General features: G+C 54.4%; 55 protein-coding genes (1 of these 55 cut by a window edge). 21 read left to right on the forward strand and 34 right to left on the reverse strand.

Annotated elements, in window-relative coordinates; genetic code table 11:
* Nucleotides 1-56: 56 nt before the first annotated feature.
* Nucleotides 57-1289 carry an imidazolonepropionase gene (hutI, locus tag TMES_RS01600; protein WP_143589504.1) on the forward strand — a complete coding sequence of 411 codons (1233 nt, stop codon included), beginning with the start codon at nucleotides 57-59 and terminating at the stop codon, nucleotides 1287-1289.
* A gap of 36 nt (nucleotides 1290-1325) precedes the next feature.
* Here the strand turns inward: hutI and TMES_RS01605 are convergent, their stop codons facing one another.
* From TMES_RS01605 to TMES_RS01630, 7 genes are all read right to left on the reverse strand, one after another.
* Nucleotides 1326-1628 carry a helix-turn-helix domain-containing protein gene (locus tag TMES_RS01605; RefSeq protein WP_085578789.1) on the reverse strand — a complete coding sequence of 101 codons (303 nt, stop codon included), beginning with the start codon at nucleotides 1626-1628 and terminating at the stop codon, nucleotides 1326-1328.
* A gap of 5 nt (nucleotides 1629-1633) precedes the next feature.
* Entirely contained in the window at nucleotides 1634-1822 is a 189-nt protein-coding gene (locus TMES_RS23440; RefSeq protein WP_342746298.1) for a type II toxin-antitoxin system RelE/ParE family toxin, read from the reverse strand.
* Nucleotides 1823-1855: 33 nt separating this feature from the next.
* On the reverse strand, nucleotides 1856-1984 hold the full coding sequence (locus TMES_RS23445) for a hypothetical protein (RefSeq protein ID WP_342746299.1): 129 nt from the start codon (nucleotides 1982-1984) through the stop codon (nucleotides 1856-1858).
* A 157-nt stretch (nucleotides 1985-2141) separates the two neighbouring features.
* Nucleotides 2142-3236, reverse strand: a complete 1095-nt coding sequence (locus TMES_RS01615; RefSeq protein ID WP_085578791.1) for an AbrB family transcriptional regulator — start codon at nucleotides 3234-3236, stop codon at nucleotides 2142-2144.
* A gap of 147 nt (nucleotides 3237-3383) precedes the next feature.
* A complete protein-coding gene (locus TMES_RS01620) occupies nucleotides 3384-4901 on the reverse strand; it encodes a tripartite tricarboxylate transporter permease (RefSeq protein ID WP_085578793.1) in 1518 nt (505 codons plus the stop codon).
* Between the two features lies 1 nt (nucleotide 4902).
* A complete protein-coding gene (locus TMES_RS01625) occupies nucleotides 4903-5334 on the reverse strand; it encodes a tripartite tricarboxylate transporter TctB family protein (protein ID WP_085578795.1) in 432 nt (143 codons plus the stop codon).
* 66 nt (nucleotides 5335-5400) lie between these two features.
* Nucleotides 5401-6387 carry a Bug family tripartite tricarboxylate transporter substrate binding protein gene (locus tag TMES_RS01630; RefSeq protein WP_085578797.1) on the reverse strand — a complete coding sequence of 329 codons (987 nt, stop codon included), beginning with the start codon at nucleotides 6385-6387 and terminating at the stop codon, nucleotides 5401-5403.
* 110 nt (nucleotides 6388-6497) lie between these two features.
* Between TMES_RS01630 and TMES_RS01635 the strand changes: the two genes are divergently transcribed.
* The 3 genes from TMES_RS01635 (at nucleotide 6498) to TMES_RS01645 (ending at nucleotide 9723) form a co-directional block, all read left to right on the forward strand.
* Nucleotides 6498-7181, forward strand: a complete 684-nt coding sequence (locus tag TMES_RS01635) for a response regulator (RefSeq protein ID WP_085578799.1) — start codon at nucleotides 6498-6500, stop codon at nucleotides 7179-7181.
* A complete protein-coding gene (locus TMES_RS01640) occupies nucleotides 7181-8566 on the forward strand; it encodes a sensor histidine kinase (protein WP_085578801.1) in 1386 nt (461 codons plus the stop codon). The genes TMES_RS01635 and TMES_RS01640 overlap by 1 nt, the downstream gene beginning before the upstream one ends.
* Nucleotides 8567-8637: 71 nt before the next feature.
* A complete protein-coding gene (locus TMES_RS01645) occupies nucleotides 8638-9723 on the forward strand; it encodes an ABC transporter substrate-binding protein (protein ID WP_158091168.1) in 1086 nt (361 codons plus the stop codon).
* 38 nt (nucleotides 9724-9761) lie between these two features.
* On the opposite strand, the gene TMES_RS01650 is transcribed toward TMES_RS01645, so the two are convergent.
* Nucleotides 9762-10733: a DNA-binding response regulator gene (locus TMES_RS01650; protein ID WP_245835162.1), complete on the reverse strand. Its 972-nt coding sequence runs from the start codon at nucleotides 10731-10733 to the stop codon at nucleotides 9762-9764.
* A gap of 159 nt (nucleotides 10734-10892) precedes the next feature.
* Here TMES_RS01650 and TMES_RS01655 point away from each other — a divergent pair, with 159 nt between their 5' ends.
* The 3 genes from TMES_RS01655 (at nucleotide 10893) to TMES_RS01665 (ending at nucleotide 14094) form a co-directional block, all read left to right on the forward strand.
* Nucleotides 10893-12059 (forward strand): EAL domain-containing response regulator, encoded by a 1167-nt coding sequence (locus TMES_RS01655; RefSeq protein WP_158091169.1) that lies wholly within the window; start codon nucleotides 10893-10895, stop codon nucleotides 12057-12059.
* A gap of 75 nt (nucleotides 12060-12134) precedes the next feature.
* On the forward strand, nucleotides 12135-12635 hold the full coding sequence (locus TMES_RS01660; RefSeq protein WP_085578807.1) for a putative pterin-binding protein: 501 nt from the start codon (nucleotides 12135-12137) through the stop codon (nucleotides 12633-12635).
* The gene (locus TMES_RS01665; protein WP_085578809.1) at nucleotides 12622-14094 is read left to right on the forward strand and encodes a sensor histidine kinase; all 1473 of its coding nucleotides are present in this window, start codon (nucleotides 12622-12624) and stop codon (nucleotides 14092-14094) included. Before TMES_RS01660 ends, TMES_RS01665 begins: the two co-directional genes overlap by 14 nt.
* 238 nt (nucleotides 14095-14332) lie before the next feature.
* On the opposite strand, the gene TMES_RS01670 is transcribed toward TMES_RS01665, so the two are convergent.
* The 7 genes from TMES_RS01670 to TMES_RS01700 form a co-directional block, all read right to left on the reverse strand.
* Complete coding sequence (locus tag TMES_RS01670; protein WP_158091170.1) at nucleotides 14333-15553, reverse strand: response regulator; 1221 nt, start codon at nucleotides 15551-15553, stop codon at nucleotides 14333-14335.
* A 120-nt stretch (nucleotides 15554-15673) separates the two neighbouring features.
* Nucleotides 15674-15931, reverse strand: coding sequence for a hypothetical protein (locus TMES_RS01675; protein ID WP_085578813.1), 258 nt, complete (start codon nucleotides 15929-15931; stop codon nucleotides 15674-15676).
* A 181-nt stretch (nucleotides 15932-16112) separates the two neighbouring features.
* Complete coding sequence (locus tag TMES_RS01680; protein ID WP_085578815.1) at nucleotides 16113-16586, reverse strand: DoxX family protein; 474 nt, start codon at nucleotides 16584-16586, stop codon at nucleotides 16113-16115.
* A 63-nt stretch (nucleotides 16587-16649) separates the two neighbouring features.
* The gene (locus tag TMES_RS01685; protein ID WP_085578817.1) at nucleotides 16650-17345 is read right to left on the reverse strand and encodes a pirin family protein; all 696 of its coding nucleotides are present in this window, start codon (nucleotides 17343-17345) and stop codon (nucleotides 16650-16652) included.
* 106 nt (nucleotides 17346-17451) lie between these two features.
* On the reverse strand, nucleotides 17452-18462 hold the full coding sequence (locus TMES_RS01690) for an anti-sigma factor family protein (protein ID WP_085578819.1): 1011 nt from the start codon (nucleotides 18460-18462) through the stop codon (nucleotides 17452-17454).
* Nucleotides 18459-18995, reverse strand: a complete 537-nt coding sequence (locus TMES_RS01695) for an RNA polymerase sigma factor (protein ID WP_085578821.1) — start codon at nucleotides 18993-18995, stop codon at nucleotides 18459-18461. The genes TMES_RS01690 and TMES_RS01695 overlap by 4 nt, the downstream gene beginning before the upstream one ends.
* A 66-nt stretch (nucleotides 18996-19061) precedes the next feature.
* Complete coding sequence (locus TMES_RS01700; protein ID WP_085578823.1) at nucleotides 19062-19436, reverse strand: COG4315 family predicted lipoprotein; 375 nt, start codon at nucleotides 19434-19436, stop codon at nucleotides 19062-19064.
* Nucleotides 19437-19729: 293 nt separating this feature from the next.
* Here TMES_RS01700 and TMES_RS01705 point away from each other — a divergent pair, with 293 nt between their 5' ends.
* Nucleotides 19730-20524 carry a sirohydrochlorin chelatase gene (locus TMES_RS01705; protein WP_143589505.1) on the forward strand — a complete coding sequence of 265 codons (795 nt, stop codon included), beginning with the start codon at nucleotides 19730-19732 and terminating at the stop codon, nucleotides 20522-20524.
* Between the two features lie 60 nt (nucleotides 20525-20584).
* Here TMES_RS01705 and TMES_RS01710 read toward each other — a convergent pair whose 3' ends face one another.
* Complete coding sequence (locus tag TMES_RS01710) at nucleotides 20585-21508, reverse strand: LysR family transcriptional regulator (protein ID WP_085578827.1); 924 nt, start codon at nucleotides 21506-21508, stop codon at nucleotides 20585-20587.
* Nucleotides 21509-21586: 78 nt separating this feature from the next.
* Nucleotides 21587-21778 carry a hypothetical protein gene (locus TMES_RS01715; protein WP_085578828.1) on the reverse strand — a complete coding sequence of 64 codons (192 nt, stop codon included), beginning with the start codon at nucleotides 21776-21778 and terminating at the stop codon, nucleotides 21587-21589.
* Nucleotides 21779-22066: 288 nt separating this feature from the next.
* Between TMES_RS01715 and TMES_RS01720 the strand changes: the two genes are divergently transcribed.
* Nucleotides 22067-22522, forward strand: a complete 456-nt coding sequence (locus TMES_RS01720) for a PaaI family thioesterase (RefSeq protein ID WP_085578830.1) — start codon at nucleotides 22067-22069, stop codon at nucleotides 22520-22522.
* A 71-nt stretch (nucleotides 22523-22593) separates the two neighbouring features.
* Here TMES_RS01720 and TMES_RS01725 read toward each other — a convergent pair whose 3' ends face one another.
* From TMES_RS01725 to TMES_RS01745, 4 genes are all read right to left on the reverse strand, one after another.
* Nucleotides 22594-23298: an ion transporter gene (locus TMES_RS01725; protein ID WP_085578832.1), complete on the reverse strand. Its 705-nt coding sequence runs from the start codon at nucleotides 23296-23298 to the stop codon at nucleotides 22594-22596.
* A 172-nt stretch (nucleotides 23299-23470) separates the two neighbouring features.
* Complete coding sequence (locus TMES_RS01730) at nucleotides 23471-25048, reverse strand: aldehyde dehydrogenase (NADP(+)) (RefSeq protein ID WP_085578834.1); 1578 nt, start codon at nucleotides 25046-25048, stop codon at nucleotides 23471-23473.
* Nucleotides 25049-25929: 881 nt separating this feature from the next.
* On the reverse strand, nucleotides 25930-26601 hold the full coding sequence (locus tag TMES_RS01740; protein WP_085578838.1) for a FadR/GntR family transcriptional regulator: 672 nt from the start codon (nucleotides 26599-26601) through the stop codon (nucleotides 25930-25932).
* Between the two features lie 58 nt (nucleotides 26602-26659).
* The gene (locus TMES_RS01745; RefSeq protein WP_085578840.1) at nucleotides 26660-27493 is read right to left on the reverse strand and encodes a sulfite exporter TauE/SafE family protein; all 834 of its coding nucleotides are present in this window, start codon (nucleotides 27491-27493) and stop codon (nucleotides 26660-26662) included.
* A gap of 236 nt (nucleotides 27494-27729) precedes the next feature.
* On the opposite strand from TMES_RS01745, the gene TMES_RS01750 reads away from it, so the two are divergent.
* From TMES_RS01750 to TMES_RS01765, 4 genes are read left to right on the forward strand one after another with little or no spacing between them, the layout of a single operon-like run.
* Nucleotides 27730-28677, forward strand: a complete 948-nt coding sequence (locus TMES_RS01750) for a Bug family tripartite tricarboxylate transporter substrate binding protein (protein ID WP_085578842.1) — start codon at nucleotides 27730-27732, stop codon at nucleotides 28675-28677.
* Nucleotides 28674-29225 carry a tripartite tricarboxylate transporter TctB family protein gene (locus TMES_RS01755; protein WP_085578844.1) on the forward strand — a complete coding sequence of 184 codons (552 nt, stop codon included), beginning with the start codon at nucleotides 28674-28676 and terminating at the stop codon, nucleotides 29223-29225. The genes TMES_RS01750 and TMES_RS01755 overlap by 4 nt, the downstream gene beginning before the upstream one ends.
* A 43-nt stretch (nucleotides 29226-29268) precedes the next feature.
* The gene (locus tag TMES_RS01760) at nucleotides 29269-30783 is read left to right on the forward strand and encodes a tripartite tricarboxylate transporter permease (RefSeq protein ID WP_085578846.1); all 1515 of its coding nucleotides are present in this window, start codon (nucleotides 29269-29271) and stop codon (nucleotides 30781-30783) included.
* A 24-nt stretch (nucleotides 30784-30807) separates the two neighbouring features.
* The gene (locus TMES_RS01765) at nucleotides 30808-32406 is read left to right on the forward strand and encodes a gamma-glutamyltransferase family protein (protein ID WP_085578848.1); all 1599 of its coding nucleotides are present in this window, start codon (nucleotides 30808-30810) and stop codon (nucleotides 32404-32406) included.
* A gap of 273 nt (nucleotides 32407-32679) precedes the next feature.
* On the opposite strand, the gene TMES_RS01770 is transcribed toward TMES_RS01765, so the two are convergent.
* Entirely contained in the window at nucleotides 32680-33411 is a 732-nt protein-coding gene (locus tag TMES_RS01770) for a GntR family transcriptional regulator (protein WP_085578850.1), read from the reverse strand.
* A 324-nt stretch (nucleotides 33412-33735) separates the two neighbouring features.
* Here TMES_RS01770 and TMES_RS01775 point away from each other — a divergent pair, with 324 nt between their 5' ends.
* The 8 genes from TMES_RS01775 to TMES_RS01810 all read left to right on the forward strand — a co-directional run bounded on the left by TMES_RS01775 (nucleotide 33736) and on the right by TMES_RS01810 (nucleotide 44136).
* Nucleotides 33736-34821 (forward strand): ABC transporter ATP-binding protein, encoded by a 1086-nt coding sequence (locus tag TMES_RS01775; protein ID WP_085578851.1) that lies wholly within the window; start codon nucleotides 33736-33738, stop codon nucleotides 34819-34821.
* 34 nt (nucleotides 34822-34855) lie between these two features.
* Nucleotides 34856-36172: an ABC transporter substrate-binding protein gene (locus tag TMES_RS01780; RefSeq protein ID WP_085579780.1), complete on the forward strand. Its 1317-nt coding sequence runs from the start codon at nucleotides 34856-34858 to the stop codon at nucleotides 36170-36172.
* 95 nt (nucleotides 36173-36267) lie between these two features.
* Nucleotides 36268-37125 carry an ABC transporter permease gene (locus tag TMES_RS01785; RefSeq protein ID WP_085578853.1) on the forward strand — a complete coding sequence of 286 codons (858 nt, stop codon included), beginning with the start codon at nucleotides 36268-36270 and terminating at the stop codon, nucleotides 37123-37125.
* Nucleotide 37126: 1 nt separating this feature from the next.
* Nucleotides 37127-37951, forward strand: coding sequence for an ABC transporter permease (locus tag TMES_RS01790; protein ID WP_085578855.1), 825 nt, complete (start codon nucleotides 37127-37129; stop codon nucleotides 37949-37951).
* Between the two features lie 10 nt (nucleotides 37952-37961).
* Complete coding sequence (locus TMES_RS01795; protein ID WP_085578857.1) at nucleotides 37962-38705, forward strand: aspartate/glutamate racemase family protein; 744 nt, start codon at nucleotides 37962-37964, stop codon at nucleotides 38703-38705.
* Between the two features lie 761 nt (nucleotides 38706-39466).
* Complete coding sequence (locus tag TMES_RS01800; protein WP_085579782.1) at nucleotides 39467-41308, forward strand: glucan biosynthesis protein G; 1842 nt, start codon at nucleotides 39467-39469, stop codon at nucleotides 41306-41308.
* A gap of 80 nt (nucleotides 41309-41388) precedes the next feature.
* Nucleotides 41389-43482 carry a glucans biosynthesis glucosyltransferase MdoH gene (gene mdoH, locus TMES_RS01805; RefSeq protein WP_085578859.1) on the forward strand — a complete coding sequence of 698 codons (2094 nt, stop codon included), beginning with the start codon at nucleotides 41389-41391 and terminating at the stop codon, nucleotides 43480-43482.
* A 174-nt stretch (nucleotides 43483-43656) separates the two neighbouring features.
* On the forward strand, nucleotides 43657-44136 hold the full coding sequence (locus TMES_RS01810; RefSeq protein WP_085578861.1) for a hypothetical protein: 480 nt from the start codon (nucleotides 43657-43659) through the stop codon (nucleotides 44134-44136).
* Between the two features lie 344 nt (nucleotides 44137-44480).
* Here TMES_RS01810 and TMES_RS01820 read toward each other — a convergent pair whose 3' ends face one another.
* From TMES_RS01820 to TMES_RS01875, 12 genes are all read right to left on the reverse strand, one after another.
* Nucleotides 44481-45371, reverse strand: a complete 891-nt coding sequence (locus tag TMES_RS01820) for an SDR family oxidoreductase (protein WP_085578865.1) — start codon at nucleotides 45369-45371, stop codon at nucleotides 44481-44483.
* 74 nt (nucleotides 45372-45445) lie between these two features.
* The gene (locus TMES_RS01825) at nucleotides 45446-46252 is read right to left on the reverse strand and encodes an enoyl-CoA hydratase/isomerase family protein (protein WP_085578867.1); all 807 of its coding nucleotides are present in this window, start codon (nucleotides 46250-46252) and stop codon (nucleotides 45446-45448) included.
* A gap of 100 nt (nucleotides 46253-46352) precedes the next feature.
* Entirely contained in the window at nucleotides 46353-46886 is a 534-nt protein-coding gene (locus tag TMES_RS01830; RefSeq protein WP_085578869.1) for a thioesterase family protein, read from the reverse strand.
* A 63-nt stretch (nucleotides 46887-46949) separates the two neighbouring features.
* Nucleotides 46950-48734, reverse strand: coding sequence for an acyl-CoA dehydrogenase C-terminal domain-containing protein (locus TMES_RS01835; protein ID WP_085578871.1), 1785 nt, complete (start codon nucleotides 48732-48734; stop codon nucleotides 46950-46952).
* Between the two features lie 11 nt (nucleotides 48735-48745).
* On the reverse strand, nucleotides 48746-51070 hold the full coding sequence (locus tag TMES_RS01840) for a 3-hydroxyacyl-CoA dehydrogenase/enoyl-CoA hydratase family protein (protein ID WP_085578873.1): 2325 nt from the start codon (nucleotides 51068-51070) through the stop codon (nucleotides 48746-48748).
* Nucleotides 51070-52206 (reverse strand): thiolase family protein, encoded by a 1137-nt coding sequence (locus TMES_RS01845; RefSeq protein WP_085578875.1) that lies wholly within the window; start codon nucleotides 52204-52206, stop codon nucleotides 51070-51072. The genes TMES_RS01840 and TMES_RS01845 overlap by 1 nt, the downstream gene beginning before the upstream one ends.
* 44 nt (nucleotides 52207-52250) lie before the next feature.
* Complete coding sequence (locus TMES_RS01850) at nucleotides 52251-52658, reverse strand: MerR family transcriptional regulator (RefSeq protein WP_085578877.1); 408 nt, start codon at nucleotides 52656-52658, stop codon at nucleotides 52251-52253.
* 103 nt (nucleotides 52659-52761) lie between these two features.
* Nucleotides 52762-54456, reverse strand: a complete 1695-nt coding sequence (locus tag TMES_RS01855) for a long-chain-fatty-acid--CoA ligase (RefSeq protein ID WP_085579784.1) — start codon at nucleotides 54454-54456, stop codon at nucleotides 52762-52764.
* A 96-nt stretch (nucleotides 54457-54552) separates the two neighbouring features.
* On the reverse strand, nucleotides 54553-55866 hold the full coding sequence (locus TMES_RS01860; RefSeq protein ID WP_085578879.1) for an OmpP1/FadL family transporter: 1314 nt from the start codon (nucleotides 55864-55866) through the stop codon (nucleotides 54553-54555).
* 68 nt (nucleotides 55867-55934) lie between these two features.
* Nucleotides 55935-56588, reverse strand: coding sequence for a DUF6134 family protein (locus TMES_RS01865; RefSeq protein ID WP_085578881.1), 654 nt, complete (start codon nucleotides 56586-56588; stop codon nucleotides 55935-55937).
* Nucleotides 56589-56626: 38 nt separating this feature from the next.
* Complete coding sequence (locus TMES_RS01870) at nucleotides 56627-56926, reverse strand: SCP2 sterol-binding domain-containing protein (RefSeq protein ID WP_085578883.1); 300 nt, start codon at nucleotides 56924-56926, stop codon at nucleotides 56627-56629.
* 214 nt (nucleotides 56927-57140) lie between these two features.
* Nucleotides 57141-57671, reverse strand: partial view of an RT0821/Lpp0805 family surface protein gene (locus TMES_RS01875; RefSeq protein WP_085578885.1) — the 3' portion only. The gene runs 114 nt beyond the window's last position; 531 of the gene's 645 nt are visible here — the last part of the coding sequence; the start codon falls outside the window, past its right edge; the stop codon is at nucleotides 57141-57143.

Raw genomic sequence — 57671 nt, forward strand, 5'->3', positions numbered from 1 at the left:
GCATTTAATTGTCTATACATAAAAATCAGCCGCAACCGCAAAACAGGGACAGCATCATGTGGGATCACATCTGGATCAACGGCCATTTTGCCACCATGAACCCGGCCCTCACGCAACCTTATGGTGCCATCCACAATGGCGCAATCGCGGTGCAGGACGGTAAAATATGCTGGCTGGGATTGATGAGCGACCTTTCAGATATTCCCGAAAAACTGGCAACACATGTAACCGATCTTGCCGGAGCATGGGTAACGCCGGGGCTGGTCGATTGCCATACTCACCTTGTTTATGGCGGCAACCGGGCCGATGAATTTGAAAAACGCTTGAAGGGCGTCAGTTACGAAGAAATCGCCCGGTCGGGTGGGGGCATTCGGTCGTCGGTCACCGCAACCCGTGCGGCGAGTGAAGATGATTTGGTAAAACGCGCGCAAAAACGGCTAAACAATTTGCTGCGCGAGGGTGTCACCACCATCGAGATCAAATCCGGCTATGGCTTGCGCACCGAAGATGAAGCCAAAATGTTGCGCGCCGCGCGGCGTTTGGGCCGGGATAATAATGTTGATGTGGTGACAACATTTTTGGGGGCCCATGCGCTGCCGCCGGAATATGCCGATGATGCCGATGGGTATATTGATCTGGTTTGTTCGGAAATGCTGCCCGCCATTGCCGCCGAAGGGCTGGCCGATGCGGTTGATGCGTTTTGTGAAAATATCGCCTTTAATACCGACCAAACCCGCAAGGTGTTTGAAGCCGCACGCGCCCATAATTTGCCGGTCAAATTACATGCCGAACAGTTAAGTGATCAGAAAGGCAGCATTCTGGCCGCCGGTTATCATGCCCTGTCGTCGGACCATCTGGAATATCTGGCGAAGGATGGTGTGGCGGCAATGGCACAGGCCGGGGTGGTGGCGGTGTTGCTGCCCGGGGCGTTTTATTGTTTGCGCGAAACCAAATTGCCACCGATTGATTTATTGCGCCAGCACGGGGTGGATATTGCCATTGCGACCGATAGCAACCCCGGCACATCACCCGCATTATCCTTGCTGTTAATGGCGAATATGGCCTGCACCTTGTTTCGCATGACCCCGGAAGAAGCATTGGCCGGGATTACCCGCAATGGCGCGCGGGCTTTAGGCCGGGGCGATAGCCACGGAACGCTGGAAACCGGCAAGGTCGCCGATTTTGTGGTCTGGGAGATCGACAGCCCGGCCGAGCTTTCCTACGCGATTGGTGGTAATCCGTGCCGGGCGGTTGTACGGCAGGGAAAGTTGCGTGACATAGCAGTTTGAGTGGCTGCTGTGTGGATAATGCCTTGAGGCCTGTTTTTATACAGAAAACCCGTAATGGGTGCCGTCGGGAAGCTCTACATCAAGGCGTAATTTGCCACCAGATGCTTCGACATAACGTTTGAGAGACGAAAGCCGCAGGTCACGTCCCGGTTGTTCCATATCGGAAACAGTCGGCTGCTTGATGCCCAAAGCGGCTGCAATATCGCCCTGTGTCAGATTCATGCGCTCGCGAAGTTCGGCCAGATGAATGTTAAGCAACATTTCGCTTGCTGCCTTTTGTGCTTTCGCAACAACTTCGGGCTTTTCACTCGCCAGTATTTGATCAAGCGTTCTCGCCATAATGCCTAATCCTTTTTCAATTTTGCCAGATGTGCTGCAAACTCGCGATCTGCGATCGGAATCATCACATTATAAAACCGTTTCTCGTCACCGGCCTTGTTTCCCGCACAAAGAACTATTCCTTTTCGGTCCGGGTCAAAGGCAAAGAACGCCCGAACAGGGGCTCCCTTACTTTGAATCCGTAACTCTTTCATATTGCGATAGGAAGAACCGTTTACTGTGTCTGCTTATGGCCGTGATAGCGTTGGCCCACGTTCGCGAAGCACGATCATTGATGCGAGGACATTGGCGCGGTCCGTATCATCCAGAGCATTGAACCAGTCATCAAAGGTATCGGTTGTCTCGATGGTCCACATGACGGCTCCCTGCTTGTTTATAGGTTATATACTATATCGCTTATAATCTATATTCAAGAATAAGCTGATTTTAAAGCCTGCAGCCGCTAAAACTCCGATAGCAAGTGTCACCAGCGCCCCGTGCAGGTACTTTTCTATTGGTGCCGTGGGAGCCTTGTTATTCGTCGTGTGAAATAATTTTGGCCAGATGCCGTTTTTGCAGCCAGCGCGCCAGCATGGGTGCGAACAGTACAATTTCAAAAATACGGACGATGTGGTGAAAGGCGACAAAGCTGGGTTCGATATTCAGGGCCAGCGCAATGAGCGACATTTCGGCAACCCCGCCAGGCGCAAAGGCCAGTAACACCGCCATAAAATTCAGATCCAGCCATTGGGCGACGAACCAGGAAACAACCCCGGTAAAGCCCAGAATAACCACTGTTGCAGCCACGGCATAACCGGCAAGGCGTGCGAGAAATGCCAGTTTGACGCCAGCAAAGCGGCTGCCGATGGCGGAGCCCAAAATCCACAGGCTGCTATCCATCAGCCATTGTGGCAAATTGCCATCCACAACACCGCTGACATGCAAGGTGGCACTTGCCAGCATCGCGCCGGTCATTTCGGCGGCAGGAATGCGCAAGCGGCGAAAAATCAGCACCGTGACAATGGCGCAAAAGGCCGTCAGCAAGCCATCTTCAAGTGACATGACAACAGCTGCTTCCCCGTGGCCATTGGCGACAACCCCGGTAATCATAAGAACAATCATGGGGGCCGACATCACCAGCAGCAATACCCGCAACCCTTGGGTCAGGGCAATTTCCTGTTCATTGCCACCCGATGCCGCCCCTAAAACCACCATCGGTGTTAGCCCACCCGGTGTGGCCGAAAACAGGGCGGTGGCCGGGTCCAGCCGGGCCACTTTGGCGTAAAACCATGTAATAACGGCGGTAATGATCGGCACATAAAGCAGGACGGCGATCATGCTAATCGGCCAGCGTGCTGCCTGATTGATGGTGTCGGGGGTGAAGGATGCGCCCAGAAATACCCCGATCACCCCCAGAATCATGGCGCGAAATTTCATCGGAATCGCCATGGGCACGCGCAGCAGGGCAAAAATGAAGGTTGCCAGCATTGGCCCCATCATCCATGCCAGCGGCATGCCAATGAAATGTGCGCATAGCCCGCCCACCATGCCAATCAACAGCCCGGTAAACAGAAGCTTGAAAAAGCGCGGCGTCAGACTGGCAAGAAAGGCATTGGTTTTTGCGGGCATGGGCGATTGTCCGGACGGGGGCTGCACAATGGGTGAAAAAGGATAATTGCCCTTAAATACGGGCAAGTGAAACGGGCCGCCAGCTAAAAAACGGACAAAAAAAGGGCCGGGTCCGCATGGCGAACCCGGCCCTTTGATGTTCCCGGTTTAAGGGGCGACCGTCGGGTCTTTTTTCGGACGCAAGAAGCGACCGAAAACAAACGGCGCAATAAAGCCGACGATGGCCAGCACCCAGATGGCGATCGTCAAAGGCGATCCCCAGAGTGTGTTGACATCGCCATTGGAAATTTCCAGCGCGCGACGCAGGTTCTTTTCCATTTCATTGCCCAGCAAGATACCAAGAATGATTGGCACTGTCGGAATATTCATCTTGCGCAGGATATAGCCGATGACCCCGAAAATGATCATCATCAGAAGATCAAAGGTCGATCCCGAAATGCCATAAATGCCGACAAACGAAATCATGGTGACCGCAGGCATCAGATATTTGCTGGGAACGCGCAGAACCCGAACAAACAACCCGACCATCGGAATATTCAGGCACAGAAGCATGATATTGCCGATAAACAGGGCGGCAATCAGGCCCCAGACAACGTCGGGGCGCTGGGTAAACAACAGCGGACCTGGCGTAATGTTAAGCGCCATCAGCATGGCAAGCAAAACCGCCGTGGTACCCGAACCCGGAACCCCAAGGGCCAGCATCGGCACCAGTGCGCCGCCAGCAGCGGCATTGTTGCCCGCTTCGGGGGCGGCAACACCGCGCGGGTCGCCTTTGCCAAAGGTGCCGTCCTTGTCGCTGATTTTCTTTTCAACGGTATAGGAAACGAACGAGCCCAGCGAGGCCCCGGCACCGGGCAGGACACCGGCCAGAAAGCCGATAATCGTGCTGCGCCCCATGGCCCCCGATGTGCTTTTCAGCATCGACCACGGTGCAGTTACCCGTGCCAGTTTCTGGGTTTGCACAGACGGTGCAGCCCCGGTTTTGTGTTCTAAAAACAGCAAAACCTCGGAAATGGCAAACAGGCCAACGATGGCAACAAGGAAATCAATGCCTTCGTACAGGTGGATATTGCCAAAGGTCATGCGTGGCACGCCGGTTTGGTGGTCAACACCGACCATGGCAATGGCAAGGCCGATCATGGCGGCAATAACCGCTTTGGCCTGGTTTTGCGAGGCAACGCCGCCAAGAGTGGCAAAGGCCAGCGCAAACAGGGCAAAATATTCAGCCGGGCCAAACAGCAAGGCAACCTTGACCAGCTGCGGGGCGAGAAAAACCAGACCCCAGGTGGCGAAAAATGCGCCGACAAACGATGCGATCCCCGACAGGGCCAGGGCTTCGCCCGCCTGGCCTTTTTGGGCCATCGGGTAGCCGTCGAGCGTGGTCATCAGGGCGGGTTCATCACCGGGAATGTTAAGCAGGATCGATGAAATGCGCCCGCCATACATGGCGCCGTAATAAACCGATGTCAGCAAAATCAGCGCCGGGGTTGCCGGAAGGCCAAGGGTGAAGGCCACCGGAATGAGGATGGCGACACCATTGGACGGGCCAAGGCCGGGCAGGGCACCGATGATGGTGCCAAGAAAACAGCCCACCAGCGCAAGTGCGAGGTTTTGGAACGTCAGCGCAACGGCGAAACCGTCGGCGAGTTGTGAGAATACATCCATATCAGAACCCCCAGGGCCCGCGGGCCAGCGAGAGTTGAAGAATAAGGTGGAACACGACGTAAATGCCCACGGAGATCGAAACACCGGCCATAGCGGCAGAAAGGGGCTTTGCCCCAAGGCGCCAGCTTAACAGGCCTGAGGTGATCGCAGTCGACAGAACAAAACCAACCACCGGCAGTGCATAGGTGTAAGCAACCATGACAGCGACGGCGAACACGATTTCGATCATGCGCGCAGCACCGGGCCAATCTGGCTCGGGATCCGGTTTAAGGATCGGGAAAATGGCGGAGATCGCCAGCAAAACACCAATCAGAATCGGGAAAAATTTCGGTCCCAGGTAATCGGTAATGAAGCTGGTCTGAATCTGGGTTGCCATGAAAATATAGAATGCAGATAGCAAAAGGCAGGCAACGCCCAGGGCTCTGTCACTCATGGCTCTTCTCCAAAATGAAGAGAGCGCCGCACCCCGGCGGGATGCGGCGCTACAGGAGGGCGATCGTTACTTGATCAGACCGATTTCGCGGCTGAGAGTCTGGGTCGACGAGATCTGGTCGCTAACGAATTTTTCGAAATCCGGACCGAATTTTTCCAACGGCATCATACCGTTATTGGCCATGACTTCTTTCCACTCGTCGCTGGCATAGGTGGTTTTGATGGCATTGACCCAATAGTCATATGCTTCATCGCTCATGCCTTTGGGGGCATAAAAACCACGCCAGTTTGCACCAACAGCATCGATACCCTGTTCTTTGGCCGTCGGGAATTTGTTGAATTCTTCGCCCGGCAGACGTTCGTCAGCCAGAACAGCAAGAATTTTCAGATCACCTGAATCAACAAAGCCTTTGGCTTCGGAAATGTCGCCGGTGAATGCCTGAACATGGCCGCCCAGAAGCTGGGTGACGGCTTCGCCGCCGCCTTCAAACGCGATGTATTTCACGGCGCGGGCATCGGAAATGCCAGCCGCTTTTGCCGCGATCAGAACTTTAAGGTGGTCCCAGCCGCCAACGGCTGAACCGCCTGCAAAAGCAATGCCGCGCGGGTTTTCTTTAACGCGTTTGAAAAGTTCCGGCAGGGTTTTGATGTCGGAATCTTTGGAAACAGCGATCACACCATAGTCAGCGCCAATGGTGCCGATCCAGCGAACCTGATCCATCGTCGAACCGGGGAAAGCCCCCTGGGCCAAACGGGTGGTGGTTGCCGATGATGCCGCAACGATCAGGTCGTTGTCGTCATTGCGCTTGGCAACGACTTCAGCATAGGCAACACCGCCGCCGCCGCCTGCCAGGTTAACAACCTGCATCGGGCTGCCGATGGTTTTAAGGTCATAAAGGGTCTTGCCGATCTGACGGCAGGTAAAATCCCAGCCGCCACCAGCATTGGCCGGGGCAATACATTCGGGCTTGGACGGTTCAAAGGCAAATGCCGATGATGTAAAGGAAAGTGCAGCAAACACAGTTGCGGCGCCAAGTGCGGCGATCTTTCTCATGGTTCTTCCTCCCAGTTTCTATTCGCACCTTTTTGGTACGACGGTATATATGAGAGTAGCGGGCGAACCTTTCACCAACCTGTCATCAGAAAAATTCCGGGAGTAACGGTTTGAGAATACTGATTGTCGAGGATACCGAAGATGTGGCCGACGCCATCCTTTCGCATTTCTCGCGACAGGGGCATGTGTGCGAGGCGGCGGCAACCCTGGAAGATGCAGCGCATTTTTTGGGGCTGGAAACCTATGATCTGGTCATTCTCGATATCAATTTGCCTGACGGGTCGGGGCTGGATTTTTTAAAAAAGCTGCGGGCTGCTAAAAACGGCGTGCCGGTTCTGGTGCTGACCGCGCGGTTGCAGGTTGATGATAAAATTGACGCGCTGGATTTTGGTGCCGATGATTATCTGGTCAAGCCGTTTGATCTGCGCGAACTTGAGGCCCGGGCGCGTGCCGTAACCCGGCGCAAACACGGGGCCAACGAGGCGACGGTGTCGGTGGGGAATTTGCATTGTAATTTTGCCGCCCATTCCGTGCGCGTCGATGAAACCGATATTGAGCTGACAAGACGCGAATTTATTTTACTTGAAGCCTTTATGTTGAACCTGAACCGGGTTTTGCAAAAAGAAGAACTTTATTCCCGCCTTTATGGCCTGACCGGCGAAGCCGGGTTAAACGCGGTGGAAGTGTATGTTGCCCGGTTGCGCCGCAAACTGGCCGACGCCACCTTCGAGATCCGAACATTACGCGGTCTGGGGTATCAGGCGGTACCTGGCGGGCGGGTTGAAAAACCGTGATGAAACCGGCATTGGTCCCCGCTTCCACCAATCCGCGCCAATCGGTTGCCGTGCGTTTGGGCATGGCGATGGCGGTTATTTTGGCGGTGGTGTTGTTAGGAACCATTTTTGCGGCCAATAAATATGGTCAGGATGCCGCCGACGAAACCTTCGACCGGTTGTTGCGCGGCGCGGCCTTGCAAATTGCCGAACGTATTTTGGTTACCGATGGTCATGCCAATGTTGATTTACCAGTGTCGGCCTTTGAATTGCTGTCGCTGGCGCGCACCGACCGTATTTTTTATCGCATCATCGGGCCGGACGGCAAAACCCTGACTGGATATGGGGATTTGCCCCTGCCCAAAGATGACAAGGGCCGGGCCGATCAAACCTATAATACCCGCTATAAAGGGGCCGATGTGCGGGCCTATTTGTTGCGCCGCCAACTGGCCGAGCGGTTTGTTAGCGGTGATGTGAAAGTGATTGTGGCGCAAACCACCACCGAGCGTGTGGCATTGGCGCGCAGCATTACCACCCAGGCGGTTTTAACCATTGCTGCAGCGGGCATTGTTTTGCTGTTGCTGGTTGTTGTTGTTATGCGCATTGCCCTGCGCCCGCTCGCCCGGGTGGAACGCACCATTTTGGACCGCGATGTCAATGACCTGTCGCCGATTGATATTGCCGCCCCGGCCGAGGTGGCGGTGTTGCTGGCCGCGATTAACCGTTTCATGCGCCGTCTGGACCGGAGGATCGAAGCGATGCAAAACTTTGTTGCCGATGCCGCCCACCAGATACGCACGCCGATTACCGCGTTGCGCGCCCAGTTGCAACTGGCGCTGGACGAAGACGACCCGGTTGTTCTGGCGCGCCTGCACAAGCGGTTGCATGAACGCACCGTCGGGCTGGGGCGGCTGGCGGACCAGTTGTTAAGCCACGCCCTGATTGCACACCGCGCCGATATGGCGGTATCGCAGGAGCTGGATTTACGGCGGATTGCGTTAGAAGCAGAACGCGAAATACGCGCGGTATCGGATGAATTTATTCAGGTGGAATTGCCCGACGAACCGGTTGCCATTAAAGGCGACCCGATCAGCCTGCGCGAAGCGGTTAAAAACCTGCTGAACAACGCCCTTAAACACGGCGGGTTGCCGGTAAGCCTGGTGGTGACACCGGCCCAAAACGGCCATGCCTGTTTGCTGGTGCGCGATACGGGGGCGGGTATCAGCCCGGAAATTTCGTGCCGGATTGGCGAACGCTTTGCCTCGAACGGGATTGGCCCGGATAGTGCCGGTTTGGGATTGTCAATTGTATCGGCGGTGGCATCTTCGCATGGCGCGGTGCTGGTGCGGCGCTGTACCGATGATGGTTTTGAAATCGGGCTGGAATTTTCGGTGACAGCATCATGATAAAATCGGTTTGGCATTATTGCAGGGCTGCTTTTGCCCCCGGACGCCGGGTGCAGACCTGTTTGTGGGGATTGGCGGCAATAATTGGAAGTGCGGTGGGCATTGCCGCCACCGTAATGAATGTGGCCAGTGCGGGCGACCATGACTTTCCGGTATCGGCCGATATATCGGGGCGGCTGGTTATTCAAAGCACCACCGATTATGTAATTTTCTCACCCGTGATCGAGGCCTTTCAGCAACGCTGGCCCGATGTTTTGATTACCTATAACGAACTCACCACCAACGAGCTGAACAATGCGGTAGAACATGCCTGCGACCAGAACCGTTTTTTGGGCGATCTGGTTATTTCATCATCAATTGACCAGCAATTAAAGCTGGTCAATGACGGCTGTGCCCAGTCGCCGGGGCCGCGCGTGGGGGCAAGCTTGCCAGATTGGGCCAAATGGCGTGATGAACTGTTTGGTTTGACTTATGAACCCGCTGTGACGGTATATAACAAGGCGTTTTTTGCCGATCGCAAAGCGCCACAAAACCGGTTCGATTTGATCGACCTTTTACGTGAAAGCGATACCTTCCGGGCCAAGGTTGGCAGTTATGATATCGAAACATCGGGTGTGGGCTATTTGTTTGCCTTTCAGGATGCCATTCAGGCCAGCACATGGGGCCGGCTGGTGGAGGGGTTGGGCCGAAACGAGGCCCAGCTTTTTTGTTGCACCGGGGAAATTCTGGAACGCGTGGCCGATGGCCGCTTGTTACTGGGTTATAATGTGCTGGGGTCTTATGCGCTGTCGCGGATTGGCCGCGATGACCGGGTGGGGCTGGTTTTGCCCAGCGATTACACCCTGATCATGTCGCGGGCGGCCTTTATATCGCGTGATGCGCAGCAACCGGGTTTGGCACGGGCCTTTATCGATTTTATGTTATCGCCGCCGGGCCGGGCGATTTTGGCCCGCGATGCCGGTTTGTTATCGCCGATTGACGGGCCAGACCGGCTGGCCCAGCTGGTGGGCAAAGCCAAAGGGGCTGATCCGCAGGAATTACGCCCGATTGCGTTAACTCCGGCCTTGATGGTTGGGTTAGATCAGGCCAAGCGGAACATATTTTTACAGCAATGGCGGGCGGCTTTGCCACCGCGCCATTTATCCCGCCACCCCTGAAGTGCGGCCGGTATTGCGATTATAAACAGCAAGAAACCCTATTTTCGCAGCGAGGGAATGCTGGAAAAGACCGTTTTTAGAAGCTGGGGCTGGCGATTGACCCCGGTTTTGACGAAAATGGCCTTTAAGTAGGTTCGGGCAGATTGCACCGAAATGCCAATGATTTCCGATGCCTGATCCAGCGCCATGCCTTCGGTCAGCTTTTGGGTCAGGCGTGCTTCGGACCGGGTTAAGCCAAACACATCCATCAGATCATCGACCGAGGGCGGGCCGATGCTTTCCGGTTCGACCAGAACAAAAACAAATCCGGGCTTTTCACCATTTTGTTCAGACACCCGGCGCAAAAAAATCGATACCGTTATGTCATCGGCTTCAAGGGCAAAGCCCTTTTGCTGCGGGGCGGATTGCCCTTTGGGCGGATGGAGGAATTTATCAAGGTTTTCCGGCGCGCGTTCCAGCACCAGCCGATTATCGGCCAGCACATGAAGAAGCGGGCAGCGGCGCACCAGTTCGGCCGCCTGTGAATTCATGTGCCGCACGATCAGGTCAAGGTCGGTGGCGATCAGGCCCAGATTAAAAATATCAAGAAAGGCCGGTGGAATTTGCGTTTGTGCGCCGCGATTTTTGGCAACGGCACTTGCGATGCCATCGAGCAAGGTGCGCATTGGCGTGGGTTTGGGATAAAACCGGTATACGCCATGTTCGTTAACCGCTTCCAGCGCGGATTCAAGGTCGGCATAGCCGGTAAGCATGATGATGATCAGATCAGGACGCGCCTGGCGCAATTTTGCCGCCAGTTCCAGCCCGGTCATAACCGGCATATGAATATCAAGGATGGCGGCTTCGATACTGTTATCGGTTGAAATGGCCTCCAGGGCGTGTTGGGGCTGGTTAAAAAACAGCGCCTCCCAGTCCAGCGACATGCCACGCAAACTACGCCGATGGGCGGCTAGCAAGTTGTCATCGTCATCGACAAACGCCACTTTGACGCCCGAAATTGCCATTTTCATGAAATCCCTCCTCGTTTGGGGATATGGCGCAGGTCGTACCCTGGCGTATCTTTCCGGTTAACAAAGCCTATCCGTTCTTCGGGCCGGTTTGCAACCATGCTGTGTTGTGCCGGTTTTTGACAGGGATAGTTCACTTTCTGCAACCGGATGACCGCTTCGATGGAATTAGCCGCTCGTAATTTTCGCCCGACCATTCTGATGGTTGATGACGACGAAATGTTGTTGTCGTCGGTCCGTCGGACATTGGGCTGCAGTTTCAATCTGGTGACCAACAGTTCGGCGGTTGCGGCGATTGAATGGTTGTCGAAAAATCAGGGAATGGTCGATGCGGTTATCGCCGACCTGATGATGCCGGAAATGGACGGGATCGAGTTTTTGCAAAAGGCCTGTGCGCTGGCACCTTCCGTTCCGCGGATGTTGCTGTCGGGCAATGTGTCGTCGGTGTCGCTGCGCGATGCCATTAACCGGGGGATGGTCAGCCGGGTTCTGGCCAAACCGGTTTCGCCCTCGGTCTTGCGCGAAGCCCTGAATGACAGCATTGCATCGCCGTTGCCCTGCGGGCGCAGACGCCTGATTACTTCGGCGGTTGTGACCGGGGAAATTGAAAAAAACCACCATCAGATCGTGGTGCAGCCGCGTGTGTGCGCACGTGATTTCGGTGTTGTCGGGGGCGAAGTGCTTAGCCGGTTTGGCGAGCTGCAAAAGCGTTTCAGTCTTGATGAAATTATCGGGGCTAGTGAAGATCATCCGGTGATCAATCAATTGACCTCGAATGTTTTAAGGCTGTTGGAACAATCAGCAGCCGATATTCAGCCCAAACTGGGCTATCCGGCACGCATATCGGTAAATTGTTCGCCCTATTCCCTTAGCAATATGGATTTTGTTCAGTTTTTGCTGCAACGGGTGGCTGCATTTCGCCAGATCAATATCGAGCTGGAATTTGAGATTACCGAACATAATGCCAAGGTTTTGTCCGAACCTTTCATTCGCAATGCCCGCTATTTGAAAGAGCAGGGGGTGCACTTGCTGATTGATGATTTTGGCACGGGAAATAATTCGATTCAGCTGCTGCGCTATAATTTTTATACCGGGATCAAACTGGATCACGGGCTGGTTTCGCGGATGATGACAGAGGTGATCGATGATTCATTTGTCGAATGGACTGTGAATATTGCCCATAAGCTGGGACTGAAAGTGATTGCAGAAGGGGTGGAAACACTCGATGTGGCCCTGCGGCTTCAGAAATACGGTGTGGATGAAATCCAGGGCTATTATTTTGGCCGCCCGATGGCCCCGGCGGATCTGTTTGCAGGAATTGTTCAGTAAGATCAGCTTCTTGATCTGCGTTTGATAAGGCCCCAGATTATAGAAACGTCGCGTTGCGGCATCAGGGGACGTTCCATGAAGGGGAACCGGAATATGTTGAAACTTCTGACCAAAATGGCATTTGCCGTTATGCTGGCTGTGATCATGTTGCCAGGCGGTGCGGCACAGGCCCATAACGAGCTTACGGTGATAAATGCTGCGGGCAGCAAAACCGTTTTGTTCTATAAGGATCTGGTCAAGCTTCCGGTAACCGAAATTGAGACGAATACGCCCTGGACTGCGGGAAAGCATGTTTTTAAAGGGGTGCTGTTTGCCGATTTGTTCAAAAAATTTGGTATCACTGAAGAAGAAGTGCTGGTGTCGGCTCTCAATGATTACAGTGTCACCATTCCCGTGTCAGAATTGACAGAAAACGGGGCCATTCTGGCCTATCAGCTGGATGGTAAAACCATGTCGATCCGCGAGAAGGGGCCTTATTGGGTAATTTTCCCGTTTGACAGGGACCCGTCTTTCCAGACAGATCGATACTGGTCTTATGCTGTCTGGCAGGTGAAACTGATTGATGCCCAACCTTGATCGCAAGAAAAGCATTTCCTTTATTACAAACGGGATCGCCATTCTGGTTCTGACCCTGTTTGTGGGCGTTTATTATTTTTATTCCATGGCGATTGTGCGCCAGCTGGAAGATGAACGTTTTGCCTATCGCGAAAACTTTGCCTGGGCGGTGTTTCAGATTCAGAAACAGTATCTGGTGCTGGACCGCGATATTTTGCTGTTTGCCGAGGACGAACGGGAGGGATCATTAACCTATGACGATATCCTGTTTGATTATGACCTGTTTGTCAGCCGGGTTTCGATTGTGCGCGGGGGCAGCGGGTTTTCGACCCTGCATCACATCCCCGAAGCGGTAGACCTGCTTGACCGGCTTACCGCGATTGTCGCGGACCTTGATGCACAAATCGCCACCGACTTGCCGCATGCCGAGATTGTTAATCTGATCAAGCAACGGCTGGGGGCCATGTCGGGGGAAATTCAGGATGTGGCGGTTCTGACGACCAATTATGTTTCGTTTTACAATTCCAACAATATCGCCGGTGTCAAAAACGATATTGAAGAGCTGTCCTATCTGTTTTTGTTTGGCCTGATCGTTATGATCGGGCTGTTGGCATTTTTGCTGCATAACCGGCACCGTGCCCTGCGCGCCGATATGGACGCCCAGGTCGCCCGCCAGCAACAGCATGTGGTGGAAGAAGCGGCCGAATATGCCAAAATGCATGCCTTGGGCACATTGGCCGGCGGGGTGGCGCACGAAATAAACACGCCCGCCCAGTATATCCACAATAATCTGGAATTTTTGTCCGACAGTTTTCAGGAACTGACCGGGGCGATCCGCCGTGATGAGGATGGAACCGCCCGGCTTGAAATTGCCAGCGACCGCATTGAATTTATGGCAGAAGAAGTTCCGCTTGCCCTGCGCGAAAGTCTGGAGGGGCTGGAGCGTATTGCCGGAATTGTCCGTGGCATTCGCAAATTTGCCCATCCGACCAATGAGACGATCGAAGCAGTTTCGGTGCCCGACGAAATTGAAACTGCCATCACCCTGACCCGAAACCAGATCAAACATACAGCGCAACTTGATTATAGTTACCATGCCGATGTGACCGAAGTCGTCGGCCGACGCAACCATCTGTCACAGGCCCTGATCAACCTGATTGTGAATGCGGGACAGGCGATTACAAGCAGCGGAAACCGGAATGGCAAAATTTCGGTGGTGGTTTATCGGGTGGATAATAATCTTGAAATCCGGGTCCGTGATAATGGTGGCGGGATTCCCCAAGAATTGCGCAATCGTATTTTTGATTATTTCTTTACCACCAAAGAACACGGCGTTGGTACCGGGCAGGGCTTGCCAATTTGCCGAAAACTGATTCAGGACGACTTTAACGGCGATCTGATTTTGACCGACGGTCTGGTGGGCGAGGCAGAATTTGTGATTAATCTTCCGCTGTCGCCCGATCATCATTTGCAGGCGTGATGGTGCGGGCGGCGTTGCCCCCGCCCCGGTGCCAGGTGTGATATACAGGCGATGGCCAGCATTGACGGAAAATAACAGTTTAGCGGTTCTCTTTGCCCGCGCTAAAGGGCGATAGAGGATGGTTTACATGTGAAAAACCCCGGTTTTCGATCTGCCATGGCAGGTTTAAACCGGGGTTTTGATATTTTGTGTTGGCGGAATTATACGGGGAACGTGTGACGGTGAGCCGTGATACCGGTTATCGCATTTCATGTGTTCTAAGGGTTTCGCGCGCAATGTTGGACCATGATGCCCATTTTTCCCCGATACCAACCGAAGCAAGATAGCGTTCCGAAATCGGGTATTTTTCATGGACCAGACGGCCCGAACGGCCATATTCGCGGGCGAAATGCTGGGCTGCGTAAACGATTGCCAGGGTCGCAGAGCGGCCGGTCGGGGCGGATTCGGGGCGGTGGTGAAAGGCAATATCCTCGATTATTTCGTGGGTAAAGCTCCATAAGGCCGCCATACAGGCCGATAACCCGGCGTGGCTGATGCCCATCACGTCAATTTCCGCCGATATGATGTCGCACTGGTTTTTATCGGCAATGTGCCGGGCGGTCATGCTTTGGTTGGGCAGCACGGTTTCGATCAGTTTGCTGCCAACATGGGCCAGCATCGCGGCGGCCCGAATGGCATCGATATTTTCGAATTCGCTGTTTTCGCGGCGGCCCAGTCGTGCCGCAATTTCGGCCATGATCAGGGCACGCGACAGTTCGGGGTCGTCTTTTGCCGTTGCCAGATCGCCCTTGCCGTAAATTTCAAACAACAAGGCCAGTGCTTTTACACTTTCAACACCCAAAACCGTAAAAAGGTGATGCAGGGTGTTGGTGCTATTTTCGGCAACCAGCCCTTCGCGTTCGGCGTAATGCTGCACAAAGGCCACACATTCGGGATGGTCCATGGCGTAAAGGGCCAGTGTGTCTTCCGATACCGGCCCTTCATGATACAGCGCGGTTTGCAGGTTACGAAAGGCGGTTGGCCACAAATAATGGCCCGGCAGGCAGGACATAACGCCCAGCAAATAGGGATCACGCAAATAAGATCGTAAAATCAGCGCGCGTTCGATGGCATTAATGATCGACTGGTCATCGCAGGGTTTCATCAGGAAATGATGGGTCGCGGAAGTTCCCAGCAAATTGGCATGCCCGTCGGCATAGCCCGAAAGCAGGATACGACCGATTTCGGGATAGAGGCGGGCGACTTTGCGAAACAGTTCTGCGCCGTCCATAATAGGCATGCGCATGTCTGATACAATGACATCGACACTGTGGCGGGACTGCAAAAGACCCAGCACTTCTTCGCCATTGTCGCAAAATTGCAAACGCCAGTTGGGGCGTTTGACCCGAACCCGGCGGCGCAGGCCACTTAGGACATTGGGATCGTCATCGACAAATATGATTGACGGTGCGTCAGACATGGAAGTTTCCCTTGTGCCGGGCAGTGTAAAAAGACAATGCATCACAATATGAAGCATGTGGTTGAAAAAGTAAGATAAAATGCACCCGTAGTATTGTGGCCGCAACGGGTTTGTGGGTGCCTATGGGGCATCAAGCCAATGCGAGAACAGGGTGGGGCGTGCGGTGCGACCGGTTTCGATGTTCCAGACAATAAAAGAAAGCAACAGGTCATCGTGGTTAGCTGATGCGAGAGGCGACGCTGCCGTGGGTGCCTGCCCCCGGCCTGCCGGTATTGCGGCACCTTTGACAATAATGTCCGATACCGCCTGAAAAGACGGATGCGGGGCTTTTGTCATGGTGCCAGGGCCGGTAGGGGCCGTTGCGGTGGCTTTGCTCATCGGTTTGCTTTCCTGCTTTCCTGTCGCGGTCCTCGTGTTGTTTGCAACTTTAAAGAGTTTTGATATGCGCCCGTATCCCCATATGGGGATGCATGACAGGGCGTTGAAAAACAACAAAAAACGGGATATCCCAAAAGGGTATCCCGTTTGATGCATTCAATTGATAGGGGTATTGAGGGTTTTAAAATTCAAAACCCAGTTTGCGATCCAGCGAGATTTTACCGCCGCCGCGAATAAGGATTGAAAGCGCCATCATGCCCCACAGAACCGGCATTTCAAAACCGGCATTGATCCAGGCGTAACCATTGGGCAGATGAATAAAAAACGCCACGGTCATGAAAACAACGACAGCCGCTGCTACCGGGCGGGTCAAAAGACCCAGAACCAGAAGCGCGCCGCCGAAAAATTCAAGCGAGCCAACCAGCAGGGCAAAGAGATAACCCGGATGAAAACCGATGCTGTCGAAATAGCCGCCGGTACCTTCAAGGCCATAGCCGCCAAACAGGCCAAACAGTTTGCCTGCACCATGCGGCATTAACAAAATGCCAGTGGTCACCCGAACGATCAGCCATGACAGGGGTTCAAGAGCCGCCCAGACATTGGCAAGGGCGGGGATGATGGGGCGGGCGCCAGACGGGGTAAGGGAAGTGTTCATTGGAATTCTCCGTAAATTTTGCGGGCATCATGCGATGCAAATTGGGGATAATGTGACAAGCCGTCAGGCAACCATGTCAAACAACAGGGCCTCGATATCGGTTTGTGCATGCAATTTCAGAAGGTCTTCGTTGGCAATGGCGGCACCGTCACCGGCATTTAGGGTGGTGTCCCCCACGGCCAGCGTGCCGTTGATCATTTGCAACCAGGCAACACGGCCTGCGGGCAAAGTATGGTTAACGGTGCTGCCTGCGGTTAAGCGGGCGGCATAAAGATCGACATCCTGATGAATGGTAATCGAACCATCCCGCCCTGAACGACTGCCAATAAGCTGCAAATCGTTTGACGGGGCGGCAATGTCCATTTCCTCATATCCCGGTTCAATGCCCTGTTTTTCAGGGATGATCCAGATTTGCAGGAAATGAACCGGGTCGGTTTTTGACCCGTTATATTCGCTGTGACGAATGCCGGTGCCCGCACTCATGCGTTGCAGGCGACCGGGGCGAATAACCGACCCGTTACCAATGTTGTCCTTGTGTTCAAGCGCACCGTCGATGACATAGGAAATGATTTCCATGTCGCGGTGGGGGTGCGGGTCAAACCCGGCCCCGGCGGTGACACGGTCTTCGTTAATAACCCGTAATGGTCCCCAGCTCATGTGGTTCTGATCGTAATAATGACCAAACGAAAAGCTGTGGTGAGAATCAAGCCAGCCAAAATCGGCCCGGCCACGGTCTGCTGATTTGCGTATGTTAATCATTGTCGGCTCCTGTCTCAGGGTGACATGTGTTGGAGCCAGCTTACGTTGTTTTTAAATATGCACAATCAACCGAACGAGTGACATACTGTTTCCCAAACTGATTTAATCAGGTGCCAAGTTGTTGATAAATGGTCATGGCCACATCTTCGAGATGGGCCTTGTCGATTTCGCCACTCAGCGCATAGCCGATGGCGCCGTCAACCCAATAGAATGTTTCGATATTGCCCGACGTCTGATAGCGAAAACCGGTGCTGCGATTATCCGGATCATGGCCGACCAGCAGGGTTAACCGCTGGCCGGTGGTGTCTTCATACATCAACAGCGCGCCGGGTTTGCCAGCAAAGGGGACCAGCCGCCCACCCACCAGATGAAACCCCTGTGTGCCAAGGTCGGGGGCGGAAAATGAAATGCCCAGCCGTTTGCCCAGCCAGCCGACCAGATGGTCTTTCTGGTCGGCATAAACCTCGACCGGGTGGCGCACTTCGCTGGCATAAATGCCATATCCGGCGCGCGATGCTTCGGGCAGGGTTTGTACATAATCAAGCGACAGCGGGGCTGGTTTTGGTATGGCGGTTTCCATGATGGCAGCACCGCCAATGCCCCCGGCAATAAAAACCATTGCCGCCGCCGCCATTTGCCGGAACGGATAGCGGGCCCGGCGGGGCGATGCATTTTCCGACAGGGTTTCATCGCTGTAAAACCCCGGTGCAGGCGGGGCTAATGGCCCTATGGGGCCATCAGCCATATTTACAAAGGGTTGCAGGCGACCGGGATGATTGGCGCGGCGCGATCGCCGCCCGGTGGTGTCGGGGGCGGTGTTCGCTGTGGCCGGTGTATCGGTCGTGGTGATGCCGTCATCCGTCATTGTTTCATCGGGGGTGGATTGGGCATGGATGCGGGCCTGCTGATCGATCAGGGGGTCGTCGGCGGTGGCGACAAGCGGGAAAAGATCGCGCAGGGCATTGTTTTGCGTTTGCCAGTTTGCGACCTCGGCGGCAGCATCCGGGTTGTCTGCCAGCCATTGTTCAACCGCGTGGTGGCGGTCAGCCGTCAGATGACCATCGACATAGGCATGCAGGTCGTCTTCGCCGATATCGTCATTGTCCTGCCGGGTCATTTTGGTCTCCATAACGCAATCACATTGGGGGCCTTTGTGCCGTCTGTATCGTCGCCATTTTGCATCGACAGGTATTGGGCCAAAAATTTCCGGGCGCGCGACAGGCGGGACATGACCGTTCCCTGCGGAATTTGCAGGATATCGGCACATTCGCCATAGCTGTGTCCTTCAATCGCCACCAGCATTAGAACAGCCCGCTGGTCGGGATCAAGCAATTCAACAGCGCGGTGCAGGCTGTCTTGTGTTGCAAAATCGCCGCTGCCTGGGCTGGCAACGGTTTGTGCAATATCATGGGTGTCTTCGTCAAATATCGCGCGCGTGCTGCGTTGCTTGCGCAGGCGGTTATAATTCAAATTGGTCATGATCGTCATCAGCCATGCCTTGCGATTGATGCCGCGCCAGCTTTGCGCATTGCCATAGGCCGACACCAGGCAGTCCTGCAACAGATCCTCGGCGTCGTGGCTGTTGCGCACAAGGGCACGCGCATAGCGACGCAAGTTGGGGATCAGTTCAAGAATGCCTGGTTCTTTCATGCCGGGTGCCTTTTTGTGGCCGTCATATCCGGGCCGGGGCCAATGTGCCGCATCAGGGGCACATTATCAGGGACGCGCAACATCCCAGACATTCAAAACGCCATTTCCGGTGGTGTCGCCCGGTTTGCTGTCCTTGATCCAGAAATAAAGCGGTTTGCCATCGTGCGCCCACTGCTTGCTGCCATCCTTGCGGGCGATGATGGAATATTTGCCATCGGCCATGGCCCCGTCGGTTGCCATTAAAGGCGGCCAGTTGGCGGCACATTTGTCATAGCAGTTTGACACATCCTTACCGTCTTTTTGAAAGGTATAAAGGGTCATGCCATTTTCGCCGGTCAAGACCGTGCCAAGGCCGGTATCGCCTGTTTTAACCGGGGCGGCAAGGGCGCTGCTGGCGCTGGCAAGGCACAGGGTGGCGGCAACAAGGATGGTTTTAAACATGATCGCGGTGTCCTTTTTAAAGATTTGGCAGCGCAAATAGCACCGCCACGACAGGGGATGAACAACGTTTGGTTTGCAGGTTGGGCGGGGGCGGAAAAACGTCTTCATCCTGTCAGACACAGCAGGGGGATGTTTTATTCCCGCAAGGCACCATATTTTTACAAAAGCAGGCAAAAACCGGCCAGGATACGATTAATGCAAAATTTTTGATCAAATCGGGGTTTGGTTACGTATCCGTTTTTATCGCAGCGGCGTTATGCTGTTTTACAAGACTGCAAGGTGACCGGTTATTCATGCCCTATCGTGGTAAAACGACATTATTGATTGTTGCCCATGGGACCAGTGCCGAAGGGGGCAACCCCGCCGGTGAACTGGCCAATGGTTTGCGTGCGCGCTGGAACGGGTGTGTGTGCCACGCCTATATGCGCAGCACCCCCGATCTGGCGTCAGTTCTGGCCGATTTAAAGACACAGGGAAAAGCAGGCCGGCTGGTGGTTGTGCCACTGTTTTTTAGCGAGGGTTACCTTGTGACCGAGGAAATGCCGAGCATTCTGGCCGATGCCGGTTTGCATGATGCCATGGTATTGCCGCCGGTTACCGGTTTGCGCGGATTTGTGCCGATGGTGGCCGACCATATTGTGCGCGCCCTTGCGCTTAACACCTGGCAGGCCGGTGAAACAACGCTGTTTTTGGTGCCTCACGGGCTTAAAACCCTGACCGAGCCACTGGCCGAGCAAGTCTGGCTGGCCCAACGCATTATCAATGTGGTGCCTGAATTGTCGGTTCGGGTTGCCAATGTGGAAGGCGCACCATCGCTGACAGACTGGCGCTCAATGACAACATCGCGCAATAATATGTTTTTACCATTGCTGGCGGGGGGCGGTGTACATGCGCGCTTTGATTTGCCTGAAATGATGGTGCTTGATGCGGCAGAGCGCGCCCATGTTTTGGCCCCGCTTGGCACATGGGGCGAATTACCCGATCTGATTTTGCGCCAGGCGCAAAAAACAACCCGCCAGGCCGCTGTTTTACCCAGCCATATCCCCGAGCCGGAGCCACTGGACCCGTGCAGGTTGGCGCCTTCATAACCCGAACAAAGAGCATGCGGGCACGGCCTTTAACATTTGGCCCGCTGTGCCGGGGCAATGTTATTCCGGCGAGGCGGCGGCGTGGGATTTTTTCAAAAGATAATCGCGCAAGGTTTTGGTGGCCGACGACAGGTTCTTTTCGGCTTCATGCACAATCAGCAACTGGCGCTTGGCCCAGTCATCGGCAATTGGCGTTCCGGAAATATTCATGTGCGGCAGGTGTTCTTCAACGCTGGACCGGCGTAAAAAGCCAATGCCAAGCCCGGCGGCAATCACACGGCGGAGCGAGCCAAAGCGCATCACCTTGATATGGGGGTGCATGTCGTGGTTGAGTTTGCTGGCCGCTTCGCTGATCAGATCGTCAATCACCCCGCCTTCATGCAGGGAAATGATCTGATATTTGATGGCATCGGCAAAATGAACCGGCTGCGGATTTTTCGGATCGGGAATTAACGGATGGCCTTTAGGCGTTACCAGCCAGATCGGATCATCGCAAAAAACATGATAATCAAGGTCGTACCGGCCAATATTATCGGCCACCACGGCCAGATCCGCACGGCCATCGCGCACGGCATCCACCGATTCCCGGCTGGTCAGTTCACTGACATCAACCGTGATACCGGGAAAATCCACCCCGAAATCAGCCAGATAGGTCGGCAATCCCGTCAGGATGCCTGACGTCACCGTGGCCAGAAAAATCTCGCCTTTTTCGCCATAGTTGAAATCGCGCAACTCGTTTGACAGATGGCGCAGATCACCGAGCAGCTTTTCGCCGTAGCGGGCGAAAATCGTGCCTTCCGGTGTCGGTTCCACGCCGCGTGGCAAGCGTCGCAACAAGCGCACACCCAACAGGGCCTCAAGCTCGCCAATGCGGCGACTGACGGCGGATGTTGCGATATGTTCGCGCCGGGCTGCTTCGTTAATGCTGCCGGCCTTAACAATGGCGACGAACAGCCTGATCGTGACGATATCAAACTTTTGCATATAATCGTTTAGGTCGCCTGCAATGAAGCGGTCAAGCGCGATTATTGCGGATCGTCATTAAAGCGGGGGGAAGAACGATTAGTTCTTCGCACCCAGCATGTTGTCGCGCCATTCGTTGATCAGGGCAGTATGATCACGGGCGGGGCTGTTTTGCAGGATCTGTGCCACGCGAACAGCTTCGAGAAAGTTAATAAACCAGCCGAATTTCGGTTTTGCAGCAGCCGGTTCGGTGCGGGCAACAGGGGCGCTGTCAAATGCGAGAGTAGCCATTTTGTCGTCTCCTTTTAGAGAACAGGTTTGGGTCGTTTTCCTTGAGTTGGAAGCTAACAAAGGCCAGCATTGCCGACTATCACCGGTTTGCGCTTCCCCCGTTCTTGTTTGGAGAACGATAAGCGTTAAGGTGTTGAAATATATGAATTTCATGTTTTTGCGTCGCACAATGAAAGTGCTTTATTTATGTTTTTAGTTCAAAGGATTGCTGATTTGTTGCAGTCATTATGCGTAAAAAATTCATCAATCATGTGAGGAAATGGAACATATTGTAAAAGGAGAGGTCCTATGAGCAACGGCGGTGACAATCTTGCTTTCGAGCAGCAACACGGCAGTGGCCTTCAGGAAATGCTGGGATATCGTCTGGTCGAATGGCGCGCGAGCGAGGCCGTTGTAACCCTGGATGTCGCAGCGCAGCATTGTAACCGTGCGGGGATTTTGCATGGGGGTGTGTTGGCAACGATGCTTGATACCGCATCTGGCTATGCCTGTTGTTATTGCCCGGTACCGGGGCATATTCGCCGTTGTTTAACCCTGTCGTTAACAACCCAGTTCATGGGGCAGGCAAAGGCAGGCGAAACCGTGCGTGTCACAGCACAGCGACAGGGCGGCGGTCGCAAAATCATTTTCACCACGGCGACGGCGGTAAATGAACAGGGCAAGATTATCGGCAGTGCCAGCGGCACATTTCGATATCAGCGGGGCAGTGAAGACGAAAATGGCGTGCCGCGTGGGGAGAGTTAAGAAGTCCGGCGACATTTTGCCGATACTTCGACGATTGTTAAGCGAAGTATCGTGGCGTTTGTAGTGTGTTATCAGTCTTCCATTTCTCTGGCCTTTGAGAGTGCCGATGCGACAATTCCTGCGGGGATTGAAACGATACCGAGGCCAACAATCAGAATTAAAAAAGTGAATATTTTTCCGCCAACGGTGATCGGGTAGATATCTCCGTATCCTACCGTGGTTAACGTTGCGACGGCCCACCATAGGCTATGGAAAATGGATTTAAATGAATCCGGTTGGGCAGGATTTTCAAAATAATATATTCCAACACCAGATAAATATATCATCAGCAGGGATACAAACGTAAAAAGTACAATTTCTTCTTTTGCAATCATGAAAGCGAGATGTAAGCGTTTCATCGCCTTGCTGTACCGGGCGAGCTTCAGGATACGTATTAACCTTAGCAATCTGAAAGCCCGGATAGACCTGAGATCTAACCCTGTAGACAGATAAAATGGCAAAATTGCCAAAAGGTCTACTATGCCAAAAAACGAGAAGATGAATGCTTTCTTGTCTTTTGAAAAAACCACCCGTGCGATGTATTCAATTGTAAACACGGTAACCGAAAAAATTTCGAAGGCTGAAAGTAGTCTTCTCGTTTCGTTTGAAATATCGGGTAATGTTTCAATGGAAAATTCAATGATCGACAGAACGATCATTAATTGTATGAACAAATCGATCACTCTGCGGGGAATACGCTGAAATTGATTTTTAATGGATTTTGATATTGTAACCATTGTTGGGCCTTAAGCGTTCTGGTTGTGGTCGGTGTGTCATGTTTTAATTATGAACACAAAATCAAAATATTAAAATACTGATGAGGTCTCAGAGCATTTTGCCAAAACAAAAGGCGCTGCAAAATAAATGCAGCGCCTTTGTCAGTTTATCGCAGATGTGTGGTGCCGGTGATTATTTCGGCAACTGCCATTTGCCATCGACCAGACGCGGAATGTTCAGCGGGTTGCCGTCTTTCAGCGCGTCGGGCAGCAGGGCATCGGCGAAGGCCTGATAGGCGACCGGGCGGACAAAGCGTTTGATCGCCAGCGAGCCAACCGAGGTTGCACGCGAGTCAGTGCTTGCCGGGTAGGGGCCGCCGTGAACCATCGAATGGCACACTTCAACGCCGGTCGGCCAGCCATTGATCAGGATGCGGCCAGCGCATTTTTCCAGAAGCGGGCGCAGCTTGCCGGCAAATTCGGCGTCGCTATCATCCATCTGGATGGTGGCGGTTAACTGGCCGTGCAGTTTGGCGGAAATCGTCAAAATCTGATCGGTGCTGTCGCATTCGATAATGATACCCGCCGGGCCAAACATTTCTTCGGCCAGTTCGGGGTTTGCTTCCCAGTCGGCGGCAGAAACGCGGTAAACAGCGGGGCTGCCTTCAAACGGGCCATCGCCATCGCGGCGGCTGAGTGCTGAGGTGACTTTGGGGTGTTTTGCCATCGCATTGTTGACATCGTGATAGGCACTTGAAACCCGGTCGGTCAGCATGGCCTGGCTGGCAACGCCGCCCAGTTCTGCAACGGCGGTGGTCACAAAGGTGTCAAGATCGTCACCCTTAAGGGCCAGCAAAAGGCCCGGATTGGTGCAGAACTGGCCAACACCCATGGTCAGCGACCCGGCCCATGCCTTGGCAATGCCAGCGGCATTTTTCGCCATCGCGTTGGGCATCAGGTAAACCGGGTTGTTGCTGCCCAGTTCGCCGTAAAACGGGATCGGTTCCGGGCGGCTAACGGCAATATCAAACAGCGCACGGCCACCACCGGTGGACCCGGTAAAGCCGACAGCCTTGATCATGGGATGGGCGACCAGCGACTGGCCAATAACGTGGCCTCCCTCGTGAACCATGCTAAACACGCCTTTGGGCATGCCGGTTTTTTTGATCGCGGCATCAATGGCCTGTGCCACAAGTTCCGAGGTGCCCGGATGGGCGGCATGGGCCTTGAATACGACCGGGCAACCCGCGGCCAGAGCCGATGCGGTATCGCCACCGGCAACCGAAAATGCCAGCGGGAAGTTCGATGCGCCAAAAACGCCAACCGGGCCAAGGGCCTTGAACATCGAACGGATGTCGGGTTTGGGCAGCGGAGCACGGTCGGGCTGTGCAGTTTCGATGCGGGCTTCAAACCACGAGCCTTCTTCGATCCAGTCGGCGAAGAAACGCAGCTGGCCAACGGTACGACCGCGTTCGCCCTGCAAACGTGCGGGCGGAAGGGCCGATTCGAGATTGCCAAATTTGGTCAGTTCATCGCCGCGCGCATCGATTTCATCAGCGCAGGCGCGCAAGAAACCGGCCCGTTTGGACGGTGCCATTGCGGCAAATTCTTCGGCACATTCATTGGCAGCACGGGCTGCCTGATCAACATGATCTTCCGTGCCCTGCTGAAATTTGGTCGGCAGTTTTTCGCCGGTTGCGGGATTGTCGGCCTGAAAGACATCGGGTCCGTCCAGCCATTCGCCAGCAATATAATTTTTTCCGCTCAGCATCGGGTTCTCCTGTGGGTTGGATCTGATCATCCGTTATCGCAGTGCGCTCAGGGGCAACAGAATTTACGACCTGCCAGACAGTCACCAATGGTGCCGTGATTGCCTGTGTAAACCGCAAAAACCGCCTGACTTTGCAAAACTCATACAATAGTACGGTACAAAGCAGGGCTCTGTCATCCGGCGCGCCTGATCCGGACGGGTGTTCGCTGATCGGGAATGTATGGTTCAGACCATGGCTTGTAAAGTCATCATATGAAAAGTAATGCGGTTGACATCAATTCGCGCCGGTTCGCAGCAAGTGCGCGCGCAAATACATCATGATAACAACCCGATATCGGCTTTTTTCCAGCCCGTTCGAAAAATTGAATATTTTATGCAATTTAATCTGTTGCAAAAAGTCAAAGACTTTCATGGTGCAGGGCTAGGCGATAACGCGGGATTGGTGCGCAGCCGCGATGGTGGGCAGGACCGTCGCTCATTAATGTTGCCCGAATGTGGCTGCGCGGGTGTGAGGCGCGCATCACGAGGGCAGGTAATGTGGGATCGCGGCGGGCACGGGCTTTGGGCCGGTTTTGAACGGGTTGACAGAGGGGGGATTGCGGGGGCGCGGCGCGGGCGCGCGCTGCAATGCCGTTTGGGCGTGCAATGTTGCCTGCTAGAGGCGCGTCAACGAGGGTGGCGTGTTGGTTTGGTTTCGCCCGTATTTTGGTTGCGGGGGAGCGGTGGCAAAACAGGCGGATCGTGGGGAATTCGCTGAGTTCGCCGGGCTGCAACGGGATTTTGGGCCAGCAGCGGGACGGGATGCAGAACGGTGTTTTGGTGGTGCGAGGGATGCGTGGCGGGGAGGGCGCAAAGCGACACATCGTCGTGGTTTTGCAGGGTCAGTTCTGGTTTAAGGCCCGTTCGACCTGTGAAAGGTGGGCGCGCATGGCCTCTTCGGCGCGGTTGGGGTCGCGCATTTCGATGGCCTCGACAATGGCGCGGTGTTGTTCGGACAGGCTGGTGATCAGGCGGTCGGAATGCGTGCTTTCGCGCATGCGCGACCATGCCGCATCGCGCCGGACGGCATTCACGGCTTCAAACACTGCGAGAAACAGGGTGTTGCGCACACTTTCGGCCAGCTTTTGATGAAAGGCCGAATCCCATTTTTCATATTCGGCCTGATTTTTGGCCCTGGCGGCATTTTCGACCATGGTGCGCATGGCATCAATATCGGCCTGGGAGGCGCGCAGGGCGGCAAAGCGCGCCATCGAGGGTTCAATTTCGAGGCGGACTTCCATAATTTCATAGGGGCTGGTTTTGGTGGCAAGCCCTTCAAGGCGACGTAAACGCGGGGTGGGCGGGGTGCCCACAAAGGTGCCCTGTCCCTGGCGACGCCAGATCAGCCCGTCAGATTCAAGCTCGTCCAGCGCCTTGCGCAGGGCGCGGCGGCCAACGGCGAGTTTTTCAGCCAGGCTGCGTTCGGCAATGACACGGCCGTTTTCCACATATTGTCCCTGGTCAAAGGCATTGCGCAGCGTTTCGGCCAGTCCCGGTGTTGAAATTTCATTCATGGCAGTTGTGTTTCTTGTTGCGAATCACGTTTCGGGTGCAATCAGAAGCATTGACGTATCAAAAAATCAGGTCGTGGAACATGCGAATTGACGTAATCAGCAGGAAAAGCCCAAAACAGATGCGCAAGGCGCGCTGGGGAATGCTGTGCGCAATGCGCGCACCGACCGGGGCAAACAGCACGGTCATGGGTATCAGAAGGGCCGCTGCCAACACATTGACATAGCCCACCGAAAAAGGTGGCCGACCTTCAATGCCGATGCCCGACATGGCATAGCCAATGGTGCCAGGCAGGGCAATGATCAGGCCAATGGCCGCTGCCGTGCCAACGGCTTTGCGAATGTCATAGCCCAGAAAGCTGAGCAACGGCACACAAATGGTGCCGCCGCCAATGCCCATCATGGCCGACAAACCCCCGGCCAGAACCCCCAAAACAGCCCAAACCGATTTGGGCGGGTTTTTTTGCGAATCGGTTGATCGGTCGCGCGCCAGCATCATGTTGGCCGCCACCAGCAGGGCAACAACGGCAAAAACCGCCGTTAATACCCGCCCGTCAACATGGCCGCCAATGGCCGTGCCAATAATAACGCCAACAACAATGGCCGGGCCCCAGCGTTTAAGCAGGGCCACATCAACCGCGCCTTTTTTATAATGGCTGCGCGTCGATGACAGGGCCGTGGCGATGATGGTGGTAAGCGATGTTGCAACAGCAATTTGCATGCGCATGCTTTCATCGACCCCCATCACAGACAGGAAATGATACAGCACCGGCACAATCACAATGCCGCCGCCAACGCCCAGTAATCCAGCCATAATGCCGCCAACCACGCCCGCAAACAGCATGGCGCTGCCCCATATAAGGTAGAGATGTGCGCCGCTTCCCAGATCTATCATCTTGAACCAATCCAAACCAATTACGATTTAATCCGTTAATGGTTCTAATCATAAAACGCCATTTCTGTATAGAGTTTTTGCAACTGCGAACTGCAAGGTTGCGATTTTGTGGCAAATTTGTGTTTTTGTGCTTGCGTCGCAGCAACGAAGGTGCAAACAATATTGTCATAAATATAACGAACCATCTTTGAAATGGTTTGAGGAAATGATGAACCACTTATCAGGAGGCTGGAGATATGTTTCACAAAATTGCGATGGCGGCGGGATTGATGATTGCAGCGGCGGCGGTAACGCCGGTTATGGCGCAGGATTATCCGAATAAACCGATCGAATTTATTGTTCCCTGGGGCCCGGGTGGCGGCAGCGACACCTTGATGCGCATTGTGGGCCTTGGCCTGTCGGAAGTGACCGGTCAGCCGGTGCCGATTATCAACATGCCCGGCGTTGGCGGCACGGTGGGCCTTAAGGAATTTGCCAAGCGCCCGGCAGATGGCTACACGATTTCGCAAATCCATGAAGGTTTGTTAACGGCAAATAAAACCGGCATCACGGACCTTGATTGGGACAGCTTTATTCCGGTCGCGCTGGTGGCATCATCGCCGCAATATCTGACCCTGTCGAAAAACGATCATTTCAAAAACCTGGCAGAGCTTAAAGCCTATGCCAAGGCCAACCCCGGCAAGGTTCGCGCCGGTGTAACCCTGGGCGGTGTGCCGCATTTGCACATGGCCATGATCGAAGACGCCCTTGGTGTTCAGTTCAGCTATGTCGGGTTCCGTGATACCGGCCAACGTATCCGTGCGCTGGTGGGTGGTAATATTGATATTGCGATTGGCGATGTGGCCTCGGCAGGCGAATTTGTTAAAAACGGCGACCTTTTGTTTGCCGGTGTTGGTACTGAAGAACGTACCGGCGAAGAACCCGATGTTCCGACCATGAAAGAACAGGGGTATGATTTGCAAATGGCAGTGACCCGCGGCGTTGTTTTACCCAAAGGCACGCCGCAGCCGATTGTTGACAAGCTGGCCGATGATTTGAAAAAGGCCATGGCGCTTGATGATATCAAGGCAAAAATGAAAAATGCCGGTTCCGACAATGTGTTTGTCGGCGAGGATGATTACAAAGCCTATCTCGAAAAACTTGATGCCGATGTGACCAAGCTGGTCGGCAAGTTGCAGGGATGACGGCCAATACCCCGAAACCGGCGGCGGCGGATGCACTGGCATCTGCCGCCACGCGGGCCCGAAATGAACTGGCCCGGCTGGTTTCCTACATTGTTTTTGGCCTAAGCGCGGTTTATTGCGCCTGGCGGGCATCGGCATTACCGGCATCGCGGTGGGAACCGCTGGGGGCTGGCTCTTTTCCCAAGCTGGTTTTCATCGTTTTAGCGGTGTTGTGCCTGTTTGCGGCGATCAAGTCGGTTATCGATATTCAACGCAATGGCGGCATGCCGGAAGCGGTTTATGCCTTTGGTCGCTGGCTTAAAATCCGGCGTATTTCCTTTGCGATATACGGCTTGCTGGTGGTTTACCTTGCCGTGCTGTCCACGCTGGGCTTTTCGCTGGCAACGTTTGGCTTTTTGCTGATCGCACAATTGCTGATCGCGGGTGTCACGCGCCGCACGGTTATTCAGTCTGTTATCGCCGCTTTGGTGTTTTCGTTCGGGCTGAACATGCTGTTTGCCGATGTTTTCAATGTTTTCCTGCCGCGTGGCGTTCTGATTGCCTTTTAGGCACCGATACAACACCGTCACATACCGCTGAAAGTTCAGACATATGTTGGATGCTTTTTTTCAGGGCGCGCATCAGGTTTTTGCCTTTGATACCCTGCTTTATATGTTGATCGGCTCGGTTGCCGGTATTGTTGCCGCTGCGATCCCCGGTTTTACCGTGACAATGGCCATCATCCTGACCTTGCCGCTGACCTTTGCCATGGAGCCGCTTCAGGGCATTTCGGTGATGCTGGCGGTGTATGTGGGCGGTTATACCGGCGGGCTGATCAGTGCGGCCTTGCTGGGTATTCCCGGTACGCCAAGCTCGGTTGCGACCACGTTTGATGCCTTTCCCATGGCGCGCAATGGCGAGCCGGGGCGGGCGTTATCGCTCGGCGTTTGGGCGTCGTTTTTCGGGACGATCATTTCAACACTGGTGCTGATTGTGGCGGCCCCGCCGCTGGCGATTGTGGCGGTGCGCCTTGGCCCGTGGGAATATTTTTCACTGATCGTTTTTGCCCTGACCATTGTGGCCAGTCTGGTAGGTAATTCGCTGATCCGTGGCTTGATTGCCGGTGTGATCGGGCTGGGCCTTGCCACCATCGGGCCGGACCCGATGATGGGCCGCCCGCGCCTGACTTTTGACATGGATTTGTTATCGCCCGGCTTGCCGTTTCTGGTGGTGCTGATTGGTATTTTCGCCATCAGCCAGCTTTTGGGCGAGGTCGAGGTGCATGGCAAAAAGGTGAACCATGCGCTGATCCCCAAAAGCATCGATTTCAAAACCTGGGAAGTGATGCGCGAAGTTCTGGGGCGCCCGGTTAATTTGATCCGGTCCTCGATGGTGGGTGTTGTGATTGGTGCACTGCCCGGTGCCGGGGGATCGATTGCCAATTTGCTGGCCTATGACCAGGCCAAACGCAGTTCCAAAACGCCGGAAAAATTTGGCCAGGGCATTGCCGATGGTGTTGTTGCCTCCGAAGCAGGCAATTCGGCAACGGCCGGCGGTGGTTTGATCCCGCTGATTTCGCTGGGTATTCCCGGGTCGGCGGTGGACGCCATTTTAATGGCCTCCCTGATGGTGCACGGGGTAAGCGTTGGTCCGCGCCTGATTTTGGACCATGCCGATCTGGTATATGGCATGTTTATCGCCCTGACCGTTGCCAGCTTTATGATGCTGGTGGTGTGTGTGGCCTCGATGCGGCTGTTTTTGCGGGTTACCGATATTCCCAAGCAGTTCATTGTGCCCACGGTGATGATTTGCTGTGTAATCGGGGCTTTTGCCCTGAATAACCGGGTGGGTGATCTTTATCTGCTCGGCATCATCGGGTTGGTCGGTTACATTTTGAAATGTCTGGACTATCCGCTGGCACCCCTGGTTCTGGGCGTTATTCTCGGCCCGATTGCCGAAACCAATTTGCGCCGCGCATTGATGAGTGATGGCGACTGGACGGTGTTTTTAACCCGGCCGATTTCAGCCCTGTTTTTGGCAGCCGCTGTGTTGTCGGTTATCTTCAGCATCCGGTCGATCTGGAAAGCCCATAAAAAAGACAACGGACAAAAAGGCGCAGTCGTTTGACTGTCGCGAGGAGGAATTAACCCGATGAAATTCACCACCGAAGGGCTTTATGCCTCGCGCCGGTCACCGGTTTTGGCGCGCAATATTGTTTCAACATCGCAACCTCTGGCCGCACAGGCCGGGTTGCGGATGCTGGCCCAGGGCGGTAATGCCGCCGATGCCGCGCTGGCCGCTGCCATTGCCCTGCCGGTGGTAGAGCCAACCGGCAATGGTTTGGGCTCTGATGCCTATGCCATTATATGGGATGGCAAGGAATTGCATGGTTTGAATGCCTCGGGCCGGGCCCCTGCCGCATGGTCGCCCGAACGTTTTGCCGGGCAGGATCATATTCCCCAACGCGGTTGGGAATCGGTAACAGTGCCCGGTGCGGTGTCGGCGTGGCGGGCCATTTCGGATAAATTTGGCAAATTACCGTTTGAAAAGCTGTTTGAACCCGCCATCGAATATGCCAGCCGGGGTTTTGCCGTATCGCCAATCATTGCCCAGCTTTGGGCCAATGGCGCAAAAGTTTTGCATGATAAACCCGGCTTTGCCGAAGCCTTTATGCCCGGTGGCCGTCCCCCCAAAGCAGGCGAGCTGTTTGTAAACCCGGCCATGGCCGAAAGCCTGCGCGATATCGCCCAGACCGGCGGGGACAGTTTTTACAAAGGCCGACTGGCGAAAAAAATTGCCGATTTTGCCCGCGAACATGGGGCAGCCTTAAACGAGGAAGACCTTGCCAACCACACGGTCGACTGGTGTGGCACCATCAGCCAGGAATATGGCGATGTGGCCCTGCATGAAATTCCGCCAAACGGGCAGGGAATTTCGGCCCTGATGGCCTTGGGCATTTTGCGCCATTGCAAAATTGACCAATATGGGCCCGACGACCCCGAAGTGCTGCATCTTGAGATCGAGGCGATGAAACTGGCCTTTGCCGATTTGCATACTTACGTCGCCGATCTCGACCATATGCGCGATGTAACGGTGGAACATCTGCTGTCAGACAAATATCTGGCGTCGCGGGCAGCCTTGATTGATCCGGCACGCGCACAGGATTTCAAGGCGGGTGCGCCCGAGCATGGCGGCACGGTTTATGTTACGGCGGCCGATGAAAGCGGCATGATGGTGTCGTTTATTCAATCCAACTATCTGGGCTTTGGCTCCGGTGTTGTGGTGCCGGGAACCTCGATCAGCTTGCAAAACCGGGGTTACGGCTTTTCGTTAAAGCCGGGTCATCCCAATTTGGTGGCTGGCGGCAAGCGTCCGTTTCAAACCATTATCCCGGCCTTTTTAATGGGCAAGGATGGCAACCCGGTTATGAGCTTTGGCGTGATGGGCGGGCCGATGCAAGCACAGGGCCATTTGCAAATGACGCTCCGTACCCAGCTTTGGGGTCAGGACCCGCAAACCGCCGCCGATGCCCCGCGCTGGCAGGCCATTTCGGGGTTGGACGTGGCGGTCGAGCATGTTTTGGGCGATGACACGATCAACGCCTTGCGCGCCAAGGGCCATAACATTTTGGTCGAAACGCCTGATCAAACCAATTTCGGCTTTGGCGGGGCGCAGCTTATTGCCAAAACCGAGGCCGGATATGTTGCCGGATCTGACTCGCGCAAGGATGGCTGTGCGGTTGGTTTCTAAGGCCCGGTTTGGCGGGCTTGATGCCCGCTGAACGGATGACGACGCATTAACGCATTTTCCGTGGCACCTCCTGGCCGACGGAAACGACAAAGGGACGGGGTGCTGTGGCAGCCGGTCCCTTTTGTTTTGCAACGTCCGTACCTGCTGTCCGTGCTGCGCGATGCTTGTGAAAAGGGGTTTGGTGCGGGGGTGATGTGCGGGGACGGGCGGGTTTTGGTGGTTCGGGTTTGGGATAAATCAGGCGGCGTCCAGCGCGGTGCCCTGGTGGCGAAATTAACCGGCCTTGCTGGTGGGACGGCGGCCAAAAATGCTGGCGAAATCGGTTTTGCCGGGTTTTTCGCGCTGAAGCTGAAGCCGGTCACGAATGTTATCAAGATGGCGGGCCATACAAGCGGTGGCTTCGTCGGGGTTGCCGCCGGTTAAGGCACGCAAAAGTGCGTCATGGTCATCATGCGAGCAATCGGCGGGTTGCGGGCTTTCATACATGGCAATGATCAGCGAGCTTCGCAAAATCAGCCGTTCTAAAAATTCCTCGATCACCAGATTATTGGCAAGGCGGGCCAGTAACAGGTGAAATTCACCGGACAAAATGATGGCCGCACGGTGGTCGCCCTCGTGGTGGGCTTTATGTTCGGCCTGCAGGTGGGCGCGGATTTGTTCGGCCTGATCGTCGTTCATATGCGTGGTGACCTTGCGTACCACGCCATCCTCGATCATGCGGCGGGCGGAAAAAACCTCGATCGCTTCGTCAATGGTGGGTTCGGCAACAAAGGCCCCGCGATTGGGTACCAGATTAATCAGTTTATCGTGGGCCAGTTGCAAAAACGCGGCCCGAATGCGGGCCCGGCTGACGCCAAAGGTTTTGGCAAGGTCTTCCTCGATCAGCTTCATGCCCGGTTCCAAACGGCGATCAAGGATGGCACCCAGCATTTCCTGATAAATCTGTTCTTCCGGCCGTAATTTTCCGCTGCCGGTGAAGCGTGGGGGCTCGGCGGGGTGGGCCATTGGGGCAGGTCTTTCCTGATGGGGACGAGAAGGCGTGATCTTTAGTTTTTACAAAATTGTTGACGATTTGCATAACGAAAAACCGCAAGGTGGCTGGTTTATTGTCAAATAAGTATAAAAAATATGCATGTTATGTAACTTGTCTAAAAAATGTTCACTTATTGCGCATAAAATCAGCAGTTAATGGATGGGCTATGACCCCGAATTTCAACCTGGACGACCCGAAATGACGATTTTGCGCGCTATTTTCGATATGGCATAGCATTTGCTAACAATCATAAACATAGATTGTTGACAATTTTGCATGCAGTATCGGGTGGGCGGATGACGGGTAACGGGGCCATTGAGCTGATCGCTGTCAGTAAATATTACGGCAGTACAATCGCAGTCAAATCGATCGATCTCAAAATTCCGGCTGGTGCCTATTGCTGTCTGATCGGTCCGTCGGGCTGCGGCAAGACAACAACCCTTCGCATGATCGCCGGACACGAGGCGATCAGCGAGGGGGATCTGTTGATCGGGCAGCGCAATGTCACGGAATTGCCGCCGGTAAAACGCGGTACGTCTATGATGTTTCAGAACTATGCGCTGTTTCCACACATGAGCTGTGCGGAGAATGTCGCGTTCGGCCTGCGCATGCAGGGTGTCTCCCCGGTGGAACGGGCCGAACGTGCCACCGAAATGCTGGCCCGTGTGCATATGGACATGTTTGCTGATCGCAAACCCGACCAGCTTTCAGGCGGGCAGCAACAACGTATTGCGCTCGCCCGCGCCCTGATCACCCAGCCCGAAGTTTTGTTGCTTGATGAGCCTTTATCGGCACTGGACCCGTTTTTGCGCGCCCGAATGCGCGATGAATTGCGCCGCTTGCAACAGGATCTGGGCATCACCTTTGTTCACGTTACCCACGCCCAGGACGAAGCCCTTGCCCTGTCGGACATGGTGGTGGTGATGGAAGACGGGGTTATTCGCCAAAAGGGCACGCCGGAGGAAATATTTAACCGGCCCAAATCGCGCTTTATCGCCAATTTCATGGGCGGGCAGAACATTTTTAAAGGCAAGGTCGCCCGGGCCGATGCCACCACGACGATTGTTGAACGTGGTCCGGACCAGTTTGTTTTGCCGGTTCACGGGGATGCGAAAACCGGTGAAGACCTTGAATTTACCATCCGCACCGATCTGATCGGTTTGGCGGACGACATTCCCGCCGGGGCTGCGCAAAGCCAGATCCCGGTTGAAATCACCACAGTGGAATATTTGGGACTTTGGGTGCGGATCGTTGCCACCACGGTGGATGGCAAGGACATCACCCTGATGAAGACCGAAAGCGAATTTCGGCGTGCGCCTGTGCGCAGGAAGGAAAAGTTTATCGCCTATTGGGAACCCGAACACGCACATGTTCTGGCCTGAAACCAAAAAAACATCGTTTTATCAGGAGCTTCACATGACGACCGAAAAAAAAAGCAAATTGAAGTCCATTCTTCCAGGCAAGGATGTTACCCGTCGCGGTTTCCTTAAAGGGGCTGCGGCCACGGCCGGTGTTGCCATTGGTTCGGGTGCCATTACCGGTTTTCCCACCATCTGGGCGCAGAACATTAAAAATGTGACGCTGCGCCAGTTTGGCACCGGGGTTTCCAACATCAACGCCGTTGCCGACAAGGTGAAGGAAGATCTGGGTTTTACCCTGCAAATGACGGCCCTTGATTCCGATGCCGTGGCCCAGCGCGCCGTGACCCAGCCCAATTCATTTGATATCGCCGATATCGAATACTGGATTTGCAAAAAGGTTTTCCCGGCTGGCACGTTGCAGCCGATGGACGTTGCCAAGATCAAGAATTACGACAAAATCTCGCCCCTGTTCATTACCGGCAAGCTGACACCGGATTCCAAAATTGCCCAAGGCACCGCGCCGCACAAGGTTGGCTTTGTTGACGGCCCGGACAGCACCGATTTTGCCAGCGCCCCCACCCAGTGGATGACGCTTATTCCGACGATTTACAACGCCGATACCCTGGGCATTCGTCCCGATCTGATTGGCCGTCCGATTAATAGCTGGGCCGAATTGCTGAACCCGGAATTTAAGGGCAAGGCATCGATCCTGAATATTCCGGCAATTGGCATTATGGATGCGGCGATGGTTTCCGAAGCAATGGGTGAAATTACCTATGGCGACAAGGGCAATATGACCCAGGAAGAAATCAACAAAACCATCGCCCTGATGATTGAAGCCAAACGCGCTGGTCAGTTCCGCGCGTTCTGGAAAAGCTTTGATGAGTCGGTCAATTTGATGGCCTCGGGCGAAGTTGTGATCCAGTCGATGTGGTCGCCTGCGATTGCCGCTGTGCGATCCAAGGGCATTGAATGCAAATATCAGCCACTTAAGGAAGGTTACCGCGCATGGGGCGGCGGCATTGGTTTGGCCAAGCACCTGTCGGGTCTGGAGCTTGAAGCGGCCTATGAATATATCAACTGGTATCTGTCAGGCTGGGTTGGGGCTTATTTGAACCGTCAGGGTTATTACAGTGCCGCCCCTGATACCGCCAAAACCTTCATGTCCGATGACGAATGGGGTTACTGGATGGAAGGCAAGGAAGCCAAGGGTGACGTTATGAGCCCCGAAGGCAAGGTTATGGAAAAGGCCGGTGCCGTGCGCGATGGCGGTTCTTATGAAGAACGCATGGGCCATGTGGCGTGCTGGAATTCCGTTATGGATGAAAACAAGCACATGGTGCGTAAATGGAACGAATTTATCGCTGCCTGATGCGATGAAAATTTGTGCCGGGTCGCCAATGTGGCGGCCCGGACTTCGCCGCAAGGGCGAGCCTTTTTTACGATTTCTGATTTTGGCGGGATGGCATGTCAGCACCCAATTCCAAACGCGGTTCCTATTTTCTGATCACACCGATGGCATTGATCTTTGCCATATTTTTGGTGGTGCCTTTGCTGACCATCGTGGTGGTCAGTTTTTGGGATTACGACGAATACCGCATCCTGCCTGATTTCATTTTTGAAAATTACAGCTATTTGCTGGGTTCGTCGGTAACCTGGCAAATCTATTTAAATACTTTCAAATACGCCGCGCTGACATGGGCCTTTACCCTGGGTATCGGTTTTACCGTGGCCTATTTCCTGGCCTTTTATGTCCGCAGTCTGACCTGGCAGATTATCCTGTTCATGGTTTGCACCATCCCGTTCTGGACCTCAAACATCATCCGCATGATTTCGTGGATCCCGTTTTTGGGGCGTAATGGCTTGCTTAATCAGGCCTTGATGGGAACCGGGATTATCCACGAACCGCTTGAATTTTTGCTGTTTTCCGATTTCGCCGTGGTGCTGGCCGATGTGCATTTATATACGCTGTTTATGGTGGTGCCGATTTTCAATTCAATGATGCGGATTGACCGATCATTGATTGAAGCGGCGCGTGATAACGGGGCCAGTGGCTGGGCCACCTTGCGCCATATCATTGTGCCGTTGTCCAAGCCGGGCATCGCCATTGGCTCCATCTTTGTCATTACGGTGGTGATGGGCGATTTTATTACCGTGCGCTTGATGAGCGGCGGGCAAAGTGCATCGGTCGGGTTGCAAATTTCCAATGAAATCGGAATGTTGCAATATCCGGCGGCGGCGGCCAGTGCAGTTGTGTTGCTGATTACGGTGTTGCTGATCGTGACCGCGCTTTTGCGCCTCGTTGATATTCGCAAGGAGCTGTAAAATGGTCAGAACCCGCGAAAAACGGCCCACGGCCTTTTATATCCTTGCCGCATTTTTTGCCCTGTTTGTGCTGTTTTTATATGGGCCGATGCTGACCATTTTTATCCTGTCTTTTCAGGGAGAAAATGGCGGGCTGACATTCCCGATGAACGGATTTTCGTTTCACTGGTTTGTTAACCTGTTTCAGCAACAGGCAGTGGGCGACTTTGGCGGGTCTTTTCTGCGGTCATTAAAACTTGGCGCAATTGTTATGGTGGTAACAGTTGTCGTATCCTTTATGGCGGGGCTGGCGTTTCGGTGGCGCTTTCGCGGTGACACCTTTGTTTTTTACCTTGCCATTGCCAGTTTGATTGTCCCTTCGATATTGATTTCGCTGGGCATTGGCCTGCTGTTCAATATTTTTCAGATCCAGCCGCATTGGTACAGTTCCGGCCTTGGTGCCCATTTGACCTGGACATTCCCGTTTGGCCTTTTGATCATGTTTGCGGTGTTTAACCGGTTTGATCCCTCGTTCGAGGAAGCCGCCCGCGATTTGGGGGCGTCGAACTGGCAAACCATTCGCCATGTGGTGTTGCCGATGGTGGCCCCCAGCCTGATTGGCGTGGCGATGTTTTCTTTTACCCTGTCTTACGATGAATTTGCCCGCACCCTGATGACGGCTGGTTCGCTAAATACCCTGCCATTGGAAATTTATGGCATGACCACAAATGTCACAACGCCGGTTCTTTATGCGCTGGGCACGTTAACCACCGTATTTTCCTTTGTCATCATTGGTTTGGCATTTGGGGCGGTTTTGTTGTTGCGCCGTCGCAAGACGATAGGGTGAGGCCGCTAAGATGTCAAAAATAGCCATCATCAACCCCAACATGTCGGCGGGGTTTACCAATAAAATACGCGAGCAGGCCCGCAAAATTGCCTTTCCACATAACGAAATTCTGGCCCTGAACCCACGCTTTGGCCCCGACAGCATCGAAGGTTATTATGACGAGGCCTTTGCCAGCGTGGGTCTGTTATCGGTTATCCGCGAGATCGATCCGACCGGGATTGATGGCTATGTCGTGGCCTGTTTTGACGATACCGGCGTTGATGCCGCCCGATGTTTGACTGCCGCCCCCGTTATGGGGCTGTGTGAAGGGGCGTTGCGCTTTGCCCAAGCCCTTGCCGGGCGATATGCGATTGTAACGCCAATGGCGGTTTCGGTGCGCCCGTTGGAACATCTGGTGCGCAAATATGGCGCGGATCGCGATTGTGTGGTGCGGGCCGCCGGGGTGCGCACCCTTGATTTTGAAGGGGTGCAAGCCGCGCGGGCCTATGAAGCCTTGCTGTTGGCAGCCCAAAAAAGCCTGCGCGAGGATGATGCCGAAGCAATTGTTTTAGGCTGTGCTGGCATGACCGACATTGCCGACCGGTTAAAAGCCGATTTAGGCGTGCCGGTGATTGACGGGGTACAAGCTGCGATTAAAATGGTGGAAGGCATGGCGTCGCTTAAACTGGCAACCAGCAAACACAGCACATATGGTTATCCACCGGCCAAACCTTATCACGGGTTGTTTGCCGGGTTTGAGCCGGTGACGGGTTAGCGCCCAAAGCAGTTTGCCAACATCAACCCGAACGCTAACCCCGGTTTAACCCACCTCAATCTGCAGTCATCGATTGCCATTTGCGCAAAAACCGACCCCGGATGCACAATCGGGGCCGGTTTTTTATGCTGCCCGCCCAAGATAAAATTTCTGGTGGCCCGGTCTGCGATATTGCCGATAGGCGACGTTTTTACGCCGTGTTAAACCGGGACATGAAAAGGTATGGAACAAGCCGACTCGCTGATTTCATGATCTAAAAATTTTCAGTTTTTTAAATAAAGCACCATCGGCACAATAAATTGCCGCACTGCATTATGTTGGAAATCAGCGGGTTTTCATGCTTTTGCCCCTGTAATTGGAAACATTCACCCCCCTATCGCGTTCATCATGCGAAAAACCGGCTTTTCAAGACCTTAAACAGGGCCTAAATCCGTACAGGCAAAATGGGCAAGACGGGGTATACATCCGTGATTGTTCCATACTGTCACATTGCTGCCCCGTTCATCGTGCAAAAGCCCGCAAGGCATATCAACAAAGGTTCCGGCGTGAAAAAAATGCAAATTTGCCAGCAGGTTGACTCGCAGCGTGTCGCACAGAAAAACTTTGCTGTATCCCGTTTGGGGATGGTTTCCGCGTTTGTCATTGCGGCTTTTTGCCTTGCAGGGCAACCTGCGTTTGCGGGTGCAAGCAAAACGGCTGATGGCGCCAAACAACCTGCAGTTTCGCCGGCTTTATCCCCCATTGCCACGGCAAGCCCGGCGATGAAACCGGCAAAAGGCAATGACGCCGTTGCAAGTGCGACTGCAAAACCGGGTGCCGAAAATACCGCCGCGCCAGACACAACCGGCGTAAATGCTGCGCCCGTGGCCGAACAGGCGCAGGCAGGCGGCAACGCCGGCGCGCAAGATGCCACACCAAAAAATGACGCGGCCCAACCCGCAGATACAGCGCAAAGCACGCCGACTGCTGGTGAGGCCGCCCCTGCCCCTGAAAATCAGGATGCGGGCAACGCTGGTAACACCGGCGATGCGGGCGCAACGGCGACCCCGGCGGGCAATGACGCGGCCCAGCCTGCTGATAACGGGCAAAATGCTGCCCCTGTTTCCCCTGCGGCGGATAACGGAGCGCAAAGTGCGCCGGTTGCCGAAAAACCGCCCTTTAGCCCGGAACTGGTAATTGATCGCGCCCGGGAACTGGCGACAAAGCCCTATGAAAACCCGCATCGTGAATTGCCCGGCGCGCTGGCCGATTTGAATGCGGCGCAATATGCCAAAATCAAATTCAAGGCCGATCAGGCGTTTTTAAAGGATTCGGCCACCGGCTTTTCGATGGAGCTGTATCACCCCGGCTATATGTATGATGTGCCGGTCGGAATTAACCTGATCAAGGATGGCAAGGTTCAACCGGTTCCTTATTCGTCCAACCTGTTTGATTTTGCCGATACCGGCCTGTCGGACAACAATGTGGGTGCGCAAGGCTATGCGGGGTTTCGTCTGAAATATCCGCTCGATTCGGTTAAAAGTGACGAAGAACTGGCATCGTTTTTAGGGGCCAGTTATTTTCGTGTTATGGGTCGCGATCAGGTGCGCGGGCAACTTGCCCGTGCGCTTGCCATTGATCTGGCTGGTCCCTCGGGCGAGGAATTTCCGGTCTTTCGTGAATTTTGGGTCGAACAACCCGCCGATCCTTGGGGCAAGGTGACGGTTTATGCCTTGCTAGACAGTGCGCGCGTGACCGGGGCCTATCAGTTTGATATTTTCCCCGGCGAACGCACGGTTTCGTCGATCAAGGCGACCCTGTTTTTCCGGGACCAGATTCAGAAGCTCGGCATTGCTCCGCTAAGCAGTATGTTCCTGTTTGGGGAACAAAAACGCCGCCACTTTGATGATTATCGCAGCGAAGTGCATAACAGCGATGGTTTGCTGATTCATAACGGGCAGGGCGAATGGTTGTGGCGCCCGCTTGATAATCCGAAAAACTTGCAGATCAGCTCGTTTCTCGATCAAAATCCGCGCGGGTTTGGCCTGATGCAGCGTGACCGCGATTTTGATCATTATCAGGATGCCAGTGCGCATTTTGAAAAACGTCCCGGTTACTGGATTACGCCCAAAGGCGATTGGGGCAAGGGCCATGTTGAACTGGTCGAAATTCCCTCGCCTGATGAAACCAACGAAAATATCGTTGCCTTTTGGGTGCCCGATGCCAAACCCAAAGCGGGTGATTCGCTGGAAATTTCTTATGACTTAACCGCCATGAGCGATGGCCGCGAATTGCATAATATGGCCCGCGCGCTTGATACCCGCATCGCCCCGATCCCCGGTGGGGACGAGGATAATGGCGGTATTCATCGCTTTATCCTGAATTTCCGCGGTGGTGATCTGGATTATTATATGGATGATATTGCCAGTTTGCAGGCCGATGTTAGTGCATCAAACGCCAGCGTTAGCAATGTGCGTGTGGTAAAAGACGCGGAAAATGGCGGTGTGCGGATGATGTTTGATCTGGCCGGAACCGGCGAAACACCGACATCAAATTTGCGGGCGTTCCTGCATTACAAGGACCGCGTGATTAGCGAAACCTGGACCATGCCGTGGGCGTTCTAACTGTGCTTTAAGCCAACCCGATATTTTCGCCATCGCCAATGTAATTTCAATGCAGCCTTTTCTGCGCAGGAACAAAATTAATGACCGACAGCCCGGCTATGCCCCGCACCCCTGACGAACTTGATCCGGCTGTGAGGCTGGCCGGGCCGTCCTCGTCGGTGCGGCGTCTGTTTTTGTTTGGCGCGGCATTGGTAACCACGTTTTATGCCGCGTGGTTGATGTCGGATGTTTTGGGTGCTGACCAGTTAACGGCGATGGAAATGGTGGTGATTACGTTTTTCACCATCAATTTTGCGTGGATTTCGCTGTCGTTTTATACCGGTGTTGTCGGTATTTTTCTGCGCGCCTTCAGCATCGATGCGATTACCCTGCGCCGGATGAAACCGATTAACCGCAAGGGCAATTTGAAATCGAAAAACGTTGTGGTTATTCCGGTTTATAACGAAAATCCGGACCGGGTTTTTGCCGGTTTGCGCGCCAGTTATGAAAGCCTGGCGGCAACGGGCGAAATTGATGCGTTTGATTTTTTTGTGCTGTCAGACACCCGCGACCCCGACATCTGGATCGCCGAGGAAATGGCATGGTCGCGGACCTGTTCGGAACTTAAGGCGCGGGGCAAGATTTTCTTCCGTCGCCGGTCGGAAAATACCGAACGCAAATCGGGCAATCTGAAGGAATTTTGCGAAACCTATGCGTCGAACTACGACCATATGATTGTGTTTGATGCCGATAGTGTGATGTCGGGCGAGGCCATGGTGAATATGGCCTATCTGATGGAAAACAATCCCGACTCGGGTATTATTCAAAGTCCGCCGCAGCCAACCGGGCGTTCCACCCTGTTTGCCCGTATTTTGCAGTTCATTTCACGCGTTCACGGCCCCACCATGTCAGCCGGGTTGGCGTTCTGGTGCATGGGCAGTTCCAACTATTGGGGCCATAACGCCATTATTCGCGTGCAGGCCTTTATCGATTGTTGCGGGTTGCCGGTTTTGTCGGGCAAGCCGCCAATGGGCGGGCATATTCTCAGCCACGATTTTGTCGAGGCCGCCTTTATGCGCAAGGCCGGCTGGCGGGTATGGCTGATCCCGCAGCTTGAAGGCAGCTGGGAAGAGTTGCCGCCAAACCTGATTGACTTTGCGGTGCGTGACCGGCGCTGGTGCCAGGGCAATATGCAACATGCGCGGCTTATTTTCGCGCCAGGCTTTTCGCCACTGTCGCGCCTGCATTTCTTTATGGGCGTGATGAGCTTTCTGTCCTCCCCGTTGTGGTTTTTGCTGTTGTTAAGCTCGACCATTGCGACGCTGCAAAACTCGCGCCTGACCTACAGCTTTTTCCCCGGCCAGTTCACCATGTTTCCGCAATGGCCGGTTGACCGGTCGATGGAAATGGTGGTGTTGCTGGTTTTCACCATTGGTATGCTGATTGTGCCCAAAGTGATTTCGGTGTTCATGGTGTTTTTGGGCCGGGACCGGCGCAAATATGGCGGGGCAGCGGTATTGCTGAGCGGCCTTTTGGAAATGATTTATTCTGCCCTTCAGGCCCCGATCATGATGACGCTGCATTCGCGGTTTGTGTTTTCGGTTTTAACCGGCAATCAGGTGGGCTGGGACGCGCAGGAACGTGACGATACCGGCGTGCCGTTTATGGCAGCGGTACGAACCCATATCGGCATTATCATTGTTGGGTTGGTGTGGGGCGCGATTGCGCTTTATGTCGATAGTGCCTTTTTCTGGTGGTTAACACCAATTTTGGCCGGGCTGGTTTTGTCGCCGTGGTTAACGCATTGGTCAAGCTTGCTGTGGCTGGGGCAAAGGGCGCGCAAATACAAACTGTTCCTGACACCCGAAGAAACCGCAACCCCCGAAGAACTGGCATCTTTGTATCGTTTGACCGACGAACGCCCCGGCGATGATGTGCGCGATGGTTTGTTGCAACTGATCGAAGACCCCTATGCCAATGCCTTGCATAGTGCGTTGTTACCGGCCCGCAAACCGGACCGGCGCACCCAGATCGAGGTGGGTATTATTTACGAAAAGCTGGCCCGCCTTGGGGTTGAATCGTTAACCAAGGAAGAAAAGCTGAAGATTTTGTCGTGGCCGGTGAAGCCGCTCGACCAGATTATGGCCGGGCAGCACCTGATCGGGGCCGAAAGCCCTGAAAAAACGCAGGCTTAGCTAGTAAAAAATACACGCATAATTGGTATGGCCCCATGTGGGTAGTGCATGGCCCGTGCCACAAAAACGTCTAAGTTTCGGCAAAGATTCCGACTATATTCAGGGTAATGTGAAGTTAACGACAACAAGAAACCTTGCCGTTAACTCTCACATAACCCGAACAGGGAATGCATCATGGTTGAAATGAGTAACGTGGAAATTTCAAATTCAAGCCCGTCCAGCGAACCAGCGGCAATGTCGCGGTTGTTGAACGAAACCGCCCGCGCCTGGACCCGTTCCTTTGGCGTTCGCAGCGAAATTGCCGAAGACCGTTTGGTAAACGAACTTCGTGCGGCTTTGCGCGACGACATGGTTGGCGCGGTTGCCAAGGGCAACTTGCAAGATATGCTTGATGAAGCAGCCCATAGTGCCATCGCAACCTGGTTGTCCCATGTGACCGGCGATGAAGCGACCCATGGTGCCAACAAGTTTGCCATGCTGCGCTGTGCCTTTTTGTCGGCCAATCAGACCAAGGGCTGGTGCGACCGCTTTTTGGATCGCAACCAGAGCTGCCATGATCTGAACATGGCCTTGCAGGCACAGATGATGCTGCCGACCCCGGCGCGTCAGGAACGTGTCATGCCGCGCCAGACGCTGGAAACGCGCGCTTCGTGATAATCTGATCACGCCAGTATTTCGCCGGGTCATGTTATATCCGGTTGCCCAAAAGTTGCCGCCCGGTGCAAAAGCCCGGCGGCACTTTTTGTTTTGGGGTGGTTTTACCGGTTTGCGCGCGCAAAAAAGAACCCGCCCGGTAGGGGGCGGGTCGAGTTCGCGGGCGAATGGGGCCGCCCCGTCATTGGTTTGGCCCCGATGGTGGCATCAGGGACAAGGCCCCGATACCGACGAATGGTGTGTTTTCAAGCCCCGTTAGACGGATGTGGCGTTTAGACATTGTGGCTGTATTTTCTGTCGTGTTTTGTGCGGCACTGCGGGCATTAATCTGCAGCAGTGCGGTGTCAGTTCTTGTATTTCCCGGCTATAATTTTCAACAATCTGGCAACATGCGGGTCGTTGGCACCGTTCTTGTCGGCTTCATAAAAGAAATCGGGAAAGGGTTCTTTGCCCGGTGTCAGGTTATAGGGTTCAAAATCGCTGATCCCGATGGCTTGCAGCACACATTCATCGGTGAAAAAGCCGCCGCTAACCTGGCGGGCCGGGCTGGTTAAAATGGCATGGGCGGCATCGGCCAGAATTTGCGGTTTGCGCGCGCGGCCTGCTTCAAGCCCGGGGATCATGTTTAAGGCCGCTGTTTCAATAACCGTGACCGGCCACAACGAATTAATCCCAACGCCCTCATCGGCAAACTCGGCAGCCAGACCAAAGGTCGCGAGGCTCATGCCATATTTCGATAGGGTATAGGCCGGGTGGTTGGCAAACCAGTGCGGGCTCATGTTCGGTGGCGGCGACATGGTTAAAATATGCGGGTTGTCTGATTTTAACAGATGCGGCAGGCAGGCCTGCGCACAGGCGAATGTGGCGCGTGTATTCACCTGCGCCATCAAATCATAACGCTTCATCGGGGTTTGCAAGGTCGGGGTTAAGTTAATCGCGCTGGCATTGTTGACCAGGATATCGATGCCGCCAAATGTTGCGACGGCTTTGGCAACGGCTGCGGCGATCTGGTCTTCGTCGCGAATATCGGTTTTTAAGGGCAGGGCCTTGCCCCCGGCGGCCTCAATTTCCGTCGCCACACTGTAAATGGTGCCCGGAAGTTTGGGGTGCGGGGTGTCGGTTTTGGCGATAATGGCGATATTGGCCCCGTCGCGGGCGGCGCGCAGGGCAATTTCGCGGCCGATGCCGCGTGAGGCCCCGGTGATAAAAAGGGTTTTTCCTTTAAGGTCGGCCATGTTTTTTTCCCGAATAACTGTTGTGGTTCATCGCGCCAAGGCTGGTTTGGCGGGCGCTTGGCTGCGGGCCTGTTTTATTTGCCGTTAAAGGCCGGTTTGCGTTTTTCAACAAAGGCGGCAACGCCTTCGCGGAAATCATCGCTGATGGCGCATTCGGCAAAGGCTTTTGCTTCGGCGGCCAGTTGGGCGGGCAAATCGCGGTCCGGTGCGCTGTTGAGCAGCGCCTTGGTCCGGGCCAGGGCCGAGCGCGGGCCTGCAGCCAGGCGCTTGGCAAGTTTGGCCGTGGCCCAACCCAGTTCGTCACTGGCAACAACCTGATTGATCAAACCTAGGGCGTGGGCCTCGCTGGCATCAAACCGGTCGCCAAGAAAGGCAATTTCCTTGGCTTTTTTCATGCCGACAAGGCGGACCAGCGAATGGGTAGAGCCGCCATCGGGCGAGGTGCCGATATGGCAATAGGCCAAAGTGAAAACGGTTTCACTGCTGGCAATGGCCATGTCGCACGCATTCATCAGGCTGATGCCAAAACCGGCAACCGCCCCGTTTAGCCGGGCAATGACGGGGCGGGGAAGGTCGGTCAGGCGGGTAATGATCTGGTGGACCTTATCGATCATGGCGGCAATTTGGGGCTGGGCTTCATCGGCGGGGATTTGGCCAAGTGTGTGAAAAAACTTCACATCGCCCCCGGCCATGAAGGTTCCCCCGGCACCGGTAATAACCACCGCACCGATATTTTCCATTTCGATATCGATTTGGTCCAGGGCACTCAACAGCCCGGTCACCATGGCCCCGTCCAGCGCGTTCATGCGATCGGGCCGGTTCAGGGTGATGGTCGCGATCTGGTTTTCAATGCTCAGAATGACGGCATCTTGCGATGGCATTTGGGTTCCTCCCCGCGCAAAGGCGGTCCTGTGATGTATTGGCATTTTGTTTGATGATGCCTTCTTTGGTTCGGGCATCTGCGGGATTTTCCGGGGTGGGCTAAATTGCGCCTAACCGTTGTTCAATGGCATTTTCAATTTCGGGCCAGCCACTTAGCCAGTCCGGGACATCGGGTGACGGGTCGATCAGGCCCAGTTCGGTGCAAATATGGGACGGGCGAATAACCCCGCCACGGCCAACAAACACGGCCTTGACCACGGCCAGCGCCAGCGTTTTGCCATCGGCGACAAACCGTTGTTCGAGATAAAACCCCTGTTCATCCCAATACAGCGCCTGCGTTTCAAGATGAAAGCGTTGAAACGGTTTGATCGCGCGTTTGAACCGCATGGTCGATACCGAAACGACCGGCTGCCATTTGTGTTTTAACACCAGCCGAAAAATGCCGGTGCGCAGGATCAATTCGGTACGCCCTAAATCCATTAAGGCAAAATAACGCGAATTGGTCATGTGCATATTGATATCAAGATCCGTCGGCCAGGTGCGAAAAGCCAGAACCGACGGGTCCATCGGGTGCATGGCGGGCCGCAACCACCCCAAAAACAAAATGCGGATCAAGCGAAAGATCAAATTCATCGACTGCTCCGAATTTTTCAATATTTCGCGGGTTTAAAGGTAGGTTGCGAACCCGAAATAAAACTAGAACGCGTCTTCGTCCATCGCCATCATGGTTTTGGAACCGGCCATGATCGCGGAAAAAAGTGCGCCCGATTGCGGCAGGATGCGTTCCATATAAAACTGCGCTGTGATCAGTTTGGCTTTATAGAAACCATCATCGTCATCATCCTGTTTTTTAAGGGCTATTTCGGCCATACGCGCCCACATGAAACCAACGGCGACCAACCCGAACAACCGCAGATATTCGGTTGCGGCAGCCCCGGCTTCGTCGGGGTTTTTCATGCCGCGCTGGGCAATTTCAGCGGTGGCCTGTTGCAGGCGCATAAAGGCCTTTGCCAGCGGTTGCACAAAATCGCCCAATCCGTCGTCATTGACATGGGTTTCGATATAGTCCTGCACCGGGTGGAAAAACCGGCGCAAATACCGCCCGGCCTTGGCCCCCATTTTACGACCCACCAGGTCCAGCGCCTGAATGCCGTTTGTGCCTTCGTAAATCTGGGCGATGCGGGCATCGCGGACATATTGTTCCATGCCCCATTCACGGATATAGCCATGCCCGCCAAATACCTGCATACCGATATTGGTGGTTTCAAACCCCCAGTCGGTAAACAGGGCTTTGACGATAGGCGTCATCAATTGCACAAATTCGTCGGCTTCTTCGCGGGTTTGGGCATTTTCGTGATATTTCATGGTGTCAAGCGCACGTGCCACCCAGATGCCCATCGCGCGTGAGCCTTCATTATAGGCGCGCTGGGTGAGCAACATGCGCCGCACATCGGGATGTACCAGCAGGCTGTCGGCTTCCTTGTTTGGCGATTTCGGCCCGGTCAGGGCACGGCCCTGCAATCGATCACGGGCATAGGCGGCAGCCCCCTGATAGGCGGCCTCGCCAAGGCCAAGCCCCTGAATACCAACCGAAAGCCGTTCCTGGTTCATCATGGTAAACATGGCGGGCATGCCCTGATGCGGTTCGCCCACCAGCCAGCCAGTGGCGCCATCAAAGTTCATGACACAGGTGGATGATGCCTTGATGCCCATTTTATGTTCGATCGAACCGCATTTAACGCTGTTGCGATCACCCAGGCTGCCATCGTCATGGACCATGAATTTCGGCACCACAAACAGGCTGATGCCTTTGGTGCCCTTGGGTGCATCGGGCAGTTTGGCCAGCACCAGATGAATGATGTTTTCGGTTAAGTCATGTTCACCGGCGGATATGAAAATTTTGGTGCCGGTAATGGCATAACTGCCATCATCGCGCGGTTCGGCCTTGCTGCGGATAATGCCCAGATCGGTGCCGCAATGTGGTTCGGTCAGGCACATGGTGCCCGACCATGTACCCGCCACCATTTTGGGCAGGTATTTGTCTTTCAGCGCGTCCGATGCGTGGCTGTGCAGGGCGGCATAGGCCCCAAATGACAGCCCGGGATACATGCCAAAGGAAAGGTTGGTCGAACAGGTCATTTCCTCGACCAGCGCATTCAGGGTTTTGGGCGCGCCTTGTCCGCCATAAACGGGGTCGCAGGCAATGCCGGTCCAGCCGCCTTCGGCAAAGGTTTTATAGGCTTCCTTAAAACCTTTCGGTGTCGTAACAACACCGTCATTCCAGGTGCAGCCTTCTTCATCGCCACTGCGATTGAGCGGTTGCAGGACTTCTTCGCAAACCTTGGCGGCTTCTTCCAAAACGGCATCAACCACATCGGGGGTGAAATCCTCGCAACCGGGAAGCTGGTTGATGTCGTTGAAATCAAACAGTTCGGTCAGGACGAAACGCATATCGCGCAGGGGTGCTTTAAATTCAGCCATTTTTCTGTCCTTTAATTCCGCAGCGGTTTGCCGGTCAGCAGCATGGTTTCAATGCGCGCCAGCGTGCCGGGGTTGCGGGCCAGACGCATAAAGCTGTCACGTTCAAGTTCCAGCATGTCGTCCTCGGAAAGTTCGGTGGTAATATCGGTGTCGCCCCCAGAGAGAACCTTTGCCAGTTCACCGGCCACCACCCGGTCATAATCGGTGGCTTTGCCCAGACGGTAAAAACTGTCGACCGCCATTTCAAAAGCGACACGGGCACTTTCACCGGGCAGGCGATAGGTCATTTCTTCGGGCGGTTCATAGCCTTCCACCATCGCCAGAGCCCGTTTTTTGGCATCAAACAGCAACCGGTTGCGGTTCATGGTGATGCCGTCATCGGGACGCAGAAACAGGCTTTCCTTGGCTTCATAGGCCGATTTGGCAACAGTGGCGACGCTGATAATTTCAAATGCCTTAGCACTGGCGGCCATTGGTCCCTTGGGGAATTTGGGGTTTTCGGCCCAGCGGCGGATCATTTCCTTGCAGCCACCCCAGGCGGGCACCAGTCCGACACCGGGTTCAACCAGCCCGATATAGGTTTCGCCGTGCGCCTGAACCGCATCGGAATGCAAAACAATTTCGCAGCCACCGCCCAATGCCAGCCCGCTAGGTGCGGCCACAACAGGGAAGGGCGCATATGTCAGCGCCTTGTAGGTTGATTGGCCGGTTTCAACCAGATTTTCAATTTCCGGCCACACCGCAATATTGGCGGCAAACAGGGCCAAACCCAGATTGGCCCCGGCCGAAAAATTGCTGCCCTCGTTATAAATAACCAGCGCCTTGTATTGCTTTTTCACGGTACGAATGGCGGATTTGATAATCGCCATCACATCGCCGTCCAGCGCATTCATTTTGGTATGAAATTCCAGGCAAACCGCACCGTCGCCAATATCCCACAGCGATGCCGACCGATTGCCTAAAATACGGTCCGATTTGCGTTTGATGTCTTCTAACAACAACACGCCATCGGGGCGGGTGATGGCCTGATAGGTGCCATCGAATGCCAGGTAATGCAGGGTACCGTCTTCGACCTTGTAAAAACTTTTGCCAGCCGCGCGTTCAAGAAGCGGCGGCACAGCGATACCGTCTTCTTTCAGCATCGCAATCAGGGCATCGACGCCAATTTCGTCGATCAGCTCAAACGGGCCGGTTTTCCAGTTATAGCCCAGCTTCAGGGCGTCATCGACATCGACAATGTTGTTGGCGGCTTCTTGTGCAATAAAGGCGGCATAGGCTAGGGTCTTTGCCATAACGGCCCGGCCATATTTGCCGCCCTTATCCGGGCTTTGCATTAGGATACGCGGGTCCTTGCCCGCTGCCTTTACACTTTCCAGTCGGGCTTTTTCCGATTTGGCAAATTCACCGGTTTGCAAATTGACCGATTCTTTAACCTTGCCGCCGTTTTCGCGGTTCAGGCGGTAAAACCCGCCTTTGCCCTTGCGACCGGTATAGCCATCGGCAATCAGCTTTGAGACCAGATCAGATTCGCGGTAGATGGCATGAAACGGGTCCGACTTGGGAAGGGCGCCCGCCATGCTGGACTGCACATGCGGCATTAAATCCAGCCCGACCAGATCCATTAAGCCAAACACTCCGGTTTTGGGAATGCCAAACGGGCGGCCAATGACGCTGTCGGCTTCTTCAACGGTCAGGTTGCGGTCCATGGCCTCGACCATTGCGGCCTGAATCCAGTAAACGCCAAGGCGGTTGGCGATGAAACCCGGTTTGTCGTGGCACACCACACAGGTTTTACCCAGTTTTTGATCGGCAAAGGCGGCAACCATATCCACCACGCCATCATTGGTGGCGCCGTTGCTAACCAGTTCCAGCAGCCGCATATAGCGCGGCGGATTGAAAAAATGGGTGATGATGAAATCACCCGCAAAGGCATCGGGCATGCCCTCGATCAAGGTGGCAAGTGGAATGGTTGATGTGTTTGATGACACAACCGAACCGGCTTTGCGCACTTCATCAATCTTGCGATAGAGATTTTGTTTGATATCAAGGCGTTCAATCACGGCCTCGATAATCCAGTCGCATTTGCCCAATTTTGCCATATCGTCTTCGATATTGCCGCATGTGATGAGAGTTGCCGCCCGTTTGTTCATAAACGGAGCCGGGTCAGTTTTCAGCATTTTTGCCACCGCACCCTCGGCCACCGCATTGCGGTTTTTGGCCCCTTCCGGCACGATGTCCAGCAGCAAAACCGGCGTTCCTGAATTGGCGATATGGGCGGCGATGGACGCCCCCATAACACCAGCGCCAATAACGGCGACCTGTTTGATTTCAGCCATTATAGTGCCTCCAGAACCGTCGCGATTCCCTGTCCGCCGCCAATGCATTGCGATGCCAGGGCGTATTTAGCCCCTTCGCGTTGCATCAGGCTGGCCGCCTTGCCGACGATACGTGCGCCAGTCGCACCCAGCGGATGGCCAATGGCAATCGCCCCGCCATCGATATTAACGGTTTTCGGGTCCAGCCCCAGTTCGGAAATCGATGCCATCGCTTGCGATGAAAAGGCTTCGTTAAGTTCGACAACGCCAAGGTCGGCCGCGGTAATGCCGGCGCGTTTGAGGGCTTTTTGGCTGGCACCAACCGGGCCAATGCCCATAATTTCGGGCAGGCAGCCATTCACCGCGACAGATTTGATCCGTGCCAGCGGGGTGAGGCCATTGGCCTTGGCGAATTCCTCGGAGCAAACCAGAACCGCCGATGCGCCATCGGTTAGGGGCGAGGACGTACCAGCGGTAACAACACCATCGGCGCGAAAGGCGGGTTTTAAATCAGCCAGCCCTTCGGGGGTGGTTTCGCCGCGAATGCAGCCATCCTGGTCAATAATGCCGTCGGGGCCTGTAATCGGGATAATTTCGTCGTTGAACTTGCCCGCCTTTTGGGCCGCAGCCGCCCGTTTATGGCTTTCAACCGCAAAGGCTTCCTGATCGGCGCGCGACAGGTTCCATTTTTTGGCAACATTTTCGGCGGTATCGCCCATGCCGATATAGGCTTCGGGCATTTCTTTATACAGGGCCGGGTTGGGCATGGGGTTAAAGCCCATCATTGGCACCCGGCTCATGCTTTCGATCCCGGCGCAAATAAAACAATCACCTGCGCCAATGGCAATGGCCCCGGCGGCCTGATGGATCGATTGCATCGAGGACCCGCAGAACCGGTTAACCGTTACCCCGCCAACCGATCGTGGCAACCCGGCCAGAAACGTGACCAGACGGGCGACGTTGAGCCCCTGTTCCCCTTCGGGAAAGGCGCAGCCCAAAATAAGGTCTTCGATGGCGTTGGGGTCAATCCCCGAGCGGTCCACCAGCGCCTTGACCACCTGGGCGGCCAGATCATCGGGACGAACCTTTGCCAGGGCACCCTTGCGCGCCGGGGTGAAAGGGGACCGGACATAGCCGGCGATTACAGCATTGGTCATAGCGGATCTTCCTTCCTGAGCTTCTCTGCGATGCCGGTGCGGGTTTATTCCGTATCCGGATCGAGTCCTTTTTCTTTAAGTGCATCAATCGATTGCTGTTCGATATCGCGCAATTCATCAAGTGTGACATCCAGCGCCTGGCGCTGTTCGGCCAAATCTTTCATCCGTTTGCGAACCCGGCCCAGCAACATTCTGATTTGTCCGGCCTGGGTGGGGTCTGCGCCGTAAAGATCCAGATAATCTGCAATCTCGCTGAGGCTGAAACCCAGTCGCTTACCCCGCAAAATGATCAGTATTCTGGCCCGGTCTGATCGTGTATAGACCCGGGTGCTGCCCGCGCGTTGCGGGGAAACCAGCCCTTTTTGTTCGTAAAATCGAATGGTTCGCGGGGTGACGCCCAAATCCTTTGCCAGTTCGGGAACGGTATAGATCCGGTTGTCATGATCCGTCATTTTCTGACCCTATTGGTGCATTTTTTTATCTATACGTCAACAAGTTTACGTTAACGTCACATTGATTTTTCTTTTCTGTCATTTCGCCGTGTCGAATGGCCTGTCAGGGGCGTGCGGCGGTCTTTATGCGTTCTTCGTCGATCAGTTCTTTTTTCGACAATTTGCCAACCATGGTTTTGGGCAATTCGTCGCGCAATTCGATCTCGCGGGGCATTTCAATGCGCGAAATTTTGTCTTCCAAAAACAGCCGTAATGTTTCAGGGGTGACAGAACGCGGATCGGCATCGTCCTTTAATCGCACAAATGCCTTGGGGGCCTGCCCGCGATAGGAATCGGGAATACCGATGACGGTGACTTCGGCAATATCGGGATGCAGGTACAGGGCTTCTTCGATGGCGCGCGGATAAACGTTATATCCGCCGCACATAATAACGTCCTTCAGGCGGTCGACCAAAAACAGGTAGCCTTCGTGGTCGCGATAGCCAACATCGCCGGTGGCAAGCCAGCCGTCTTTCAAACAGGCGGCGGTTTCGTCGGGGTTTTGCCAGTAGCCGGTCATCACTTGTGGGCCGCGAACAAACAGTTCGCCTTTTTCGTCATCGGGCAGGACACGGCTTTTGTCGTCCAGCGATCGTATTTCAACCCCGGAGCCAGGCATGGGAATCCCGATCGAGCCTTCCTTGTTGGTGCCCAAAAGCGGGTTACAGGTGCAAACCGGGCTGGCTTCTGACAGGCCATAACCTTCAACCAGTTTGGCACCGGTCAGGTCTTCGAACTGGTGTTTAACCTCGACCGGCAGGGGGGCACCGCCCGAAATACAACAGCGAACCGATGAAAGATCGTATTTCACCGTTTCGTGGGAATTGTTAATCGCGGTGTAGATGGTGGGCACACCGGGGAAAATGGTGATTTTTTTACGGTCTAGCGCCTTTAGCAGGGCCTCAAGTTCAAACCGGGGTTGCAACACCAGCTCTGCGCCCAGATTAACCGAGGTGTTAAGTGCGACCGTCATGGCGAAAACATGGAAAAACGGCAAAACACACAGGGTTACTTCCTGCCCCGGCCGGGCATTGGGCATCCAGCGGGTAAGCTGTTCGACATTCGCACTTAGATTGGCGTGGGTCAGCATCGCACCCTTGGGGCGACCGGTGGTGCCGCCGGTATATTGCAAAACCGCCAGATCATCGGGCGTGGCCCCGCAGGCCTTTTGCAAGGGCGGGCAATTGGCAAGGCGCGAATAGGGAATATTGCGCAAATCATGGGGCACATCGGCCAGTTCGCTGCGTTTGAACAGCGAAAACAGAACGCTTTTAACGGCGGGTAAAATGTCGCTCATTTCGCAAACGACAATGCGCCGCAGGCTGGTTTCATCCAGACAGGCGGCGACCTTGGGATAAATTTGTTTCAGGTTCAGGGTGACCATGATCCGCACACCGGAATCATTGATCTGAAAGGCGATTTCACGTTTGGCATACAGCGGATTGAAATTGACCACCACACCGCCGCATTTCAATACGGCATAGTAACAAACCACGTAATACGGGGTATTGGGCAGGCAAAGCCCCACCTTGTCGCCTTTGCGCACGCCAAGCTGGTGAAACCCTTCGGCAACTTTGTCGATCTGTTCGGCGATGTCCTGATAATCGTAAATCCGGCCAAGAAAATCGATACAGGGCCGGTTGCCATAAAGCCGGGCCGCGTCATCAAAAATGTCATGGACCAGCCGGGGTTTAAGCGGTGTAACCATATCGACACCCGGGGCGGCGGAGGCGGCTTGTTGAATGTTCATTTGGATCATCCGCGTTAACTCCATTACGTTAACGTCACTTTCGGGGCAAAAAAACCCGGTACGGTGCGATCCATCAGGAAACGACCGTACCGGTATTATACAGGATCAGAACTGGAATTTCGCCTGTAGCGCGATAATGTCGACCTTTGATTCGTAGTTGCCGGTGAAAGAACCGACATTCGAGTCACTCAGGTTGACCTTGGCAGCGTGGGCAAAAATGTGGGTGTAACCAAGGCTGATATCGGCCCAGTCAGCCGCCTTGTAGGTTGTGCCCAAGGATACCCAGTACCGGTTCGAATCCGGGATACGAACGGAGCGATGCTCGTCTGAAATCGGGGTTTCGTCATAAGCAACACCGCCCCGGAAGGTCCAGTTTTCGTCGTAACGATATTTGGCACCAAGGGATGCAAACCACGAACTGCCCCAGTTATAAACATCCGCCGAGGAGGACTGACTGCCGGGGAAGTTAACGTTGGTGTCGCCGCCATAATTGAACTGCAAAACGTTGATTGAATTCCAGTTGGTCCACTGGCCATCCGCCATCACCGTCCATTTTTCGCCAACATCCTGGGCGATGCCAAAGGTGACATATTCAGGGGTTGTGACCTCGGCTGTTGCGGACTGATTGCGGTAACCCCCTGCCTGAGCGGCGGAATCAAATTTGATGTCGCCTTTAAGGTTATGGGTGATGTCAGAAACGTAGGACGCGCCAAGACGGGTGCCGGGCATAATTTCCCAGTTCATACCGGCGGTCCAGCCAGCGGCAAGGTCGTTACCGGTTACATCGCCGTTACCTTCGCCGGAGCCATAACCGACAGCTTTTGCCAATCGGGCATCCATATATTGCAGCTGAGCGCCAGCGCCGATCGATAATCCGTTATCGAAACGATATGCCAGAACCGGTTTGACGTTGGTGGTTTTAATAGACGATGTGGTGCCAAAAAAACGACCGGCAAAATCGCTTTCATAATCGGTGACAAGGCCCCAGGGGGATGTCAGCGAGATGCCAAAATTAAGCTGGTCGGTCAAGGTCCATACGGCATGGGCATTGGGCACAAACGCGTCTTGCCCCATGTCACCATAGGTGGCGTTTTGCACACCGCCCGCCAAGGGAGCGGTCGTTAGTGTGCCAGAGCTTGCGGTGCCGCTTTTGAGCTTAACATTTGGCATCACCAGACTGCCGCCGACGCTATAGGTTGAGTTTTTGATCTGCCCGACATTGCCGGGGTTAAAAAAGATTTGCGAGGCATCATCGCTTTGCGTTGCCATGCCCGCATAGGATGAACCTTGCAAACTGCCGCTAACTTCGCGGAGCTGAAAACCCGATGCATGTGCCGTGGTTGCAATGGCAAGGGAACCGAGCAAAGCGGCACCCGAAACGGCCGCACCAAGGCAGGCTTTGTTCAACGTCTTTGTCATTTGTTTCTCCCTAGAAACGATTTCGGTGCTGTTGCGCTTTTTGCGCCCGCATTTTTATTGGTCAGGCTTTATGGGGCATCGACCCTGATAAAATCGATGTCATAGCCCTTTTTCTTAAAGCTGGTTTTCAGCAATTTACCGTCTTTGCCGTACCAAAGGTCACGGGCAACATCCCCGGTCATCACATAGTGGGTTGCGGGAATATTGCGGTTATCGATGGTCAGGCTGGTATCAACGGTTTTTGCGACCGACACCGCATAGGGTGCCGCGTCGATAACACTGTATAGGCTTGTTTTGGCAGTAATATCTTCGCGCCACAGTGTCAGGGGCCAGGCCGCATTACATTCTTCACGGCGTGGAACACCTTTGCCGGCGACTTCGTAACAATCGCCTTCATATTCCGCCAGCCACGCATAGGGCGAACCATCATCGTCGGTTTCGGCTTTGACCGAAACCAGATGGTTATCCTTCCACGTTTCCGTGCGGTTATGATGATAGTGGAATTGTAAAAACAGGACCTGAACCGAGGTTTCGGTGGTGATATGTGCGATCTGGCCATCGGCCGTATCGGTCAGCACCACTTTTTCAAAACCAATCGGGTCGCCATCCTTGAAGACCTTGTAATTCAAGGTTTCATCGGCTTTGGCACCGTGCAGGCCGGTGTAAAATATCGCAAAAATAGCGCAAGCGGTTGCGACACCGCCCCAAAAAATACGTGACATAAGAGTTCCCCAACCCCGGTCGCAAAACAGAAAAATCGTCAGTTCAGCATGGAAGACAGCTTGGCTGCGATTCCCATCGAACCCTTTACCTTCAGCTTGCCCATTGTGAAGGCCAGCATCGGGTCGAGTTTTCCGGTGATCAGTTTTTGCAAATTGGCTTGGGAAATCTTTAAGATGCAATCGGCATCTGCGACATCATCATCGCTGATTTCCGGGCTGGGCCCGGTGGCGTCAACAACAATGCTGCCATCATCACCACAATCAAAGGCGATAACGGCGTTCAGGCCCCGCAATTGCGGTAATCTGGCTTCGACGGCTTCGAGGATGCTGTTATCCACGAAATCCTCCCTGGACGTTTGTTGATTTTGTTCTTGTCTTGTTGTTGCCGTAATGTAGCGCAAGGTGACGTAAAGGTAAACTGTTTTACTTCAAAGTCACTTCATTACTGTTAGGGCCTTGATTGTCCGGGAAAATTTCAACCTGAGGGCGCAATTTTATCCGGGACGCACGCGAGCTTGCGATGCGTACCGGTTGATTTTTGCTGTATCTTTTCTAGGAAAGGATGCGCCATGTGCCATCGGGCTGCAGGCAAGCCGTGCCATAGGTTTGCTGGCGTGTATCGCCAATTTTGACGGTGGCGTTATATTCGCGGCAATACTGGTTATTCTGATTCTGAAAGGTTTTTACCGGGGTAATCCCATATTGCTGGTTCGAGTCGGGGTTGGTCCAGACGGCGGTTTGGCCATCGGGCAGGCGGTCTAGCGCATAGCCGCCACAGGCCTGGTCGGTGGCATCCATGCCCGATCCAATGGCGTTGCCCGCCAGCAGGCCAAAAATGGCACCGCCAATGGTGGCCAGCAATCGGCCATCGCCCTTGCCGATGGTGGAACCCGCTGCCGCCCCGGCAACACCGCCAAGGATCGAACCGATCACGTCGCGGTTGCATTGCAAGATATTGCCATTGGGCAAAAACAGGTCGCCATAACCATCGGCACCAAAATCGTGCCCGTTATGGAAATCTGGGCCTTTTTTATGAAAATCAGGCCCTTTACCATGATGGTCACCCTGCCCGCCTTTGGCCCG

This window comes from Thalassospira mesophila (assembly GCF_002115755.1).
Lineage (GTDB): Bacteria > Pseudomonadota > Alphaproteobacteria > Rhodospirillales > Thalassospiraceae > Thalassospira > Thalassospira mesophila.

Coding starts and splice junctions, on each gene's coding strand:
- TMES_RS01795 (WP_085578857.1), top strand. CDS start 37,962: ATGTCAAAAATAGCCATCATCAACCCCAACATGTCGGCGGGGTTTACC.
- TMES_RS01790 (WP_085578855.1), top strand. CDS start 37,127: ATGGTCAGAACCCGCGAAAAACGGCCCACGGCCTTTTATATCCTTGCC.
- TMES_RS01835 (WP_085578871.1), bottom strand. CDS start 48,734: ATGGCTGAATTTAAAGCACCCCTGCGCGATATGCGTTTCGTCCTGACC.
- TMES_RS23440 (WP_342746298.1), bottom strand. CDS start 1,822: ATGAAAGAGTTACGGATTCAAAGTAAGGGAGCCCCTGTTCGGGCGTTC.
- TMES_RS01630 (WP_085578797.1), bottom strand. CDS start 6,387: ATGAGAAAGATCGCCGCACTTGGCGCCGCAACTGTGTTTGCTGCACTT.
- TMES_RS01715 (WP_085578828.1), bottom strand. CDS start 21,778: ATGGCTACTCTCGCATTTGACAGCGCCCCTGTTGCCCGCACCGAACCG.
- TMES_RS01710 (WP_085578827.1), bottom strand. CDS start 21,508: ATGCAAAAGTTTGATATCGTCACGATCAGGCTGTTCGTCGCCATTGTT.
- TMES_RS01660 (WP_085578807.1), top strand. CDS start 12,135: ATGAAGGGGAACCGGAATATGTTGAAACTTCTGACCAAAATGGCATTT.
- TMES_RS01800 (WP_085579782.1), top strand. CDS start 39,467: ATGAAACCGGCAAAAGGCAATGACGCCGTTGCAAGTGCGACTGCAAAA.
- TMES_RS01765 (WP_085578848.1), top strand. CDS start 30,808: ATGAAATTCACCACCGAAGGGCTTTATGCCTCGCGCCGGTCACCGGTT.
- TMES_RS01770 (WP_085578850.1), bottom strand. CDS start 33,411: ATGGCCCACCCCGCCGAGCCCCCACGCTTCACCGGCAGCGGAAAATTA.
- TMES_RS01640 (WP_085578801.1), top strand. CDS start 7,181: ATGAAACCGGCATTGGTCCCCGCTTCCACCAATCCGCGCCAATCGGTT.
- TMES_RS01675 (WP_085578813.1), bottom strand. CDS start 15,931: ATGAGCAAAGCCACCGCAACGGCCCCTACCGGCCCTGGCACCATGACA.
- TMES_RS01845 (WP_085578875.1), bottom strand. CDS start 52,206: ATGACCAATGCTGTAATCGCCGGCTATGTCCGGTCCCCTTTCACCCCG.
- TMES_RS01775 (WP_085578851.1), top strand. CDS start 33,736: ATGACGGGTAACGGGGCCATTGAGCTGATCGCTGTCAGTAAATATTAC.
- hutI (WP_143589504.1), top strand. CDS start 57: ATGTGGGATCACATCTGGATCAACGGCCATTTTGCCACCATGAACCCG.
- TMES_RS01695 (WP_085578821.1), bottom strand. CDS start 18,995: ATGAAAGAACCAGGCATTCTTGAACTGATCCCCAACTTGCGTCGCTAT.
- TMES_RS01650 (WP_245835162.1), bottom strand. CDS start 10,733: ATGAAAATGGCAATTTCGGGCGTCAAAGTGGCGTTTGTCGATGACGAT.
- TMES_RS01780 (WP_085579780.1), top strand. CDS start 34,856: ATGACGACCGAAAAAAAAAGCAAATTGAAGTCCATTCTTCCAGGCAAG.
- TMES_RS01840 (WP_085578873.1), bottom strand. CDS start 51,070: ATGGCTGAAATCAAACAGGTCGCCGTTATTGGCGCTGGTGTTATGGGG.
- TMES_RS01625 (WP_085578795.1), bottom strand. CDS start 5,334: ATGAGTGACAGAGCCCTGGGCGTTGCCTGCCTTTTGCTATCTGCATTC.
- TMES_RS01830 (WP_085578869.1), bottom strand. CDS start 46,886: ATGAATTTGATCTTTCGCTTGATCCGCATTTTGTTTTTGGGGTGGTTG.
- TMES_RS01725 (WP_085578832.1), bottom strand. CDS start 23,298: ATGGTTACAATATCAAAATCCATTAAAAATCAATTTCAGCGTATTCCC.
- TMES_RS01665 (WP_085578809.1), top strand. CDS start 12,622: ATGCCCAACCTTGATCGCAAGAAAAGCATTTCCTTTATTACAAACGGG.
- TMES_RS01760 (WP_085578846.1), top strand. CDS start 29,269: ATGTTGGATGCTTTTTTTCAGGGCGCGCATCAGGTTTTTGCCTTTGAT.
- TMES_RS01850 (WP_085578877.1), bottom strand. CDS start 52,658: ATGACGGATCATGACAACCGGATCTATACCGTTCCCGAACTGGCAAAG.
- TMES_RS01855 (WP_085579784.1), bottom strand. CDS start 54,456: ATGATCCAAATGAACATTCAACAAGCCGCCTCCGCCGCCCCGGGTGTC.
- TMES_RS01820 (WP_085578865.1), bottom strand. CDS start 45,371: ATGGCCGACCTTAAAGGAAAAACCCTTTTTATCACCGGGGCCTCACGC.
- TMES_RS01700 (WP_085578823.1), bottom strand. CDS start 19,436: ATGTTTAAAACCATCCTTGTTGCCGCCACCCTGTGCCTTGCCAGCGCC.
- TMES_RS01745 (WP_085578840.1), bottom strand. CDS start 27,493: ATGATAGATCTGGGAAGCGGCGCACATCTCTACCTTATATGGGGCAGC.
- TMES_RS23445 (WP_342746299.1), bottom strand. CDS start 1,984: ATGTGGACCATCGAGACAACCGATACCTTTGATGACTGGTTCAATGCT.
- TMES_RS01720 (WP_085578830.1), top strand. CDS start 22,067: ATGAGCAACGGCGGTGACAATCTTGCTTTCGAGCAGCAACACGGCAGT.
- TMES_RS01865 (WP_085578881.1), bottom strand. CDS start 56,588: ATGTCACGTATTTTTTGGGGCGGTGTCGCAACCGCTTGCGCTATTTTT.
- TMES_RS01670 (WP_158091170.1), bottom strand. CDS start 15,553: ATGTCTGACGCACCGTCAATCATATTTGTCGATGACGATCCCAATGTC.
- TMES_RS01755 (WP_085578844.1), top strand. CDS start 28,674: ATGACGGCCAATACCCCGAAACCGGCGGCGGCGGATGCACTGGCATCT.
- TMES_RS01750 (WP_085578842.1), top strand. CDS start 27,730: ATGTTTCACAAAATTGCGATGGCGGCGGGATTGATGATTGCAGCGGCG.
- TMES_RS01730 (WP_085578834.1), bottom strand. CDS start 25,048: ATGCTGAGCGGAAAAAATTATATTGCTGGCGAATGGCTGGACGGACCC.
- TMES_RS01620 (WP_085578793.1), bottom strand. CDS start 4,901: ATGGATGTATTCTCACAACTCGCCGACGGTTTCGCCGTTGCGCTGACG.
- TMES_RS01860 (WP_085578879.1), bottom strand. CDS start 55,866: ATGACAAAGACGTTGAACAAAGCCTGCCTTGGTGCGGCCGTTTCGGGT.
- TMES_RS01615 (WP_085578791.1), bottom strand. CDS start 3,236: ATGCCCGCAAAAACCAATGCCTTTCTTGCCAGTCTGACGCCGCGCTTT.
- TMES_RS01785 (WP_085578853.1), top strand. CDS start 36,268: ATGTCAGCACCCAATTCCAAACGCGGTTCCTATTTTCTGATCACACCG.
- TMES_RS01740 (WP_085578838.1), bottom strand. CDS start 26,601: ATGAATGAAATTTCAACACCGGGACTGGCCGAAACGCTGCGCAATGCC.
- mdoH (WP_085578859.1), top strand. CDS start 41,389: ATGACCGACAGCCCGGCTATGCCCCGCACCCCTGACGAACTTGATCCG.
- TMES_RS01605 (WP_085578789.1), bottom strand. CDS start 1,628: ATGGCGAGAACGCTTGATCAAATACTGGCGAGTGAAAAGCCCGAAGTT.
- TMES_RS01810 (WP_085578861.1), top strand. CDS start 43,657: ATGGTTGAAATGAGTAACGTGGAAATTTCAAATTCAAGCCCGTCCAGC.
- TMES_RS01685 (WP_085578817.1), bottom strand. CDS start 17,345: ATGATTAACATACGCAAATCAGCAGACCGTGGCCGGGCCGATTTTGGC.
- TMES_RS01825 (WP_085578867.1), bottom strand. CDS start 46,252: ATGCCATCGCAAGATGCCGTCATTCTGAGCATTGAAAACCAGATCGCG.
- TMES_RS01680 (WP_085578815.1), bottom strand. CDS start 16,586: ATGAACACTTCCCTTACCCCGTCTGGCGCCCGCCCCATCATCCCCGCC.
- TMES_RS01690 (WP_085578819.1), bottom strand. CDS start 18,462: ATGACCCGGCAGGACAATGACGATATCGGCGAAGACGACCTGCATGCC.
- TMES_RS01705 (WP_143589505.1), top strand. CDS start 19,730: ATGCCCTATCGTGGTAAAACGACATTATTGATTGTTGCCCATGGGACC.
- TMES_RS01655 (WP_158091169.1), top strand. CDS start 10,893: ATGGAATTAGCCGCTCGTAATTTTCGCCCGACCATTCTGATGGTTGAT.